This window comes from Pseudomonas sp. EA_65y_Pfl1_P113, from assembly GCF_963970525.1.
In the GTDB taxonomy this organism is placed as follows: domain Bacteria; phylum Pseudomonadota; class Gammaproteobacteria; order Pseudomonadales; family Pseudomonadaceae; genus Aquipseudomonas; species Aquipseudomonas tritici.
Map to the genome: position 1 here is coordinate 171,478 of NZ_CAXAQM010000005.1, position 54,932 is coordinate 226,409.

At 61.6% G+C, this 54,932-nt stretch carries 39 protein-coding genes and 1 pseudogene; 28 read left to right on the plus strand and 12 right to left on the minus strand.

All coding sequences use genetic code 11. The features are described 5' to 3' along the window. The first annotated feature begins 61 nt into the window (after nucleotides 1-61). The 8 genes from puuE to AACY52_RS07440 all read left to right on the plus strand — a co-directional run bounded on the left by puuE (nucleotide 62) and on the right by AACY52_RS07440 (nucleotide 7,224). A complete protein-coding gene (gene puuE / locus AACY52_RS07405) occupies nucleotides 62-988 on the plus strand; it encodes an allantoinase PuuE (protein WP_339416521.1) in 927 nt (308 codons plus the stop codon). Continuing rightward, entirely contained in the window at nucleotides 985-1,500 is a 516-nt protein-coding gene (gene uraD, locus AACY52_RS07410; protein WP_339416523.1) for a 2-oxo-4-hydroxy-4-carboxy-5-ureidoimidazoline decarboxylase, read from the plus strand. Before puuE ends, uraD begins: the two co-directional genes overlap by 4 nt. Nucleotides 1,501-1,541: 41 nt before the next feature. Continuing rightward, complete coding sequence (alc, locus tag AACY52_RS07415; RefSeq protein ID WP_339416525.1) at nucleotides 1,542-2,537, plus strand: allantoicase; 996 nt, start codon at nucleotides 1,542-1,544, stop codon at nucleotides 2,535-2,537. 87 nt (nucleotides 2,538-2,624) lie between these two features. Then, the gene (locus AACY52_RS07420; RefSeq protein WP_065873378.1) at nucleotides 2,625-3,128 is read left to right on the plus strand and encodes an ureidoglycolate lyase; all 504 of its coding nucleotides are present in this window, start codon (nucleotides 2,625-2,627) and stop codon (nucleotides 3,126-3,128) included. Between the two features lie 51 nt (nucleotides 3,129-3,179). Next, a complete protein-coding gene (locus tag AACY52_RS07425) occupies nucleotides 3,180-4,472 on the plus strand; it encodes a urate hydroxylase PuuD (protein WP_339416526.1) in 1,293 nt (430 codons plus the stop codon). A gap of 182 nt (nucleotides 4,473-4,654) precedes the next feature. Further along, nucleotides 4,655-6,001: a nucleobase:cation symporter-2 family protein gene (locus AACY52_RS07430; protein WP_339416527.1), complete on the plus strand. Its 1,347-nt coding sequence runs from the start codon at nucleotides 4,655-4,657 to the stop codon at nucleotides 5,999-6,001. A 45-nt stretch (nucleotides 6,002-6,046) separates the two neighbouring features. Further along, the gene (locus AACY52_RS07435; RefSeq protein ID WP_339416528.1) at nucleotides 6,047-6,415 is read left to right on the plus strand and encodes a hypothetical protein; all 369 of its coding nucleotides are present in this window, start codon (nucleotides 6,047-6,049) and stop codon (nucleotides 6,413-6,415) included. Nucleotides 6,416-6,438: 23 nt separating this feature from the next. Beyond that, nucleotides 6,439-7,224, plus strand: coding sequence for an outer membrane protein OmpK (locus tag AACY52_RS07440; RefSeq protein ID WP_339560386.1), 786 nt, complete (start codon nucleotides 6,439-6,441; stop codon nucleotides 7,222-7,224). Nucleotides 7,225-7,268: 44 nt separating this feature from the next. Here the strand turns inward: AACY52_RS07440 and AACY52_RS07445 are convergent, their stop codons facing one another. After that, nucleotides 7,269-8,417, minus strand: a complete 1,149-nt coding sequence (locus tag AACY52_RS07445; RefSeq protein WP_339560387.1) for a patatin-like phospholipase family protein — start codon at nucleotides 8,415-8,417, stop codon at nucleotides 7,269-7,271. Nucleotides 8,418-8,450: 33 nt separating this feature from the next. Then, complete coding sequence (locus tag AACY52_RS07450; protein ID WP_339416533.1) at nucleotides 8,451-9,383, minus strand: lipid A biosynthesis lauroyl acyltransferase; 933 nt, start codon at nucleotides 9,381-9,383, stop codon at nucleotides 8,451-8,453. Nucleotides 9,384-9,501: 118 nt separating this feature from the next. On the opposite strand from AACY52_RS07450, the gene minC reads away from it, so the two are divergent. The 8 genes from minC (at nucleotide 9,502) to AACY52_RS07490 (ending at nucleotide 17,679) form a co-directional block, all read left to right on the plus strand. Continuing rightward, a complete protein-coding gene (gene minC, locus AACY52_RS07455) occupies nucleotides 9,502-10,239 on the plus strand; it encodes a septum site-determining protein MinC (RefSeq protein ID WP_339436289.1) in 738 nt (245 codons plus the stop codon). Nucleotides 10,240-10,440: 201 nt separating this feature from the next. Next, nucleotides 10,441-11,253: a septum site-determining protein MinD gene (minD, locus tag AACY52_RS07460; RefSeq protein ID WP_339416537.1), complete on the plus strand. Its 813-nt coding sequence runs from the start codon at nucleotides 10,441-10,443 to the stop codon at nucleotides 11,251-11,253. A 3-nt stretch (nucleotides 11,254-11,256) separates the two neighbouring features. After that, nucleotides 11,257-11,511 (plus strand): cell division topological specificity factor MinE, encoded by a 255-nt coding sequence (gene minE, locus AACY52_RS07465; RefSeq protein WP_003175252.1) that lies wholly within the window; start codon nucleotides 11,257-11,259, stop codon nucleotides 11,509-11,511. Nucleotides 11,512-11,606: 95 nt separating this feature from the next. After that, nucleotides 11,607-12,242 carry an RluA family pseudouridine synthase gene (locus tag AACY52_RS07470; RefSeq protein WP_027603908.1) on the plus strand — a complete coding sequence of 212 codons (636 nt, stop codon included), beginning with the start codon at nucleotides 11,607-11,609 and terminating at the stop codon, nucleotides 12,240-12,242. Nucleotides 12,243-12,422: 180 nt separating this feature from the next. Continuing rightward, on the plus strand, nucleotides 12,423-13,712 hold the full coding sequence (locus AACY52_RS07475; protein ID WP_339468199.1) for a M18 family aminopeptidase: 1,290 nt from the start codon (nucleotides 12,423-12,425) through the stop codon (nucleotides 13,710-13,712). A gap of 197 nt (nucleotides 13,713-13,909) precedes the next feature. Further along, a complete protein-coding gene (locus tag AACY52_RS07480) occupies nucleotides 13,910-14,077 on the plus strand; it encodes a hypothetical protein (protein WP_339416775.1) in 168 nt (55 codons plus the stop codon). Nucleotides 14,078-14,149: 72 nt separating this feature from the next. Beyond that, nucleotides 14,150-16,315, plus strand: a complete 2,166-nt coding sequence (locus tag AACY52_RS07485) for a mechanosensitive ion channel family protein (protein WP_339497027.1) — start codon at nucleotides 14,150-14,152, stop codon at nucleotides 16,313-16,315. A gap of 17 nt (nucleotides 16,316-16,332) precedes the next feature. After that, on the plus strand, nucleotides 16,333-17,679 hold the full coding sequence (locus tag AACY52_RS07490) for an amidohydrolase (RefSeq protein WP_339427423.1): 1,347 nt from the start codon (nucleotides 16,333-16,335) through the stop codon (nucleotides 17,677-17,679). 112 nt (nucleotides 17,680-17,791) lie between these two features. Here AACY52_RS07490 and AACY52_RS07495 read toward each other — a convergent pair whose 3' ends face one another. The 5 genes from AACY52_RS07495 to AACY52_RS07515 all read right to left on the minus strand — a co-directional run bounded on the left by AACY52_RS07495 (nucleotide 17,792) and on the right by AACY52_RS07515 (nucleotide 22,568). After that, a complete protein-coding gene (locus AACY52_RS07495; RefSeq protein WP_339416545.1) occupies nucleotides 17,792-18,016 on the minus strand; it encodes an MbtH family protein in 225 nt (74 codons plus the stop codon). Nucleotides 18,017-18,098: 82 nt separating this feature from the next. Beyond that, nucleotides 18,099-19,493, minus strand: a complete 1,395-nt coding sequence (locus AACY52_RS07500) for an aspartate aminotransferase family protein (protein WP_339427422.1) — start codon at nucleotides 19,491-19,493, stop codon at nucleotides 18,099-18,101. 177 nt (nucleotides 19,494-19,670) lie between these two features. Further along, nucleotides 19,671-20,438, minus strand: coding sequence for an N-acetylmuramoyl-L-alanine amidase (locus tag AACY52_RS07505; protein WP_339416549.1), 768 nt, complete (start codon nucleotides 20,436-20,438; stop codon nucleotides 19,671-19,673). Nucleotides 20,439-20,562: 124 nt separating this feature from the next. Continuing rightward, on the minus strand, nucleotides 20,563-21,891 hold the full coding sequence (locus AACY52_RS07510) for an ATP-binding protein (RefSeq protein WP_339427421.1): 1,329 nt from the start codon (nucleotides 21,889-21,891) through the stop codon (nucleotides 20,563-20,565). Continuing rightward, nucleotides 21,888-22,568, minus strand: coding sequence for a response regulator (locus AACY52_RS07515; protein WP_339416552.1), 681 nt, complete (start codon nucleotides 22,566-22,568; stop codon nucleotides 21,888-21,890). Before AACY52_RS07515 ends, AACY52_RS07510 begins: the two co-directional genes overlap by 4 nt. Nucleotides 22,569-22,729: 161 nt before the next feature. On the opposite strand from AACY52_RS07515, the gene dsbD reads away from it, so the two are divergent. The 3 genes and pseudogenes from dsbD to dsbG all read left to right on the plus strand — a co-directional run bounded on the left by dsbD (nucleotide 22,730) and on the right by dsbG (nucleotide 26,044). Beyond that, complete coding sequence (gene dsbD, locus AACY52_RS07520) at nucleotides 22,730-24,457, plus strand: protein-disulfide reductase DsbD (protein ID WP_339560388.1); 1,728 nt, start codon at nucleotides 22,730-22,732, stop codon at nucleotides 24,455-24,457. Further along, entirely contained in the window at nucleotides 24,457-25,308 is an 852-nt protein-coding gene (locus tag AACY52_RS07525; protein ID WP_339416555.1) for a TlpA disulfide reductase family protein, read from the plus strand. The genes dsbD and AACY52_RS07525 overlap by 1 nt, the downstream gene beginning before the upstream one ends. Then, a pseudogene (gene dsbG / locus AACY52_RS07530) lies at nucleotides 25,284-26,044 on the plus strand (thiol:disulfide interchange protein DsbG). Before AACY52_RS07525 ends, dsbG begins: the two are co-directional and overlap by 25 nt. Nucleotides 26,045-26,111: 67 nt before the next feature. On the opposite strand, the gene AACY52_RS07535 reads toward dsbG, so the two are convergent. The 3 genes from AACY52_RS07535 to AACY52_RS07545 form a co-directional block, all read right to left on the minus strand. Next, nucleotides 26,112-28,832, minus strand: a complete 2,721-nt coding sequence (locus AACY52_RS07535; RefSeq protein WP_339560389.1) for a hypothetical protein — start codon at nucleotides 28,830-28,832, stop codon at nucleotides 26,112-26,114. A gap of 127 nt (nucleotides 28,833-28,959) precedes the next feature. Further along, complete coding sequence (locus AACY52_RS07540; RefSeq protein ID WP_339560390.1) at nucleotides 28,960-41,841, minus strand: non-ribosomal peptide synthetase; 12,882 nt, start codon at nucleotides 41,839-41,841, stop codon at nucleotides 28,960-28,962. A 55-nt stretch (nucleotides 41,842-41,896) separates the two neighbouring features. After that, the gene (locus tag AACY52_RS07545; protein ID WP_339455456.1) at nucleotides 41,897-42,649 is read right to left on the minus strand and encodes an alpha/beta fold hydrolase; all 753 of its coding nucleotides are present in this window, start codon (nucleotides 42,647-42,649) and stop codon (nucleotides 41,897-41,899) included. A 302-nt stretch (nucleotides 42,650-42,951) separates the two neighbouring features. Here AACY52_RS07545 and AACY52_RS07550 point away from each other — a divergent pair, with 302 nt between their 5' ends. Continuing rightward, entirely contained in the window at nucleotides 42,952-43,503 is a 552-nt protein-coding gene (locus tag AACY52_RS07550; protein ID WP_339416562.1) for an RNA polymerase factor sigma-70, read from the plus strand. A gap of 68 nt (nucleotides 43,504-43,571) precedes the next feature. On the opposite strand, the gene AACY52_RS07555 is transcribed toward AACY52_RS07550, so the two are convergent. Then, on the minus strand, nucleotides 43,572-44,360 hold the full coding sequence (locus tag AACY52_RS07555; protein WP_339427414.1) for a transporter substrate-binding domain-containing protein: 789 nt from the start codon (nucleotides 44,358-44,360) through the stop codon (nucleotides 43,572-43,574). A gap of 93 nt (nucleotides 44,361-44,453) precedes the next feature. Further along, nucleotides 44,454-45,077: a TetR/AcrR family transcriptional regulator gene (locus tag AACY52_RS07560; protein WP_339416566.1), complete on the minus strand. Its 624-nt coding sequence runs from the start codon at nucleotides 45,075-45,077 to the stop codon at nucleotides 44,454-44,456. Between the two features lie 153 nt (nucleotides 45,078-45,230). On the opposite strand from AACY52_RS07560, the gene AACY52_RS07565 reads away from it, so the two are divergent. From AACY52_RS07565 to AACY52_RS07600, 8 genes are all read left to right on the plus strand, one after another. After that, nucleotides 45,231-47,009, plus strand: coding sequence for an acyclic terpene utilization AtuA family protein (locus AACY52_RS07565; protein ID WP_339497016.1), 1,779 nt, complete (start codon nucleotides 45,231-45,233; stop codon nucleotides 47,007-47,009). A 13-nt stretch (nucleotides 47,010-47,022) separates the two neighbouring features. Continuing rightward, complete coding sequence (locus AACY52_RS07570; protein ID WP_339506343.1) at nucleotides 47,023-47,895, plus strand: SDR family oxidoreductase; 873 nt, start codon at nucleotides 47,023-47,025, stop codon at nucleotides 47,893-47,895. 3 nt (nucleotides 47,896-47,898) lie between these two features. Next, nucleotides 47,899-49,515, plus strand: a complete 1,617-nt coding sequence (gene atuC / locus AACY52_RS07575; protein ID WP_339416571.1) for a geranyl-CoA carboxylase subunit beta — start codon at nucleotides 47,899-47,901, stop codon at nucleotides 49,513-49,515. A 44-nt stretch (nucleotides 49,516-49,559) separates the two neighbouring features. Continuing rightward, nucleotides 49,560-50,717 (plus strand): citronellyl-CoA dehydrogenase, encoded by a 1,158-nt coding sequence (atuD, locus tag AACY52_RS07580; protein ID WP_339416573.1) that lies wholly within the window; start codon nucleotides 49,560-49,562, stop codon nucleotides 50,715-50,717. Then, on the plus strand, nucleotides 50,714-51,475 hold the full coding sequence (locus AACY52_RS07585) for an enoyl-CoA hydratase-related protein (RefSeq protein WP_339560391.1): 762 nt from the start codon (nucleotides 50,714-50,716) through the stop codon (nucleotides 51,473-51,475). The genes atuD and AACY52_RS07585 overlap by 4 nt, the downstream gene beginning before the upstream one ends. Nucleotides 51,476-51,903: 428 nt before the next feature. Continuing rightward, a complete protein-coding gene (locus tag AACY52_RS07590; protein ID WP_339560392.1) occupies nucleotides 51,904-53,787 on the plus strand; it encodes an acetyl/propionyl/methylcrotonyl-CoA carboxylase subunit alpha in 1,884 nt (627 codons plus the stop codon). Nucleotides 53,788-53,860: 73 nt separating this feature from the next. After that, nucleotides 53,861-54,403 carry an exonuclease domain-containing protein gene (locus AACY52_RS07595; protein ID WP_339436298.1) on the plus strand — a complete coding sequence of 181 codons (543 nt, stop codon included), beginning with the start codon at nucleotides 53,861-53,863 and terminating at the stop codon, nucleotides 54,401-54,403. A gap of 63 nt (nucleotides 54,404-54,466) precedes the next feature. Next, nucleotides 54,467-54,751: a pyrimidine/purine nucleoside phosphorylase gene (locus AACY52_RS07600; RefSeq protein ID WP_339436299.1), complete on the plus strand. Its 285-nt coding sequence runs from the start codon at nucleotides 54,467-54,469 to the stop codon at nucleotides 54,749-54,751. Nucleotides 54,752-54,932 lie beyond the last annotated feature (181 nt).

Genomic DNA, 54,932 nt, shown 5'->3' on the forward strand with positions numbered 1-54,932 from the left:
ACCCAGTCTTTTCACTGCCCGGCCGCCACATGAATGATCACGCACAAGAAGGAAGACTGCAGTGAGCGCTGACTACCCACGCGACCTGATCGGTTACGGCAGTAACCCTCCTCACCCCCACTGGCCGGGCAAGGCGCGCATCGCGTTGTCTTTCGTACTCAATTACGAAGAAGGCGGCGAGCGCAATATTTTGCACGGTGATAAAGAGTCTGAAGCCTTCCTGTCGGAAATGGTTTCGGCGCAGCCGCTGCAAGGCGCGCGCAACATGAGCATGGAGTCGCTGTACGAATACGGCAGCCGCGCCGGCGTGTGGCGCATCCTCAAGCTGTTTAAAGCATTCGATATTCCACTGACCGTCTTCGCCGTGGCCATGGCCGCCCAGCGTCACCCGGACGTGATCCGCGCGATGGTCGAGGCCGGTCACGAAATCTGCAGCCACGGCTACCGCTGGATCGACTACCAATACATGGACGAGGCCCAGGAGCGCGAGCACATGCTCGAAGCCATCCGCATCCTCACCGAACTCACCGGCGAGCGCCCATTGGGCTGGTACACCGGGCGCACCGGCCCGAATACCCGCCGGCTGGTGATGGAGGAAGGCGGTTTCCTGTATGACTGCGACACCTACGACGACGACCTGCCCTACTGGGAGCCTAACAACCCTACCGACAAGCCGCACTTGGTGATCCCCTACACCCTGGACACCAATGACATGCGCTTCACCCAGGTGCAGGGTTTCAACAAGGGCGATGACTTTTTCGAATACCTCAAGGACGCCTTCGACGTGCTCTACGCCGAAGGGGACGAGGCGCCGAAGATGCTTTCCATCGGCCTGCATTGCCGCCTGATCGGCCGCCCTGCGCGCCTGGCTTCGTTGAAGCGGTTTCTCGAGTACGCCAAAGGTCACGAACACGTGTGGTTCACCCGTCGCGTGGACATTGCCCGTCACTGGCACGAAACCCACCCGTACACGGGAGCAGCGAAATGACCGCGTTCCAAACCCTTAAGCCGTCGACCCTGAGCCGCGATGAATTCGTCGCCGCCTTCGCCGACATCTACGAACATTCGCCATGGGTAGCCGAGAAGGCCTTCGACCTGGGCCAGGACGCTTCGATCGACGAGATCGAAACCCTGCACCAGCGCATGAGCGATATCCTGTTGAGCGCCGATCATGCCAGTCAACTGGCCCTGATCAACGCTCACCCGGACCTGGCCGGCAAAGCCGCCGTCCAGGGCCAACTGACCCAAGCCAGCACCGATGAACAAGCCGGCGCGGGTATTCACCAATGCACGGCCGAAGAGTTCTCACGCTTCACCGAGCTGAACGACACCTACAAGGCCACGTTCAAGTTTCCCTTCATCATGGCGGTAAAAGGCAGCAACCGGCATCAGATCCTGGCCGCGTTCGAAACACGCATCCACAATTCGGCAGACGCCGAGTTCAACTGCGCACTGGCCGAGATCAACAAGATCGCGTTGTTCCGATTACTGACCCTCTAAACGACCATCCCCAGCCACTCTATCTAAGGCAGACAAGAAGAATGAAAGCTTACGCCGTACCTTTCGAGAAGTTCGTCAACCTGGCCGACGCCCGTCTGGGCACCAAGATCCTTTCGGTGACCGATGACTGGTTCGCTGACGCCAACCGTCTGTTCCAGCCGACGCCGGCCGTGTGGAAGGAGGGCGTTTTCGATGACAACGGCAAGTGGATGGACGGCTGGGAGTCACGCCGCAAGCGCTTCGAAGGCTACGACAGTGCGGTCATTCGCCTGGGCGTACCTGGCTCGATCAAGGGCGTGGACATCGACACCTCATTCTTCACCGGCAACTACCCGCCGTCGGCGTCGCTGGAAGCCTGCTTCCTGGCCTCGGGCGACCCGGACGAAAACACCCAGTGGGTGGAAGTGCTGTCGGCCGTCGAGCTGCAAGGCAACAGCCACCACTACCACGAGATCAACAACGACCAGGCCTACAGCCACCTGCGCTTCAACATCTACCCGGATGGCGGCGTGGCGCGTCTACGTGTGTACGGCATTCCATTCCGCGACTGGTCCTCGGTCGGCGACAACGAACAAGTCGACCTGGCCTCGGCGCTCAACGGAGGTCGCGCGCTGGCGTGCTCCGATGAACACTTCGGCCGCATGAGCAACATCCTCAACCCAGGCCGTGGCATCAACATGGGCGACGGCTGGGAAACCGCACGTCGTCGTACACCGGGCAATGACTGGGTGATCGTCGCCCTGGGCCACCCAGGCGCGATCGAGAAGATCATCGTCGACACCCTGCACTTCAAGGGCAACTACCCGGACACCTGCTCGATCCAGGGCGCGTTCGTGAAGGGCGGCACCGACAGCCAGATCGAAACCCAGTCACTGTTCTGGCGCGAACTGCTGCCGGCGCAGAAGCTGGAAATGCACGCCGAACACACCTTCGCCGAGCAGATCAAGGCACTGGGGCCGATTACCCACATCCGCCTGAATGTGTTCCCGGATGGTGGTGTGAGTCGCTTGCGCGTGCTCGGTAAAGTTTCGAAGTAAACGCTGAAACCTGCAGTGAGCGGGCTTGCCCCGCTCACTACAAAAGCAAGCAGAACCAACAACACAGCATTCGGATAAGAGACAGCCATGCGCACACTGATGATCGAACCCCTGACCAAAGAAGCCTTCGCCCCTTTCGGAGACGTTATCGAAACCGATGGCAGCGATCACTTCATGATCAACAACGGGTCGACCATGCGCTTTCACAAGCTGGCGACGGTCGAAACCGCACAGCCTGAGGACAACGCGATCATCAGCATCTTCCGCGCCGACGCGCAGGACATGCCGCTGACCGTGTGCATGCTGGAACGACACCCGCTGGGCAGCCAGGCGTTCATACCGCTGCTCGGCAACCCTTTTCTGATCGTGGTCGCGCCACTTGGCGATGCACCTGTATCAGGTTTGGTCCGCGCCTTCGTCACCAACGGCAGGCAGGGCATTAATTACCATCGCGGCGTCTGGCACCACCCGGTGCTGACGATCGAAAAGCGGGATGACTTCCTGGTGGTTGATCGCAGTGGCACAGGCAATAACTGCGATGAGCATTTTTTTGAAGAGGATGAGCGGTTGATCCTCGCCCCCCACCAATAAGAGAAGGCCGGATCACCCGACAACAAGGGTGACAGGCGAGAGGTAAAGACTGTGGAAGCACATCTGTTGGAATGGCTGAACCTGAGCGTGCGCTGGGTTCATATGATCACTGGCGTCGCGTGGATCGGCGCTTCTTTCTACTTCGTCTGGCTGGAAAACAACCTCAATCGCGTCAACCCCAAGAACGGCCTGGCCGGTGACTTGTGGGCGATCCATGGTGGCGGTATCTACCACTTGGAAAAATACAAACTGGCCCCACCGACCATGCCGGACAATCTGCACTGGTTCAAATGGGAAGCCTATTTCACCTGGATGTCGGGCGTCGCGCTGCTGTGCGTGGTGTTCTACCTCAACCCGACGCTGTACCTGCTCGCCCCCGGCAGCACGCTCAGCGGCACCGAAGGCGTATTGCTGGGCCTTGGCTCACTGTTCGCCGGCTGGTTCATCTACTCCTTCCTCTGCGACTCGGCCCTGGGCAAACGCCCTGCCCTGCTTGGTTTTATCCTGTTTGTGCTGTTGATTGCGGCAGCCTATGGCTTCAGCAAGGTGTTCAGCGGGCGCGGTGCGTACCTGCACGTTGGCGCGATAATCGGCACCATCATGGTCGGTAACGTGTTCCGCATCATCATGCCGGCGCAACGCGCGCTGGTGGCGGCTATCGCGCAAAACCGCACGCCGGATCCGGCACTGCCCGCCAAAGGGTTGCTGCGTTCGCGTCACAACAACTACTTCACCTTGCCAGTGCTGTTCATCATGATCAGCAACCACTTCCCGAGCACCTACGGCAGCCAATACAACTGGCTGATCCTGGCGGGCATCGCGGTGGCGGCGGTGTTGGTGCGGCACTACTTCAACACCCGGCATAACAGCCAGAAGTACGCGTGGACCTTGCCGGTGGGTGCGTTGGCGATGATTTGCCTGGCGTATGTGACCGGTCCCAAGCCCGTCGCCGAAGTGGTCAAGGCACCGGCGGCCATTGAGTACCAGCCGCTGCCGGAAACGGCATTAGGTGGCGGCTTGAAGCCCGCCGTGCCCGCCGCGCCTGCTGCTCCGGCTGCTGAGCCCGCGCCCGCCCAGGCCACCACGGATTTTGGCCAGGTTCACCATGTGATCGAACAGCGCTGCACCGTGTGCCATTCGGCCAAGCCCACCAGCCCGCTGTTCAGCACTGCTCCGGCCGGGGTGATGTTTGATACACCGGCGCAGATCCAGCAGCAGGCCGCGCGTATTCAAGCGCAAGCCGTGGCGAGCCAGATCATGCCGCTGGGCAACATCACCCAGATGACCCAGCAGGAGCGGGATTTGATTGGTACCTGGATCAACCAGGGGGCGCGTACCAATTAGCTCACTGATTCACACAGCTCCAAATGCGGGAGCGGGCTTGCTCGCGAAGGCGCCGGATCAGTCAGCACATTCAGCGACTGACACACCGTATTCGCGAGCAAGCCCGCTCCCACAGGGGATTAGTGATGATGTAGAGATTGCGTTTCACACAACACAAAAATAAAAAAGATCCGAGGTGTTGCATGACCGAGTTAGTCGAACCGCAGATTCCTGCCGTGCCCGCGATGGTGCGGCTGCCCCTCTTGCAACTGATTCTGGTAGGCCTGCAACACGTCTTGCTGATGTACGGCGGCGCCGTCGCCGTGCCCCTGATCATTGGCCAGGCCGCCGGTTTGAGCCGTGAAGACATCGCTTTCCTGATTAACGCCGACCTGCTGGTAGCCGGCATTGCCACGCTGGTGCAGTCGTTCGGTATCGGCCCGGTGGGCATCCGCATGCCGGTGATGATGGGCGCCAGTTTCGCCGCCGTCGGCAGCATGGTCGCCATGGCCGGCATGCCCGGTATCGGCTTGCAGGGTATCTTCGGCGCGACCATCGCCGCCGGGTTCTTCGGTATGTTGATCGCGCCGTTCATGTCCAAGATCGTGCGCTTTTTCCCGCCCTTGGTGACCGGCACCGTGATCACCGCGATTGGCCTCTCACTCTTTCCGGTCGCCGTGAACTGGGCCGGTGGCGGCAGTGGCGCTGCAACATTTGGTTCGCCGATCTACCTGGCGATTGCTGCGCTGGTACTGGGCACCATCTTGTTGATCAACCGCTTCATGTGCGGTTTCTGGGTGAACATTTCGGTACTGGTCGGCATGGGCCTGGGTTACGCCTTGTGCGGCCTGCTTGGCATGGTCGACCTCAGCGGCCTGGCCCAGGCACCGTGGGTGCAAGTGGTGACACCGCTGCACTTCGGCATGCCTACGTTCGAGTTGGCGCCTATCCTGTCGATGTGCTTGGTGGTGGTGATCATCTTTGTTGAATCCACCGGGATGTTCCTCGCGCTGGGCAAGATCACCGGCCAGGACGTCACGCCGAAGATGCTGCGCCGTGGTTTGTTGTGCGATGCCGGCGCGTCGTTCTTTGCCGGGTTCTTCAACACGTTCACCCACTCTTCGTTCGCACAAAACATCGGCCTGGTGCAGATGACCGGCGTGCGTTGCCGCTCGGTGACGATCATGGCCGGGGCCTTCCTTATTGTGCTCAGCCTGCTGCCCAAAGCCGCTTACCTGGTGGCGTCGATTCCTGCGGCGGTGCTGGGTGGTGCGGCGATTGCCATGTTCGGCATGGTCGCGGCCACCGGGATCAAAATCCTGCAGGACGCCGATATCGCCGACCGTCGCAACCAACTGCTGGTGGCGGTGAGTATCGGCATGGGCCTTATCCCGGTGGTGCGCCCGGAATTCTTCGCGCAACTACCGCTGTGGATGAGCCCGATTACCCACAGTGGCATCGCCATGGCCACCCTCAGCGCGCTGTCGCTGAATATCCTGTTCAACATCCTCGGCGGGTCTGAACGACCTGCCGTCGCCCCTACCCATTGATTCCTTCGTTCTTACAAAAACAATAACGAAACTGGGAACCACGACATGCACGCCATTCACCCGGGGCCGGCCACAAGCCGTGCCCCATTCTCGCCCCACGCGCTCTGTTACAGCGCACTTGAGCCCAGGCATAAGAGCCAGTATTCTCCGCGCCCGCTCGAATCGACTCAAAAAAAAACAGCGACTGTAAAAGCTGACTGCAAGGCCAACTTATCCCGGCCTTATGTCTTCGGCCTGCGTGCGCAAAAGTCCCCTGAATTCGACTGCATCCCCTGCAGCCGACGCGGATTTTTTGGCTTTTTAAACACCTTGGCGCAGCTCTTGCTAAATGCACTAAAGCTGACCGAACAGACGATTTTTGCAGCTGACCAAAAGGCGCCACACCAGAGCGCCTGCGTAGAAGAAAAACCATAAAACTTTAACTCGGGAGCAACCGAATGAAACCTATGTTCAAAGGCCTGATGCTGGCGGGATCCCTGCTGGCCGGTGGCCAAGCCGTGGCCGGTGACCTGTTGCAGTGGCAGAACAACAGCCTGACTTACTTGTGGGGCAAGCGCTTCACCGTCAACCCGCAGGTCCAGCAAACCGTCACGTTCGAACATGCCGATGCCTGGAAGTACGGCGACAACTTCTTCTTCCTCGACCGCATCTTTTATAACGGCAAGGAAGATGGCAACGTCGGCCCGAATACTTATTACGGCGAGTTCAGCCCGCGTTTGTCGTTTGGCAAGATGCTCGACAAGGACCTGTCCTTTGGTCCGATCAAGGATGTATTGCTGGCGATGACTTACGAGTTTGGTGAAGGCGATAATGAATCGTACCTGGTCGGTCCTGGCTTCGATTTGAACATCCCCGGTTTCGACTACTTCCAGCTGAACTTCTACCAGCGCCAGACCGAAGGCAATCGCCCAGGCGATGGCGTTTGGCAGATCACGCCGGTCTGGTCGTACACCATTCCGGTGGGCAACTCCGACGTGTTGATCGACGGCTTCATGGACTGGGTCGTGGACAACGACAAGAATGCCCGTGGCACTTACCACGCCAACCTGCACTTCAACCCACAGGTCAAATATGACTTGGGCAAGGCACTGCACTGGGGCGACAAGCAGTTGTATGTCGGTTTTGAATACGACTACTGGAAGAACAAGTACGGGATTGAAGATTCGGGTGCGTTCAAGACGACGCAGGATACGGCGAGCTTCTTGGTCAAGTATCACTTCTGATCGTTAACCGCATAACCTATGTGGGAGCAAGCCCGCTCCCACATTCAGACCGGGGGCAACCCGAGGAACCGGGTGATTTCCTCACGCTTGGCCAACGCATCCCGCCGCCCCAGTTCAATCAACTCGCTGCAATACCCCGCCTCGAACAGCAAGTAACTCAACACCCCTGCCCCGCTGGTCTTGGTCGCCCCCGGCCCACGTAAAAACAAGCGCAACGCCGCCGGCAATTCCTGGCGATGCCGCGCGGCGATCTCATCAATGGGCTGGCTGGGCGCAATCACCAGCACTTCAACCGGCGCCAGGCCCTGAGCCGCGCTGTCGGCCGGCTGGAAATGGCTGAACTGATTCAAGCGCTCCAGCAATTCGATATCGCTTTCCAGGCTGTCAATGAACGTGCTGTTGAGCATGTGCCCGCCGATCTGCGCCAGGGTCGGCTCCTGGCCGGTGTAGGTGCGTTGCACGGCCGGTTCATTGCCACGCGGGTTGCCGCTGACCCCGACTACCAGCACGCGATTGGCGCCCAAATGCAGGGCCGGGCTGATGGGCGCCGATTGCCGCACTGCACCGTCGCCAAAGAACTCGTGGTCGAGTTTGACCGGCGCAAACAGCAAAGGGATCGCCGAACTGGCCAGCAGGTGTTCAACGGTCAACTGAGTGGGCATGCCGATACGGCGATGGCGCAACCAGGCGTCGATGGTGCCGCCGCCTTGATAAAAGGTCACCGCTTGCCCGGACTCATAACCAAAGGCCGTCACGGCTACCGCGTGCAGATGTTTATGCTGGATGGCCTCGTCGATGCCGTCCAGGTTCAAGCGCTCTTGCAACAGGTCGCGTAACGGTGAGCTGTTGAGCAAGGCCACCGGCACCCGGGCCCCCAGGCCCAGCAGACTGTGGATAAAGAAGCGGCTCGCTTGGCGAATCACCCCCGGCCAATCACTGCGCAACACCAGGTGGCTACGAAAGCCCTGCCAGAAGGCGGTAAGACGTTGGATCGCGGCCCTGAAGTCCATGGCGCCGCTGGCCAGGCTCACCGCATTGATCGCGCCGGCCGAGGTGCCGACGATCACCGGAAAAGGATTCGGCGCCCCCGGCGGCAACAACTCTGCAATCGCCGCCAGCACCCCCACCTGATAAGCCGCTCGCGCCCCGCCGCCGGAAAGAATCAAGCCTGTAACCGGTTCAATTGGGCGCATTGCGTCACTCCATGTGGGGAAAAAACAGTCTTATCAGCGGCGTTTTTCGTACAGCTTGGGTTCACCCGGTGGCCGGCTCTTGAAGCGGCGATGGGTCCACAGGTATTGCTCAGGGCATTCACGCACCGAGGCTTCGACCCACTGGTTGATACGCAGGCAGTCGACTTCATCGCTTTCGCCAGGGAAGTCAGTCAGCGGCGGGTGGATCACCAGGCGGTAACCGCTGCCATCGACGAGGCGCTCTTGAGTGAACGGCACGACCAACGCCTTGCCCAGCTTGGCGAACTTACTGGTGGCGGGCACGGTGGCAGCCTGGATGCCGAACAGCGGCACAAAGATGCTTTGCTTCGCGCCGTAGTCCTGGTCCGGTGCGTACCAGATGGCGCGGCCAGCGCGCAGCAGCTTAAGCATACCGCGCACGTCTTCACGCTCCACGGCCAGGGAATCGAGGTTATGACGTTCACGGCCACGGCGCTGGATGTAGTCGAACAACGGGTTGCCGTGCTCGCGGTACATGCCATCAATGGTGTGCTTCTGGCCAAGCAGCGCCGCGCCGATTTCCAGGGTGGTGAAATGCAGGGCCATGAGGATCACACCCTTGCCATCCAGTTGGGCCTGCTTGAGGTGTTCCAGGCCTTCGACATGGGCCAGGCGCGCTAAGCGCTGGCGCGACCACCACCAACTCATCGCCATCTCAAAGAAGGCGATGCCGGTGGAGGCAAAGTTTTCCTTGAGCAAATGTTTACGCTCTTTAGCGGATTTTTCCGGGAAGCACAGTTCCAGGTTTCGCGCGGCGATACGGCGACGCTCGCCCGCCACGCGGTACATGCCAGCACCCAGCAGGCGACCAATGGTCAGCAGCGCGCGGTATGGCAGTTGGGTAATCAGCCACAGCAGGCCGAGCCCCAGCCATAACAGCCAAAAGCGCGGGTGAAAAAAAACAGCTCGAAAACGCGGGCGATCCATTACAGATTCCGGTAAAGACAAGGGCCGCGCATTCTACAACGGTTCGACTCGGCTTGCGGCGGGTGAGTGTTCTCGTTATAAGTCTCGACACTTTTCGTGACAAGCCGCTTTGCCGACCATGAGCCAAACCGAACCGCTAGACCAAGATCCCGTGTTCCAGCTGAAAGGCAGCATGCTCGCCATCACCGTGCTGGAACTCGCCCGTAACGACCTCGAGGCCCTGGACCGCCAGCTGGCCGCCAAGGTCGCCCTGGCGCCGAATTTTTTCAACAACGCCCCGCTGGTGCTGGCGCTGGACAAACTGCCCGCCGGCCAAGGCAGTATCGATCTGCCCGGCCTGATGCGCGTCTGTCGCTCCCATGGCCTGCGCACGTTGGCGATTCGCGCCAGCCGCATTGAAGACATTGCTGCGGCTATCGCCATTGAACTGCCAGTACTGCCACCGTCCGGCGCGCGCGAGCGACCGCTTGAACCATTGGTCGGTGAAGAGAAGAAAAAACCGGAAAAACCACCGGAGCCGACGATCAAGCCGACAAAGATCATCACCTCGCCCGTACGTGGCGGGCAGCAGATTTACGCCCAGGGAGGTGACCTTGTAGTGATCTCCTCGGTCAGCCCGGGGGCGGAACTTCTTGCCGATGGCAACATCCATGTATACGGCCCGATGCGCGGACGTGCCCTCGCCGGCATCAAGGGCGATACCAAGGCGCGTATTTTTTGCCAGCTGTTGACCGCAGAGCTTGTGTCAATCGCAGGCCAGTACAAGGTTTCAGAAGATTTGCGCCGTGATCCACTGTGGGGAGCTTCGGTGCAGATCAACCTGTCGGGCGATGTGTTGAACATCATCCGTCTTTAACGGATACTGCCGCATTTTCCAAGCATCTCTAGACTCTGATAGCACAGCGAAACCGGCAATACTTGCGTAGGAATAATTGGAAGTTGGCGTTTCCCCAGCGGAAACCACATCTTTTTCCTGCAAAGGCTGTCCGCCTGCGGCGAGTTCCAAGAGATGTTTTTCAGGGACCGAAAAGTCCTTTTTCCTTAGGGGTGAAACACCTTGGCCAAGATTCTCGTGGTTACATCCGGCAAGGGTGGTGTGGGTAAGACCACCACCAGCGCCGCTATCGGTACCGGCCTCGCCTTGCGCGGCCACAAGACAGTTATCGTCGACTTCGACGTCGGTTTGCGTAACCTCGACCTGATCATGGGCTGCGAACGCCGCGTGGTGTATGACTTTGTCAACGTGGTCAACGGCGAAGCCAACCTGCAACAGGCCCTGATCAAGGACAAGCGCCTTGAGAACCTGTACGTATTGGCCGCCAGCCAGACTCGCGACAAAGAAGCGCTGACTAAAGAAGGCGTAGGCAAAGTCCTTGCCGAGCTGAAGGAAACCTTCGAATACGTGGTCTGCGACTCGCCGGCCGGTATCGAAACCGGCGCTCACCTGGCGATGTACTTCGCGGATGAGGCCATCGTGGTGACCAACCCGGAAGTCTCCTCGGTACGTGACTCGGACCGCATGCTCGGCCTGCTGGCCAGCAAGTCCCAGCGCGCCGAAAAAGGCGAAGACCCGATCAAGGAACACTTGCTGCTCACCCGTTACAACCCTGAGCGCGTCAGCAACGGCGAAATGCTCGGTGTTGAAGACGTGAAGGACATCCTCGCAGTGACCCTGCTGGGTGTAATTCCAGAATCCCAGGCAGTCCTGAAGGCTTCCAACCAAGGTGTTCCGGTGATTCTTGACGACCAGAGCGACGCTGGCCAGGCGTACAGTGATGCCGTCGATCGCTTGCTGGGCAAGACCGTGGAACACCGCTTCCTCGATGTGAAGAAGAAGGGATTCTTCGAGCGTATCTTTGGAGGCAACTAAACAATGAAATTTCTCGACTTCTTTCGCGCCAACAAAAAGCCAAGTACCGCGTCGGTAGCGAAAGAGCGTCTACAGATCATCGTGGCGCACGAACGCGGCCAACGCAGCACGCCGGATTATCTGCCAGCCTTGCAGAAGGAACTGGTCGAGGTAATCCGCAAGTACGTCAATATCGGCAACGATGACGTGCATGTCGCCCTGGAAAATGACGGCAGCTGCTCAATTCTGGAACTCAATATCACCCTGCCTGATCGTTAATCGAAAAGGCGGCCGCCACGGCGGCTCGTTCACCCTGATCCCTTTTAAGGGTCGGGTGGGCGAGCCGCCGTTGGCGTTTGTTGCGAGGCTGTTTAATGCCGTTGTCTACTATCCACATCCTCCATCAGGACGACGCTGTCCTGGTGGTGAACAAGCCAACCCTGCTGCTCTCGGTGCCTGGCCGTGCCGATGACAACAAGGACTGCCTGATCACCCGCCTGCAGGAAAACGGCTACCCCGAAGCCCGCATCGTCCATCGACTGGACTGGGAAACCTCGGGGATCATTCTGCTGGCACGGGACGCCGATACCCACCGCGAACTGTCCCGCCAGTTTCACGACCGCGAAACCGAAAAGGCCTACACCGCACTGGCCTGGGGCCAACCGGAACTGGACAGCGGCAGCATCGACCTGCCCCTGCGCTACGACCCGCCGACCAAGCCGCGCCATGTGGTCGACCACGAGTTTGGCAAGCATGCATTGACCTTCTGGAAAGTGCTGGAACGTTGCGGCGATTGGTGCCGCGTCGAGCTGACGCCGATTACCGGGCGTTCGCACCAGTTGCGTGTGCACATGCTGTCGATTGGTCACCCGTTGCTCGGTGATGGTCTTTATGCCCACGAACAAGCCTTGGCTGCCTGGCCGCGCCTGTGCCTGCACGCGAGCATGCTGAGCTTCACGCATCCGCAAAGCGGCGAGCGTCTGCGCTTCGAGTGCCCCGCGCCGTTTTAGACTGCAAACCCAATCACATGTGCGGGCTTGCTCGCGAAAGCGGTAGGCCAGTCAACCTCAATATTTGCTGGGCCGACGTCTTCGCGAGCAAGCCCGCTCTCACATTCAGATCTGCATCAGTTCTCGCCACCGAGTTAAACCAATACGGTAAACTCCGCGCACTGCTGTCTGGAGCTACTTATGCGCGAAGCGTTGAATCAAGGCCTGATCGACTTCCTCAAGGCCTCCCCTACTCCTTTTCATGCCACTGCCGCCCTGGCCCAGCGCCTGGAAGCGGCCGGTTTCCAGCGTCTCGACGAGCGCGAGACCTGGACCACCGAAGCTAACGGGCGCTATTACGTGACCCGCAACGATTCCTCGATCATTGCCTTCAAGCTTGGCCGCCATTCGCCGCTACAGGGCGGTATTCGCCTGGTCGGCGCCCACACCGACAGCCCGTGCCTGCGCGTCAAGCCACAGCCGGAGCTGCAACGCCAGGGTTTCTGGCAGTTGGGTGTGGAAGTCTATGGTGGTGCACTGCTGGCGCCGTGGTTCGACCGTGATCTGTCCCTGGCTGGCCGCGTGACCTTCCGCCGCGACGGCAAGGTCGAAAGCCAGTTGATCGACTTCAAGCTGCCCATCGCCATCATCCCCAACCTGGCCATTCACCTGAACCGTGAAGCCAACCAAGGTTGGGCGATCAATGCCCAGACCGAGCTGCCGCCGATCCTCGCGCAATTTGCCGGTGACGAGCGCGTGGACTTCCGTGCCGTGCTCACTGAGCAACTGGCACGGGAACACGGGCTGAACGCCGACGTAGTGCTGGATTACGAGTTGAGCTTCTACGACACCCAAAGTGCCGCCGTGATTGGCCTGAACGGTGACTTCATCGCCGGCGCGCGCCTCGACAACCTGCTGTCGTGCTACGCCGGCCTGCAAGCCTTGCTCACCAGCGAGACCGATGAAACCTGCGTGCTGGTGTGCAACGACCACGAAGAAGTCGGCTCCTGCTCGGCCTGCGGCGCGGATGGCCCGATGCTGGAACAGACCCTGCGTCGCCTGCTGCCAGAAGGTGATGAATTCGTACGCACCATTCAGAAATCTCTGTTGGTGTCTGCGGACAACGCCCACGGCGTGCACCCAAACTACGCCGAGAAGCACGACGCCAATCACGGCCCCAAGCTCAACGCGGGCCCAGTGATCAAGGTCAACAGCAACCAGCGCTACGCCACCAACAGCGAAACCGCGGGGTTCTTCCGTCACCTGTGCATGGCACAGGAAGTGCCGGTGCAGAGCTTTGTGGTGCGCAGCGACATGGGTTGCGGCTCCACCATCGGCCCGATCACCGCCAGCCACCTGGGCGTGCGCACCGTGGACATCGGCCTGCCGACGTTTGCCATGCATTCAATTCGTGAGCTGTGCGGCAGCCATGACCTGGCGCATTTGGTGAAGGTATTGGGTGCGTTTTACGCGAGTCGTGATTTGCCCTGATACCGAGGCGTGCTCATCGCAGGCAAGCCAGCCCACACTTGAAGGTATTCGCAAATCAAGTGTGGGAACTGGCTTACCTACGATGGCGACTTCAAACACTCCCAACGCTATCTGACACGCATCAACCCAACTTCCCATAATCCGACCTAGACTTGTCAGTATTTCCACTCCGACAAGGCCGTCGCACCATGATCTCCATGTCCTCTTTCCACGCCATGCTTATCCCGATTCTGATCGGCATGATGATGCTGGCCGTGGGCTTCAATTTTCGCGAAAAACCCCTCGGCGTGTTTGGTATGTGGGTCGGCATGCTGCTGATCCTGGGCACCGTGGTGTACAAGATCCTCGCCAAACTGGCCGAATGACAAATGCACTCGCATCTGGCATAGCGGCCTCGTACACTCGGGTTTACTCGTCGTTTTCAAGGTTGACCGCTCGTGCTTTCCCGTCTGTTTGCCCTGCCCTGCTTTTGCCTGATCGCCCTGCTCACGCTGCTGCCGCTCACACCTGCCCACGCCGTGGGCTTGCCCGGCCTGCTGGGCAGCACCAACAAAGCCCAACCCCAGGCCGAAGTCCCCCTGGGCCAGTCGTTGGACGAGGTGATCAAAACACTCGAAAACGACCAGCAGCGCACCCAACTGCTCAGCGACCTGAAGAAGCTGCGCGCCGCTACGCAAAAAGCCCAACCCGCAGCCGAGCAAGGCGTGCTGGGTTTGATCGGCGGCACCCTGACAAACCTGGAAACACAGTTCTACGGCGCCGACAGCCCACTGGGGCGTTGGTCCAACGAAGTCGACCAGGCCAAGGATGAACTCGGTGCGCTGATCATGCCGGCCAATGAATGGCTGCCGATCATTTTCGGGTTCGCCGTGATCCTGGCCGTGTGGAGCCTGCTCGCCGCTGCGCTGATCTGGCTCAGCCACCGCGTACGCGAGCGCTTCGGCCTGCCCGAAGAGCTGCCGCAACACCCGCGTACCTGGGACATGGTGCGATTCGCCCTACGCAAATTGGGGCCATGGCTGATCGCCTTGATCATCACGGTTTACCTGAGCTACGCACTGCCTTCGTCACTGGGTAAATCCTTGGCGATGGTGCTGGCCTATGCGCTGGTGGTAGGCACCTGTTTCTCGGCGATCTGCGTGATTGCCTTCTCTGTACTGGACGGCCCGCACCGTCACCGCGCGCTGTATATCCTGCGCCACCAGGCTTTCCGACCGCTGTGGTTAATCGGCAGTTTCGCCGCCTTTGGCGAAGCCTTGAATGACCCCAGGCTGGTCACAGCGCTCGGCCAGCACCTGGCACACACGGCGGCGACCATCGCCAACGTGATGGCGGCACTGTCCACGGGTGTCTTTATCCTGCGTTTCCGCCGGCCGATCGCGCACTTGATCCGTAACCAACCCCTCTCGCGCCGGCTGACCCGCCGCGCGCTCAGCGACACCATCGAGATCGTCGGCACCTTCTGGTACATCCCGGCCTTGCTGCTGGTGGGGATCTCGCTGTTCGCCACCTTCGTCTCTGCCGGCGATACCAGCACGGCATTGCGCCAGTCGCTGCTGTGCACCGTTTTGTTGGTGTTGTGCATGGTGATCAATGGCCTTGTTCGCCGCCATGCGCTTAAGCCGCAACGCGGGCACAAACGCCATGCGTTGTACTCCGAGCGGCTGAAGAGCTTCGTCTATACCCTGGCCCACCTGGTGGTCTGGCTGGTGTTTATCGAACTGGGCCTGCGGGTCTGGGGCCTGTCGCTGATTCGCTTTACCGAAGGCGACGGGCATGAAATCAGCGTCAAGCTGTTCGGCCTCAGCGGCACGCTGCTGTTTGCCTGGCTGATCTGGATCCTCAGCGACACCGCGATCCACCACGCGCTCACCCGCTCGCGCAAAGGCCTGGCCAATGCCCGCGCGCAGACGATGATGCCGTTGATCCGCAACGTGCTGTTTGTGACCATCTTTATCATCGCTGCCATTGTTGCCCTGGCGAACATGGGCATGAACGTCACGCCGTTGCTGGCCGGTGCCGGTGTGATCGGCCTGGCCATTGGCTTTGGTGCACAATCGCTGGTGGCAGACTTGATCACCGGCCTGTTCATCATCATCGAAGACTCCCTGGCCATCGATGACTATGTAGATGTCGGTGGCCACCTCGGTACGGTGGAAGGCCTGACCATCCGCACCGTGCGCCTGCGCGATATCGACGGCATTGTGCACACCATCCCGTTCAGCGAGATCAAGAGCATCAAGAACTACTCGCGGGAGTTCGGCTACGCGATCTTCCGCGTGGCGATCCCCTACAACATGGAAGTCGACGACGCGATCAAGCTGATGCGCGATGTCGGCCAGAAAATGCGCAACGACCCACTGCAGCGCCGCAACATCTGGTCGCCGCTGGAGATTCAGGGCGTGGAGAGCTTCGAGTCGGGCAGTGCGATTCTACGTGCGCGCTTCAAGACGGCGCCGATCAAGCAGTGGGAAGTGTCGCGGGCGTTCAACCTGTCGCTCAAGCGTCATCTGGATGAAGCCGGGCTGGACCTGGCGACGCCGCGCTTGAGTGTGCAGGTGGTCACCGCCGGCACTGTGAAGGAGAAAGCGCTACAACAATAAACTCAGGAGAGGTCCTTATGCGTTTAACCGGTCTGACACACCCGTGGGTCTTCGGCATGCTTTGCGGGGTCGCCAGCAGTGCGGTGATTGCCGCCAGCAGCGGCCAGGACAGGGCCCGGGAGGAAATCGCCGCGCAGGCAAAAATCCTTGAGCCGGCGCTGCTGGAAACCCGCCGCGACATTCACGCCCACCCTGAATTGGGCAATACCGAAACCCGCACGGCCGAGCGGGTCGCCAAGCAGCTGCGCGACCTCGGCCTCGAGGTGAAAACCGGCGTAGCACGCACCGGCGTTGTTGCCGTGCTCAAAGGTGCCCTGCCCGGCCCGACCGTCGCCCTGCGCGCCGACATGGACGCGCTGCCCGTCAAGGAGGTCGCCGACCTGCCCTTCGCCTCGAAAGCCAAGGGCACCTACCTGGGCAAGGAAGTCGACGTGATGCACGCCTGCGGCCACGACGCCCACGTCGCCATTCTGCTGAGCACTGCGAAGATCCTGACCGGCATGCGCGAGCGCCTTCCCGGCACTGTGGTGTTCTACTTCCAACCGGCCGAGGAAGGCCCGAGTGATTTCATCCCCGACGGCAAAAACACCTGGGGCGCCAAAATGATGGTGCAGGAAGGCGTGATGAAGGCGCCCAAGCCGGACGCGGTGTTTGGCCTGCATGTGTGGGCAGGCGTGCCCGCCGGCCGGATTACGTACCGCCCGGGACCGACCCTGGCAAGCTCCGATGACTTGCGCATCAAAATCCTCGGCAAGCAAACCCACGCGGGTCGCCCTTGGGATGGCATCGACCCGATTACCGTGGGTGCGCAGACCATTGTCGGCCTGCAAACCGTGGTCAGCCGCCGCACCGACATCTCGTCGTTTCCGTCGGTGGTGAGCATTGGCACCATCAATGGCGGCACGCGCTATAACATCATTCCTGAGTCGGTAGACATGACCGGGACCATTCGCTCCTACGACTACGGCATCCGTCAGAAGCTGCACGCGGACGTGCGCCAGACCGTGGAAAAAATCGCCGAAAGCGGCGGTGCCAAGGCCGAGGTCACCATCATCGAGAAGTACGACCCCACCCTCAACAACCCGGCACTGACCGAGAAAATGCTGCCAAGCCTGCGCTGGGCGGCCCAGGATGACGTGGTGCTGGGGCCTTTGGTGGGCGGCGCGGAAGACTTCTCGTTTTATGCCAAGGAGGCGCCGGGGCTGTTTGTGTTCCTGGGGGTGACGCCGCGGGATCAGGACATGAGCAAGGCTGCGCCGAACCACAATCCGGGGTTCTTTGTGGATGAGTCGGCGTTGGTGGTGGGGGTGAGGACGTTGGCGTCGTTGGCGACGGATTACTTGTACGCCAACCAGGCACTCTAGGGCTTTTTTGTGGGGCCGGGCGTGCTCGCGAATGCGCTGGAACAGTCACACTATAGTTGACTGACACTGCGCATTCGCGAGCACGCTCGCTCCCACATTGGGTCACGGTGTATCAGTTGGTCAGCGTGGCACCCTCCATTTTCTGACGCAGGCTCAGCGGGCGCATGTCGGTCCAGACTTCTTCGATGTAGGCCAGGCACTCTTTCTTCATGCCGCTCTTACCTACCGTCCGCCAGCCTTCCGGCACGGCTTTGTAGTCGGGCCAGATGGAGTACTGTTCTTCATGGTTGACCACTACCTGAAACAGGATGTCGTCGCGGTCAAATACTGAGGTCATTGCTGTTCTCCATCGCTAAAAGGCTGGCTGCGCACTGCGCGCAGCACTGATATCTATAGAAACGTATCAAGTTGCAAAAAAATTAGAGGCTGGCGACCGCCGCCGCCAACGCGCGACCGAAGATATCCGCCACCCGATCAACTTCCGCGGCAGTGATCACCAGCGGCGGCAGGAAACGCACGACGCTGCCGTGTCGACCGCCCAGTTCCAGGATCAGCCCGCGCTTGAGGCATTCGCGCTGCACCAGCGGCGCCAGTTGGCGATGCACGGGTGGATGGCCTTGGATATCCAGTGCGCCATTCGGCTCAACCAGTTCCACGCCGAGCATCAGCCCGCGACCGCGAATATCCCCCAGGTGCGGGAAGTCGCGCTGCAGGATGCGCAGGTGTTCGCCCAGGCGCTCGCCCATAGCCGCTGCGTGGCTGGCCACGTCGTGGTCCTTGAGGTAGCGCATCACCGCCGATCCCGCCGCCATCGCCAGCTGATTGCCCCGGAACGTACCGGCATGCGCGCCCGGCAGCCAGGTGTCGAGCCAGTCGCGATAGACCACCACCGCCAGCGGCAGGCTGCCGCCGATGGCCTTGGACATCACCACCACATCCGGGATGATGCCGGCGTGCTCGAAGGCGAACATCTTGCCGGTGCGACCGAAACCGCTCTGGATTTCATCCACGATCAACGCCACACCCGCTTGCTCGGTGATGCGACGCAGGCCGCGCAGCCAGTCCAGATCAGCCGGAATCACCCCGCCCTCGCCTTGCACCACCTCGACAATCACCGCCGCTGGCAGCAACACACCAGCCTCTGGGTCATTCAGCAGGTTTTCCAGGTAATGCAGGTTGACCCGCACGCCTTCCGCGCCACCCAGGCCGAACGGGCAACGGTAGTCGTAGGGGTACGGTAGAAATTGCACGCCGTTGCCCAGCAAGGCGCCCAAAGGTTTCTTCGGCCCCAGGCTGCCCATCAGGCTCAAGGCGCCCTGGCTCATGCCGTGGTAACCGCCCTGGAAGGACAACACAGTGCTGCGACCGGTGGCGGTGCGCACCAGTTTCAACGCGGCTTCCACGGCATCGGTGCCGGTAGGGCCACAGAACTGGATCTTCGCTTCCCGCGCCAGCGCTGGCGGCAACAGGCCGAACAAGTCCTGCACGAACTGGTCTTTGACCGGCGTCGTCAGGTCCAGTGTGTGCAGCGGCAGCTCATCGGCCAGCACTCGCTGGATAGCTTCGATCACCACCGGGTGGTTGTGCCCCAGCGCCAGGGTCCCTGCGCCCGCCAGGCAATCGATGAAACTGCGGCCTTCCACGTCTTCCACGTAAATGCCCTTGGCGCGTTTGAGCGCCAGGGGAATGCGCCGTGGGTAGCTGCGGGCGTTGGACTCCTGCTGACGCTGGCGGGCGAGCAGCGGGGTTTCGTCGAACTGGTAGAGCGTTTCATGTACCTGGGCGTCTTCGATACGGCTGGTAGCGACTGACATTTCTCGATCCCTCAATACGCTGATGGTGGTGACCAAACTGCCGATCCGCTGGCGTCTGGCCCCGAGGGAGCGTGCGAACGGATTTACTGTTCTGGAAACGCACCAGCGCCGACGGGATTTAGGGCCGGCGATCGTTAACTGATGTATGAAAAACCAAATATGGGAGCGCGCTCGGAATCAGAGCCCGCGGTATTTTTCATTCAGCGCATACAAAATCGCGCAGGTCTCGCCATCCAGAAACCCACAACAATCCCGCGCCCTGAAGTGCATCTGAAACGCCCGCGTCCGCTGTTGAAACCCCTGCCGGTTTTTCGCAGGTGCGTACCCGAATCGCTGAAATGCCCGCTCCACCTCGGCTTCCCGTGGCAATCCGGCACAAAAGCGGCGCTGATACATCGCCCGCGTCGCTTCATCAAACCAGGCCCCCAGCCCCGCTTCATGCAGGCGCTGCCACGGCAGCCGGGGCCCTGGGTCACTCTTGCGCGCGTACGCCACGTCCGAATGCCCGAGGATGTCCGTGGGCCCAACCTGTGGGTAACGCCCGAGAATGTCGCGCACTAACGCAATCAACATCTCAATTTGTTCCTCACCGTACTCAGGGAACGTGAACACGCCGCCGTCATCGCGCGCCAGGTTGACGATCTCGATGCCAATCGAGCGGCTATTGAGGTTGTCGCGCCCTGCCCAATGGCTGGCCCCGGCATGCCAGGCGCGCTTGTCTTCCTCCACCAAGCGCAAGACACGCAACTCTTCATAGCCAGCCGCGCGGTAGCTGGGATCGTTTGGGTCGGGCAGCAGATAGTGCGCACTCACCCCATCCTGGGTGAGGGTGCGCAGGGAGGAGCCAAAAGGCGCCGCGGTGTAATGCAGGATGACCTGCCCCACAGGCTCGCCGTTGCGTTCGTTAAAGCCCGTAGCAGGAAAACTGGTATCGATGACCAACATAAGAACCGTCCTTTTCAATAAAGGCTGAGTCGTTCAGCCCGTTCAAGCGCAAAAAAATTACCGCCATCCTGAAGACTTGAGCGTCAGGAGGGCGGTAACTATTTGGCACGTGAAAGAAAAGTGGTCAGCGCCGCAGCGGCATGCCCAGGTCGACGCGCAGGCCATCCGGTTGGCTGTCGAATTTCAAGGAACAGGAACACCGCTGCACAATGGCTTGCACGATCGCCAGCCCCAAGCCGCAGCCTTCGCTGCTGCCATTGCGCCAGAAGCGTTGGGTCAGGTATTGCAGGTCATCGGCGCAAATCTGCGTGCCGTGGTCACGCACGCGGAACACCACGTTGTCGGTGTCGGGGTCGGTGAATACACTGAGTTCCACCCGCGTATCCGCCGGCGTGTGACGCAAGGCGTTGTCCAGCAGATTGCGCAGGGCTGCGACTGCCAGGCCCACGGGCATTTCCACCGGGGTGGCGCAAAGGTTGTCCGGCAGGATCAGGTCAATGCGCGAATTGTCGCCGGCATTCGCATCCTGGATCGCCAGGCGTGCCACTTCTTCGGCGCTGGACTGCAGCCCATCGTCGAATGACAGGCTGCCTTCCACGCGCGCCAGCAACAGCAACTGCTCCAGGGTGCGATGCAAACGGTCGGCGCCCGCCTCGGCATGGGCCAGGGACTGATCGCGGGCCGCGCCGTCGGTCATGCGCGCCACTTGCAGGTGGGTCTTGATCGCCGTCAATGGGCTGCGCAGTTCGTGGGCGGCGTCACCAGTGAGGCGGCGTTCGCGCTCGATGGTCTTGGCGATACGCTGCAACAGTTGATTCTGCGTGTCGAGCAGCGGTTTGAGTTCGCTGGGCAATGGGTGGATCTGCAGCGGCTCGAGAGAGTCGGCGCTGCGCCGCATCAAGGCGTCACGCATGCGGTTGAGCGGCAGCAGGCTCTGGCCGATGCCCAGCCACAACAAGCACAGGCAGCCGAGCATCGCCACACCCACTGGCACCGAAGCGGCCAGCAGGATCGACAGGTTCAGCGCCTCACGTTCCACTTGGCGGTCGGCGGTGGTGATCAACAGGTCGCCACGGGACAGGGTAAAACTGCGCCAGTTGACGCCATCGATCAGTTGGTCACGAAAACCACTCTGGCGCGATTCCAGCCCTTCATCCGGCGTGGCGTGGCTACGCGCCAGTACTTCACCGCGCAAGGAGCTGACCTGGCACGCCATGCCCCCCGGAACATTCAATTGCGCCCCATGGAAATGCGCGTCGCCACCCACACTGGCGAGGCCCGGCATCTGCTCGGTCAGCCCCGCCACCATGCGCGCCGACGCCACCAGGCGTTGGTCGAGGGAGAACATCATCTGGTTGCGCAGATCACTGAGCATCCAGGCCGCCGCCAGGGCCCAGATCAGCACAAAAGCGGCGCCCAGCTTGAACGTCAGTCGCAGGCGCAGGCTTTTCACGACGCGTCCTCGCCCCCGTCAGCCGAGCCCAGGCGATAGCCGAGGCCGCGCACGGTCTCGACAATGCCATTGCCCAATTTTCGCCGCAGGTGGTGGATGTGCACGTTGAGCGCGTTGCTTTCCAGCTCATCGCTGAAGCCGTAGACGCTGTCCTTGAGTTGCTCGCTGGAAAGCACACGGCCTTTGTTATGCAGCAGGGCTTGCAGCAGCGCCTGTTCACGGCGTGACAGGTCCACTGGCTGGCCGCCCAGGAAAGTTTCGCGGCTGCTCGGATCGTAGGCCAGGCGACCGTGCTCAATCAGGTTGACGCTGCGCCCCGCCATCCGCCGCAGCAGAGTCTGCAGGCGCGCGGCAAGTTCGCGCAGGTCGAAGGGCTTGAGCAGGTAGTCGTCGGCGCCGGCTTGGAGGCCGTCGACGCGGTTGGTCACCGAGTCCCGTGCGGTCAGGATCAGTACCGGGATTTCCAGGCCCTGGCTGCGTAGTTGTTGCAGCAGCTTGAGGCCATCTTCGTCCGGCAGGCCGAGGTCGAGCACCATGATGTCGAATGTCGCCGCCTTGAGCATGGCGCGCGCCGCGCCAGCCGAGGCCACGCGCTCGACGGTAAAACCCTGGGCGGTCAGGCCGGCCACGATGCCGCTGGCGATCAGTTCGTCGTCTTCACAGACCAGTACGTGCATGGTGAACCCTTCATGAAAGATGGGGGGATTAGAAGTCCAGCGGATTAAGCGCAGATTATGCCGCTAAATGATCCACACTCCCTCTAGAATAGCCCCGGTTAATCATCGGTTAATCAACGCCACACATTGTGTGCCTACTTGCATCGAACTAAGGCTTGACCATGCGGCATCTGTTTACCTTTCTGCTGGTGTTGTTCGCAGGGTTTGCCCAGGCCGCGCCAGGCAACCCGTTTGAGACCAAACCCGATTTCCTTCCGGTGGGCAAAGCCTTCACCTTTACCTCCGAACGTCTTGAAAGTGGCGAGACCCAGCTGTATTGGCAGATTGCCGACGGTTATTACCTGTACAAGCAGCGCATGAAGTTCGATGGCCTGACTGAAAAGCCCGCGCTGCCGCAAGGCGAGGCCCATAGCGATGAATTCTTCGGTGACCAAGAGGTGTATCGCCAAGGCCTTGAAGTGAAGATCCCGGCCGGCGCAACCGGCCAGATCAAGCTCGGCTGGCAGGGCTGTGCCGATGCGGGCCTGTGCTATCCGCCGCAGTCGATCACCGTGGACCTTGGCGGCAACCCGCCCGTCGCAGCGACTGCTGAAGCTCAGGACCAAAGCCTGGCCAGTGGCCTGCAACAACGCAGCCTGGGTTGGAGCCTGTTGCTGTTCTTCGGCCTAGGCCTGTTGCTGGCATTTGCCCCCTGTTCGCTGCCGATGCTACCGATCCTCGCCGGTCTGGTCGTCGGCAGTGGCGCCAGCCCGCGTCGCGGTTTTGCCTTGGCCAGCAGCTATGTGGTGTGCATGGCGCTGGTGTATGCCGCACTGGGCGTACTGGCCGCGCTGCTCGGCAGCAATCTAGCCGCGCTGCTGCAAACCCCGTGGATCCTCGGCAGCTTCGCCGCCTTGTTCGTCATCCTTGCCCTGCCGATGTTCGGCTTCTTTGAACTGCAACTGCCCGCCTTCCTGCGCGACCGCCTGGACAACGTCAGCCGCCAGCAAAGCGGTGGCAGCCTGGTCGGCGCCGGGGTGCTCGGCGCACTGTCCGGCCTGCTGGTGGGCCCATGCATGACCGCGCCGCTGGCTGGCGCCCTGCTCTACATCGCCCAGAGCGGCAATGCGTTGCACGGCGGCCTGATCCTGTTCGCCATGGGCATCGGCATCGGCATCCCACTGTTGTTGCTGGTCACCGTGGGTAATCGCTTCCTGCCCAAGCCGGGCACCTGGATGAACGTGCTCAAGGGGGTCTTCGGGTTCCTGTTCCTCGGCACCGCCGTGCTGATGCTGCGCCCAGTGGTTGGCGAAAGCCTGTGGATCGGCCTGTGGGGCGCACTCGCGCTGGTGATGGCTTACTGCGGCTGGACGCTGGCCCGCGAATACGGCCTCGCGGCCAAGGTGTTTGGTGCCGGTTCCCTGGTGCTGGGCCTGTGGGGCGCCGTGCTGATCGTCGGTGCAGCCGGCGGCAGCGATGACCTGTGGCAACCGCTGAAAGTCTACGGCGGCTCGCAGACCGTCGCTGCACCGACCGCCCACGACGCGTTCATGACCATCAAAGAACCCGCCGTGCTGCAAAGCCAACTCGACAGCGCCAAGGCACAGGGCCAATGGGTGCTGGTGGACTACTACGCCGACTGGTGCGTGTCGTGCAAAATCATGGAAAAACAGGTCTTCGGCAAACCCGACGTCATGGACGCCCTGAAAGACGTGCGCCTATTGCGCCTCGACGTTACCGCCGACAACGCCGCCAGCCGCGCGCTGCTCGGCCGCTACAAAATACCTGGCCCACCGAGCTTCGTGTGGATCGGTCCGGACGGTGAAGAACGCCGCGCGCAACGCATCACCGGCGAAGTCGATGCCGCCACCTTCCTGCAACGCTGGACGCACACCCGGGACGCCCTTTGATGCTGACCCTGACCATCGGCACCTTCGCCATCGCCCTGAATCACTTGCTGCTGATCAGCGCGCTGATTCTCGCCACCCTGGTGGGCTGGCGCGTGGCCAAGCGTGGCGGTGAAAACCCGGAATCGGTGCTGTTCAGCCTGTTCCTGCTGGCGATGCTGGTAGCTCGCGTCACCTTTGTACTGATGTACTGGAGTGATTACCGCCACGACCCGTTGCAGATGGTCGACCTGCGCGACGGCGGTTTCCTCGCCTGGCCCGGCGTGATCGCTCTGGTACTCGGCGCCCTGGCCTACGGCTGGCGGCGCCCGGCCCTGCGCAAGCCATTGAGTGCTGGCGTGATCACCGGCCTGGTGTTCTGGGGCGTGACCAGTTTATCCCTGAACCTCTACGACAAAGGCTCGCAACTCCCGGACATCACCCTGCGCAATGCCAACGGCGACGTGGTGCAACTGGCCGACTACAAGGGCGGCCCGCTGGTGATCAACTTGTGGGCCACCTGGTGCCCGCCATGCCGTCGCGAAATGCCGGTATTGGAACGCGCCCAACACCACCGTCCCGACGTGACCTTCCTGTTCGTCAACCAGGCCGAAAGCATGCAAAGCGTCAGCACCTACCTCGCGACACAGGGCCTGACCCTCGACAACGTGCTGTTCGACGCCAGCGGCCGCCTCGGCCAAGCCGTGGGCTCGATGGCCTTGCCCACCACCTTGTTCTACCAAGCCGACGGACGCCTGATCAACAGCCACTTGGGTGAACTGTCCCAAGCCAGCCTGGCCCGCGCCATGGAACCCTTCGACTTCGCTCCCGCTGCCACAAGGAAACCAACATGCCACGCCTCCGCCACCTGCTGACCCTGCTGCCGCTGACGCTCGCCGCCGCCCTGGCACAGGCCGAAGACTGGCCGGCGCCGATCAAACAGATCGAGGCCAAGGGCGCCAAGATCCTCGGCAAATTCGACGCCCCCAGCGGCCTCACCGGCTACGCCGCGCAGTACCAGAACCGTGGCATGGCGTTGTACCTGACCGCTGACGGCAAAAGTGTGATCGCCGGCAACCTGTACGACGCCCAAGGCAATGACCTGAGCACCGCGCCCCTGGAAAAACTGGTGTACGCACCGATGGCCAAGGAAGTCTGGGCCAAGATGGAAAAAAGCAGTTGGATCCAGGACGGCGACGTCAACGCGCCACGCACGGTCTACCTGTTCAGCGACCCCAACTGCCCGTACTGCAATATGTTCTGGGAACAGGCACGCCCGTGGGTAAAAGCCGGCAAAGTGCAGTTGCGCCACATCATGGTCGGCATTATCCGCGAAGACAGCCCAGGCAAATCCGCCGCGCTGTTCGCCGCCAAAGACCCGCAAAAAGCCTTGGAAGAACATGAAGGCGCCGGCAAAGGCAGCAAGTTGCAGGCACTGGACAAGATCCCCGCCAATATCGAGGCCAAGCTTGATGCCAATATGAAGTTGATGGAGGAGCTGGAGTTATCGGCGACGCCGGCGATTTTCTATCTGGATGACAAGGGGGGTTGCAGCAGCAGCAAGGGGCGCCTTCGCCAGATAAACTGGCGAAGATCATGGGGCCGAAGTAAGCGCATCCGAACCGGTCAACTTTTAAAAAAACGCCCATGCAACTTGCATGGGCGTTTTCGTATGTCGCTACAACCAGAATGTAAAGAAGTCAAAAAACATGTAGTCCCCACTGCGTATCTCTATACGCCCGATTTTTGAGCTCCCGGGTGCGCTAAAGTCCACCCAGCCCTGGAGCGGAGCCCCCTGATTGGCTCCATTCAGGTTCACCACCCCCAAGTAGACACCCGACGCACTGTAGAAGGTGAGTTGCGTTGGAAGGTGACTCCATGTGTAAGCGAACATCACTCTCCTGCATTCGAAAGCTAAATCCAGGCGTAGGAGTTGCAGAGATGGCGCTTGGTCGGCGCCGTTGCACAATACGATTGCTGGCCCCTCCAACAGCCCCGGGGTAGCGAAGTACGTTGCGATACCCGCTGGACCAGGGCCTGAAATGAAGTTGATCTCCATCGTCGGAGTAGTAATGCTCTGCCCCGCCAAGATAAGTCTGTCGGCCACTCCAGTGAAGTTTTCATAACGAATCTCGGGTGGTGCTATTAACTCCAGTACCCGCGATGGGCATACCACCGCATTGCTCTCAATTGAACTGCCGTCCGGCGTGACTTTGAAGGTGAGGGTCAGGTTGGTTTTGTCCTTCAACTTGTCCAACTCGGATCGCAATACAGGACTCGCCACCCCTGCTGTTTCCTCTGCCACCTTAATCGCTCTGGCCGCGTACACATTGAACGAGTAAGGATTGCCGTTTTTATCCGTCCCGGCTGCCTGCAGCCAGCACTTCTGCCCTGCCCGCAAGAACCACATCGGATCTTCGAGAGCACTGGCATTCCCAATAAATGTTCTCAGGTCCAGAACGGCATTCTGAGTCCTGGGCGGCGTCGCCTCCAGCACGTTTGGCGTTTCCAGTCGCACAGGCAAACTGATGTTTAAGTTCAAAGGCGGTGAGGTCTGCACCTTGCAGGCGGTGGTGACGATGGAAGTGATCTCCACTACTTTACCCATGCTCTCGATCACGGCTTCCGGTGGCAGAGGAAAGATGACCGGCCCCGAAACACTGCCGGATTGGGGTGCCAACGGCCAGCAAGTACCATCAGGCTTTTTCCAGCAGACGCTGATGGTGTGCTTGGGGTTATTGCCGACATAATTTACTTCAACCTGTACGCCATTGCGCCCGTTGTAAGCGGTCAATTGGTCAAGCACCGCTTCCCTCACGGAGGGTTCGATCAGCACCAAGGGCTCCTGCTCGATTTTGAAGGTTTGAACAGGGAATGCGTGCGCGCTTGCCACATCACACTTATCACAAAAACTCGCCGCAAAGTGCAGGTCGAATTCGCTGCAATCCGCCAGATTTTGCAGCTCAGCCCTGAGGATGGGGGCATCAACGCCCTTAGCCTTCCAAGCGTCTGTAACAGGCGCATCCATCAAAATATCAAAACGCAAAGCAGTGCCGTCTTCACGCTCACCCGTAATCCACATCCAACAACATTTCGCACACTCGGCATAGGCCCAGACAGGCGTAAAACCAATCGCGTCCATTGGGAATGTATTGAGATCCACGACGTCGCCCGTTGCCTGTTCGACCTCAGCGTGAGGAAAGTCGGGCAGCGACACATTAATCACTCGCTCAGGTGATTGTTGTGATCCATTGCTGTTGGGGAATTGCACGGTGTAGGTCAGGGTCATCGCCTTGTTAAAAAAACAGGCAATGACACAGGGCGATAGCTCGATGGTTGCCAAGTCCCCGTCGTTTGCAATTGTCACGCATCCAAGTGGCTTACTCGCATAACCCAGCCCGCTCACATAAAAACAGATTTGGTCGTCTGCATAGGTGTCCAAGCCGGGAGTGTCCACGTTCCCTCCCTGCTTGGTGAGTTCCGGGTTAAGGCACCAGTCATCGTTGAAAAATGCGGACTGCCGCAGATGCGCAGGCTGAAGATCAAGGCCTTGATCCCCGATGAAAGCAGCCGTGCGGCGATGTTGGATTTGAAGGGCATTTCTCGGAAGACGCGTCTCTTCATCAGGATTAGTCACGTCAGCTGGAGGCTGGGCCGTTTCGCCACTCGTGATGTAGGCGCATTGCAGGGTCATTGACTCATAGAGCGGTATTTGTCGCGCCAGCCAAGTACGTCTAACAGCGTGAGTGAGTTCGCCCGAAGCTATATCCTCAGCTGTTAACGCATATCCATCAGCCACTGTATAGAAAACGGGCTCTCCACTGAATTGCTGAGTCACAAGGGTGCAGTAAAATCTATCATTTACTTGGGCAAGATAAGGAATCTCCGTCTTGACGATGCCGTCCCCTTTGAAATCGTGCATGTCAATGACAGGTGAGTTTTGATAGATTTTTTCGTGAAGAAAATAAGGTGCGTACTTTTTACTTTCGTTGGCTTGGTAAAACTCGATCAAGACTTCTTTGTTCAAAGAAGCGGCTACCTGCCCTTGCACTTTCCCGGTATACGAAATGACGAGCGTTTTCCCCATTGCCGCCGTCATGTAACGCAGTGGAATTTCAGTTTCGTCGGCGCCAGACTCACCGCCTGAATACACAATATCCTCGAACGCCAGCCCAGGTGTTTCCTTGGTGCGGAAGCTGGCGATAATGGGTTCATCCTTGTCCATTCGTGAATCAAATGTCAGGTATGAACCCACCATGCGAGAGGTCGCAACCGTTCCGTTCTGCTCACTGGAAACTAACGGACTGTCTACTTCAAGAGCTTTGGGTTTTGGCCGCTTGGGTGTTGGCGCTCTGATAACGTTAGAGGGTGCGTTCGACGCCGGGACTTTCTTAGCCATGGTAAGAACTCCTTGTTCCAGGGGCTGTTCCCTTGGCTCGATCTGAAGCCAAGGGTCTCCCTTAAGTGAGCGCTGTTGGCATCCGCTCGCCTACTGTCAGAATTAACAGTTCTGACAAACGGCCCCCTCACAACCCCTCCAACTCCGCCATCAAATCACTCAACCGCTCCACCTTCTGCGCACTGATCTCATTCCCCGCCAGCCCTTCGATATATCCAGCCAACTCCGCCACCGTGCTGCACTCGAACATCGCCCTTAGCGGTACATCCCGCTGCAAGGTTTTCTGCACCCGCGAGGCAATCTGCGTCGCCAGCAACGAATGCCCGCCCAGTTCGAAGAAGTTGTCCTGCACCCCGACCCGTTCGACTTTCAGCACCTCGGCCCAGATCGCGGCCAAGGTGGTTTCCAGTTCGTTGCGTGGCGCCAGGTAGTCCTGGCTGTGCAACTGGCCGATCTCCAGGGCCGGCAGGGCGTTGCGGTCAAGTTTGCCGTTGGCGTTGTGCGGCAGGCGGTCGAGCCACAGCCAGTGCAGCGGCACCATGTATTCCGGCAACTCGGCGCGCAGGCGTTGCTTGATGCGGTCGAGGCGTTCGCTTGGGTTGAGCGCTTCGTCTGCGGCAACGAGGTAGCCAACCAGATGCTTGCCGTTGACGCTCTCCTGCACGCCGACCGCCGCGTCGCGCACTTGCGGTTGCTCGTGCAGGCGCGCTTCGATTTCGCCCAGTTCGATACGGTAGCCGCGAATCTTCACTTGGTGGTCGATACGCCCGACGTATTCCAGCACGCCATCGCTGCGACGCCGCGCCAGGTCGCCGGTGCGGTAGAGGCGTTCGCCCGGTGCGCCGAAGGGGTTGGGCACAAAAACCGTGGCGGTGCGCAGCGGGTCGCCGACGTAACCGCGACCGACGCCCGTACCGGCGACGCACAACTCGCCCACAGCGCCTTGGGCCACCAACTCCAGTGCACCGTCCAACAGGTACAAACGGTTGTTGTCGGTGGGCGTACCAATCGGCAGGTAAGTGCCACGGGTAGACGCCAGGTCGACACGGTAGAACGCCACATCGTCCGAGCATTCCGCTGGGCCGTAGGCGTTCACCAAACCAATCTGCGGGTAACGCAGCAGCCATTGGTGCGCCAGCTCCGGCGGCATGGCTTCCCCGGTGGGTAGCATCCAGCGCAGGCCGTCCAGGCTGATAAGGTCCTGGGCCAGCATGCCCTGGATCAGGGACGGCACGCTTTCCAGCACGGTGATGCCTTGGGCCTGCACATGGGCGAGCAAGCCTTGGGGATCATGGGCAATCGTATTCGGCACGATATCCACCCGTGCGCCAAACAGCGGTGCAGCGAGGAATTGCCACACGGAAATATCGAAGCTCTGCGACGCAGTTTGCGCAATCACATCGGCATCGCTCAAGGCCAGGTACGGCACCTTGCTCAACTGGTTATTGAGCATGCCGCGCTGTTCGACCATCACGCCTTTGGGCAGGCCGGTGGAGCCCGAGGTGTAGATCACGTAGGCGAGGTTGTCCGGGGCGCTGTAGACACCTGGGTTTTCGCCACGCGCAGGGATTTCCTCCCACACCAGCAACTGGCAGTCGAAGCCTTCGAGCAACTCGATGGCCTGCTCGCGACTGGCCTCGGTGCACACCAGCAACGGTGTGCGGCTCAGGTCAAGAATGCGGCTCAGCCGCTGGCGCGGCAGGCCGGGGTCCAGCGGCAGGTAGCCGGCCCCCGCCTTGAAGCTGCCGATGATCATGCCGAGCAAATCAAGGTTACGCTCGGCCAGCAACGCCACCGGTTGATCAGCGCCCACGCCCGCCGCAATCAGCGCGTGGCCCAGGCCGTTACTGCGCCGGTTCAACTCGTCGTAGGTCCATTGCTGACCAAGGCAACTGGCGGCGACGCGCTGCGGATGCGCGGCCACCTGCGTTTCGAACAGCTCGACGTAGCTGCGCTCCAGCGGGTAGTCGTGTTCGCTCTGGTTGCAGCCCTCCACCAGGAACTCGCGCTCCTGCTCGCCAATCAGCGGCAGTTCAGCCATGTCGCCATGGAAGCCCTGCACCAGCGCCAGCAGCAGGCGCTTGAACTCGCCAAGCATGCCTTGCACGGTGGTTTCGTCGAAGTAACGCTGGTCATAGGACAGATGCAAACCGAGGTCGTCGCCCGGATAACACACGGCCGTCAGCGGGAAGTTGGTGTGGGTACGGCCGGAATCCGAGGTGGCATTCAGGCTTTGCGCGCGGTCCAGCACCGAGACGTCCACCGGGGCGTTTTCGAACACGAACAGGCTGTCGAACAGCGGCTGGCCCTTGGGCAATTCGCTGTGTTCCTGGATCGTCACCAGCGGCAGGTATTCGTACTCGCGCAGCTGCATATTGCTGTCGAGCAGGCCGCTCAACCACTGGCGCACGCTGCAACGCTGGTCATCCTCGGGCAGTTTCACCCGCAGCGCGATGCTGTTGATGAACAGGCCAACGGTGCGTTGCATCTCTGGCATTTCCACCGGGCGGCCGGCCACAGTAACGCCAAACAGCACGTCACGATCCCCGCTCAAACGGCGCAGTACCAGGGCCCAGGCAGCCTGGGCGAAGGTATTGACGGTCAGTTGATGCGCCTGCGCCAGTTCGCGCAGTTGCGCACCGTCGCGGGCGTCGAGGCGGGTGTAGCAGTCGCCCACCACCATGGCGCCGCTGTGGCCCGCGTGCTCACGCAGGAACGGCCGGTCGCTCGGGATCGGCGTGGTGCGTTCGAAGCCTTGCAGGTTCTGCTGCCACCACTGGCGTGCCTCATTCAGGTTCTGGCGTTGCAGCCAGGCGATGTAGTCGCGGTAGCGCGGTGGCGTGGCCAGTTGCGCGTCGCGGCCTTCGCCGAGGGCCATGTAGATCTCGAAGAAGTCATTCATCAGCAACGAACGGCACCAGGCATCGATGAGGATGTGGTGGTTGCTCATCATGAACCAGTAACGCGCTTCGCCGACGCGGATCAGGCGCAGGTGGAACGGCGGCTGGTTGAGCAGATCGAAACCAGCTTCGCGCTCATGCTTGAGCAAGGCTTGCAGGCGCGGCTCCTGTTCGCTTTCCGGATCGCCGCTCCAGTCCAGGTACTCGACCGGCGTACTGCCCGGTTTGTGGATCACTTGCAGCATGTCTTCGCCAACGTTCCAGCAGAATGAGGCGCGCAAGGCTTCGTGGCGGGCGATCACCGCTTGCCAGGCCTGGGCAAAACGCTCCGGGTCCAACGCGCTGTTGATGCGGTAGCGGTCTTGCATGTAGTAAAGGCCGGTGCCCGGCTCCAGCAGGGTGTGCAGCAGCAGGCCCTCCTGCATCGGGGTCAGCGGGTAAACGTCTTCGATGGCACTGGCCGGTACCGGCAAGCTGTCGAGTTGTGACTGGGTCAGGTGCGCCAGCGGGAAGTCGGACGGCGTGAGGCCGCCGGCGGTGTCCTCAAGGCAATGCGCGACCAGGCTGTGCAGTTCGGCCAGATACGCATCGGCCAATTCGCGAATGGTGTGCTGATCAAAGCGCTCACGGCTGAAAGTCCAGCGCAGCACCAGTTCGCCGCCGTACACCTGGCTGTCGACGCTCAACTCGTTGGGCAACGGCGCATCCGGATCATGGGCCAGGCCCGCGGACTCATCCAGCGGGTGGAACAGTGCATCAGCGCCAAAGCTCTGGTCGAACTGGCCGAGGTAGTTGAACGTGATCGGCGCGCTCGGCAGTGCGGCCATGGTCTGCTTGCACAGGTCATCCGCCAGGTAACGCAGCACGCCATAACCCAAGCCTTTATGCGGCACGGCACGCAGTTGTTCCTTGATCGCCTTGATGGAATCGCCCTGCCCGGCTTGCGGGGTGAGGCGCAATGGATAGGCACTGGTGAACCAGCCGACACTGCGGGTCAGGTCGACCTCATCGAACAGGGTTTCGCGGCCGTGGCCTTCCAGCTGGATCAGCGCCGAAGCGTGACCACTCCAGCGGCACAACACTCGCGCCAACGCGGTCAGCAGCAAGTCGTTGACCTGGGTGCGGTAGGTGCTCGGGGCCTGTTGCAGCAGTTGTCGGGTGTGTTCGGCATCCAGGCGCACGCTGACGGTGTCGGCGTCGCGGTTGCGCAGCAAACCTTGCGGGCGTGCCACCGGCAGTGCGGCCTGCGGGCCGGCCAGTTGGTGCTGCCAGACGCTCAGCTCTTCGCGCAGGGATTCGCTGCCGGCGTAGGCCTGCAAACGCGCGGCCCAGTCACGTAGCGCACTGGTCTTGGCTGGCAGGCTGACGGATTGGCCGTCGCTCAGTTGGCGGTAAACGCTTTGCAAGTCTTCGAGCAATACACGCCATGACACGCCGTCCACCACCAAGTGATGGATAGCGATCAACAGGCGCTGCTGGCCCTCGGGACCCTCCACGAGCAAGGCGCGCAGCAACGGGCCGTGTGCCAGGTCGAGGCTGCGCTGGGTGTCGCTGAACAGCGCAATGCACGCGTCCATGTCGCGCACTTGCGCCTGCATCAACACACCACCCTGCGGTACGGCGAGGTGTTCGGCGTGCCATTGCGCGTCGCGTCGGGTGAAGCTCAGGCGCAGGGCGTCGTGGTGTTCCAGTACCGCCAGCAGCGCTTGCTCAAGGCGGTGCGGGTCAAGCAGTTGCAGCGGTTTGAGCAGCAGCGCCTGGTTCCAGTGCTGACGCTGCGGGATCTCGGTGTCGAAGAACCAGTGCTGGATCGGCGTCAGGCCCGAGCTGCCCGTCAGCACGCCTTGCTCAACGCTGATGTGCTCAGCGCGCGTGGCGACAGCGGCCAGGGTTTGCACGGTCTGGTGCTGGAACAAGTCGCGCGGGCTGAAGTGAATGCCCGCTTGCCGCGCACGGCTGACCACCTGGATCGACAGGATCGAGTCGCCGCCCAGTTCAAAGAAGTTATCGTCCAGACCGACTTGCTGCACATTCAGCACTGCGCACCAGATCGCCGCCAATGTGCTTTGCAGCTCATTGCGGGGCGCCACGTACTGTTGGCGATTGGCCTCAGGGTCGGGTTGCGGCAAGGCACGGCGGTCGAGTTTGCCGTTGGCGGTCAGCGGCATACTGTCCAGCACGATCAAGTGCGCGGGCACCATGTAGTCCGGCAGCTGCGCCTTGAGGTGGGCCTTGAGCGCGTCGCGCAACGCGCCGTGGTCTGCGTCGCTGACCAGGTACGCCACCAACTGTTTGCCGCTTGGCGAATCCAGCGCGAGCACCACCGCTTCGCGCACGCCGTCGTGCTCCAGCAAACGGGTTTCGATCTCGCCCAGTTCAATACGGAAACCGCGAATCTTCACCTGATGGTCGATACGCCCCAGGTACTCCACCAGGCCATCAGCGCGCTGGCGCACCAGGTCGCCGGTGCGGTATAGCCGCCCACCGTGCGTAGCAAACGGATCCGCAACGAAGCGCTCCGCCGTCATGCCCGGGCGCTGGTGATACCCCTGGGCCAAACCGGCGCCGCCGACGTACAGCTCGCCGGTCGCACCTTGCGGCACCAACGCCAGATCGGCGTCGAGAATATAGGCCACGCGGTCACCGATGATGCTGCCGATTGGCACGCTTGCAGCGCCCTCCTCCAACTGTTCGGGCGCGAGGCTCGCCAGCGGCATCACTACGGTTTCGGTCGGGCCGTAGGCGTTGAAGAACATCTCGGGCTGGAACGCTGCGCGGATGCGCTGCAAATGCTCACCCGTCAGCGCTTCGCCGCCAGTGATGCACATGCGCACCGGCAAGGTCTGCTGCTGGGTCGCCAGCCACTGCGCCAGCTGGCTGCCGTAGCTCGGCGTGAAGCCCAGGACAGTGATGCGATGGGTGCGGATCAGCGCGCAGATTTCTTGCGCGTCCCACTGGCCCTGGGCACGCAATACCACCTGGGCCCCGCTGAGCAGCGGCACCAGCAAACGCTCGGTGGCGGCGTCGAAGTTGATCGAATAGAAGTGCAGTTCACAGTCGTCGGCGCGCATGCCGAAACGCGCGATCACCGCCGTGCAATGCATGGCGATTTCACCGTGGCACACCACCACGCCCTTGGGCTTGCCGGTGGAGCCGGAGGTGTAGATAAGGTACGCCTGGTGTTGCGGCAGGCTGATAAACGGCAACGCGTCGGACGGGTAGTTGGCAAGCAGCGGCGCGTCATCTTCCAGGCACCAGCGCGCCACGGTTGCAGGCAACTCGCCGAGGGCTTCAAACATCGCCGCATCGCTGAGCAGCAGGCCGATGCCGCTGTCTTCGATCATGTAGTGCAAGCGGTCCAGCGGGTATTCCGGGTCCAACGGCACGTAGGCGCCTCCGGCCTTGAGGATCGCCAGCAGGCCGATGACCATTTCCAGGGAACGCGGCAGCGCCAGGCCGACGCGCACCTGCGGGCCGACGCCACGCTCGCGCAGCATCCAGGCCAGGCGGTTAGCGCGGGCATCGAGCTCACGATAGCTGAGGCTAACGCCGGCAAAGGTCAGCGCCGGTGCATCGCCACGGGCTGCCGCTTGCTGGCTGAACAGTTGATGAATGCACTGATCAAGGCGGTGCTCGCCTGCTTCGGCGCCCAGGCTGTCCTGCAACGCGTGCTGTTCGGCGGCCGTCAGTAACGGCAACTCGCTGAGGCGCCGCTGCGGATTGGCGATCAAGGCTTCCAGCAGGTTGCGCCAATGTCCGGCCATACGCGCAATACGCGGTTCGTCGAACAGGTCGGTGCTGTAGGTCAGGCAGCAACCCAGGCGATGGTCGAGGTCGGTGACTTCCAGATTGAGGTCGAACTTGGTCGCGCGGGCATCGTTGGCCAGGTACTCGACAGTCATGCCGGCCAGTTGGCGGCTTTGCTGGAACTCCCAGCGCTGCACGTTGCACATCACCTGGAACAGCGGGTTGTACGCCGCACTGCGCGGTGGTTGCAGGGCTTCCACCAGGTGGTCGAACGGCAGGTCTTGATGGGACTGGCCTTCGATCACCGTATGGCGCACGTGCTCAAACAGTTCAGCGACGTTCATCTGCCCATTGAGCTGGCAACGCAGCACCTGGGTGTTGAGGAACGCGCCGATCAGCCCTTCGCTTTCCGGGCGAATACGGTTGGCGACGGGGGCGCCGATGCGCAGGTCGGTCTGGCCGCTGTAGCGGTAGAGCAACACGGCCAGGGTGGCGGTCATGGTCATGAACAGGGTCAGGCCGCGCTCGGCATTGAAGGCACGCACGCGGGCGGCCAGGTCATCGCTGAGGTCGAAGCGATACAGTTCACCCTGGTGGCTTTGCACCGGTGGGCGTGGGCGGTCGCCGGGCAGTTCCAGCAGCGGATGTTCAGTGCCCAGTTGCGCGGTCCAGTAGTCGAGTTGGCGCTGACGCTCGCCGGACTCCAGCCACTGACGCTGCCACACGCTGTAATCCAGGTATTGAACCGGCAACGGCGCCAGCGGCGATTCGCGCTCGTCGATAAAGGCTTCGTACAACGCGCTGAGTTCACGGGCAAAGATGTCCATGGCCCAGCCTTCGGTGACGATGTGATGCAGGGTCAGCACCAGGTAGTGTTCCTGCTCGCCAGCCTTGACCAGGCAGGCACGCAGCAACGGCCCGGTTTCCAGGTTGAACGGCGTGTGCGCTTCATGATCAGCCAACTGCTGCAGACGCTGCTGGCGCTCGGTTTCGTTCTGGCCTGAGAAATCCTGCCAATCCATGCGCAAGCCGGTCTGCGGCGAGACCTTTTGATAGGCCACGCCGTCGACGCTCGGGAAGGTGGTGCGCAAAGTTTCGTGACGCATGATCAAGGCCTGCAACGCCGCTTCGAAACGCCCCACATCGAGCACGCCACGCAAGCGCGCCATGCCGCCGACGTTGTAGGCCGGGCTGTCTGGCTCCATCTGCCACAGGAACCACATGCGCTGCTGGGAATAGGACAACGGCACCGGTTGGCTGCGGTCGACCTTAGCAATAGCCGTCTGCTGGTTGCGTAGGCCCGACGCCTGGATCAGCCCGACCTGCTCGGCAAACGCGCCCAGCTCACTGGCTTCAAACAAGGTGCGCAACGGCAACTCGACGTCACACGCCTGGCGGGTGCGCGAGATGATTTGCGTGGCCAGCAACGAGTGGCCGCCGAGGGCGAAGAAGTCATCGCCCAGGCCGATTTTCGGCCGTCCGAGGACTTCGCGCCAGATAGCTGCGATCTGCTGCTGCAAGGGGGTTTCGGGTTCAATGTGCTCACGGGTTTGCCACACCGGCTCCGGCAACGCGCGACGGTCCAGCTTGCCGCTGGGGCTCAGGGGCATGGCGTCGAGGCGCATCAACAGCGCGGGCACCATGTACTCCGGCAGCTCGGCGGCCAGGGCGGTTTTCACCTGCTGTTCGTCCAGCGCGACATGGGCGGTGTAGTAGCCGATCAACTGCGTGTCACGCACCAGCACCACGGCTTGGGCGATGCCGTTCAGGGCCAGCATGCGCGCTTCGATTTCTTCCGGCTCCACGCGGAAACCGCGCAGCTTGACCTGCTGGTCGAGACGGCCCAGGTACTCAAGCACACCCTCGGCGCTCCAACGGACGCGGTCGCCGGTGCGATAAAGGCGCGCCCCCGAGTGGTCGGCGACAAAACGCTCAGCCGTCAACCCGGCGCGCCCCAGGTAACCCCGGGCCAGGCCGATACCGCCGATGCACAGTTCACCCGGCACACCCAGCGGCACGGGGTTGAGCTGATCGTCCAGCACGCGGCAAATCACATTGCCCAGCGGGCGGCCAATCGGCGAGCGCTCGCCGTCCTCCGCGCGGCAGTGCCAGTGGGTCACGTTGATCGCGGTTTCGGTGGGGCCATAACGGTTGTGCAATTGCACCGCCGGTAGCTGCGCCAGGACGCGGTTGCGCAGCTCGGCGGGCAAGGCTTCGCCACCGGAGAACAGGCGACGCAGGCTGGTGCATTCGGCGGCCAGCGGTTCGTCGATAAACAGCTGCAGCAGCGGCGGCACAAAGTGCAACGTGGTCACGCCGTGTTCCCGCACCAACTGCGCGATACGGTGCGGGTCGCGATGCTCGCCAGGGCCGGCCAGCACCAGGCGGCAACCGGTGATCAGCGGCCAGAAGCATTCCCACACCGACACGTCAAAACTGATCGGTGCCTTTTGCATCAGCACATCGGTGTCATTCAGTTGATAGGTGGCCTGCATCCACTGCAAGCGTTCGGCCAGGGCCGCATGGGTATTGCCCACGCCTTTGGGCTGGCCGGTGGAGCCAGAGGTGTAGATCACGTAGGCGAGGTTATCGCCGTGCAGGTGCAGGCCAGGCGGCTGGGTCGGCCAGCTGTCGAGGTGCAGGCTGTCCATTGCAATCACGCAGACGCCGCAGGCAACTGGCACGTGGTCCAGCAACGTGGTCTGGGTCAGCAGCAGATGCACGCCGCTGTCCTCCAGCATGTAGGCCAGGCGCTCGGCGGGGTAATCCGGGTCCAGCGGCACATAGGCGCCGCCGGCCTTGATGATCGCCAGCAGGCCGATCAGCAGTTGCGGCGAACGCTCGGCGGCGATCGCCACGCACACGTCCGGGCCGACACCCTTGTCACGCAGGTAGTGAGCCAGGCGATTGGCCTGAGTGTGCAATTGGGCGAAGGTCAGGCTGCTGCCCTGCCAGACCAGCGCGGTGCTGTCCGAGGTGTGTCTGTTGAGCAGCTCCGGCAGCCATTGCTGGGCGGGCGCGCACGGCGTTTCACTCCACGGTTGCTGCTCGTCTTCCGGCATCAGCTTGAGGTCGCCGATGGCTTGCTGCGGCTGGTCACACGCGGCTTGCAACAGGTTGATGAAGTGCTCGGCCAGGCGCTGGATGGTCGCGCTGTCAAACACTTCGTCGGCGTAGTCGAACGACAGGCTCAGGCGCCCGTTACGGTCTTCTTCGCTGTGCAGTTGCAGGTCGAACTTGGCTTCGCGGCTGTGCCATGGCAGCTCGTCGGCGAGCATGCCCGGCAGACGGCGCAAGGCGCTGAGGTCGCGTTGCTGGTGGTTGAACATGACCTGGAACAGACCCTGCCCGCGCGCTTGCGGGAAGGCTTCCAGCAGTTGTTCGAACGGCAGGTCCTGATGGGCCTGGGCGCTCAACGCAGCTTGGCGAGTCGCGGCCAACAGTTCGTTGAACGGCAAACAAGCGTCCAGCTCGGCACGCATGACCTGCGTGTTGATGAAAAAGCCGACCAGGCCTTGGGTTTCCTGGCGCGGACGGTTGGCGTTGGGCACGCCGATGCGGATGTCACGCTGACCGCTGTAGCGGTAGAGCAGGCTCTGGAATGCTGCCAGTAACACCATGAACGGGGTGGATTGGTTGGCCTGGGCGGTCTGGCGAATCGCCTCGCTGAGGTGCACGCTAGTTCGTACTGTATGACGCGAAGCGCTGTTCCGGTGTTGCGCCGAGCGCGGGTGGTCAGTAGCCAGGCTCAAGGTTGGATGTTCTTCACCGAGTTGCGCTTTCCAATACGCCAATTGGCGCTGACCTTCGCCTTCGGCCAGCCACTGGCGCTGCCAGCGGCCGTAGTCGGCGTATTGCAGGGCCAGCGGCGGCAGCTCAAGGGTTTCGCCCTGGGTTGCGGCGGCGTACAGGCGTGAAAATTCGTCGATGAGGATATTCAGCGACCAGCCATCCGCGATGATGTGGTGCAGCGTCACCAGCAACTGGTGATCTGCATCGTCCAGGCGTACCAGGGTCACCCACAGCAGCGGGCCTTTTTCCAGGTCGAACTGGGTGCGCGCTTCGTCTTCGCGAATCCGTTGCGCGCGGGTGTCGCGCTCGGCCACGGGCCGGTCGCTGAGGTCGATGACTTGCAACTCGAAATCCGCTTTGGCATCGATGCGCTGGAAGGCCTGGCCGTCGCGTTCGTAGAAGCGGGTGCGCAGGGCTTCGTGGCGCTGGACCAGTTGCTGGAAGCTCAAGCGCACGGCGTCTTCATCCAGCTCGCCGCGCAGGCGCAGGGCGCCGGGGATGGTGTAGGCGCTGCTGTGCGGGTCCAGTTGCCAAGTGATCCACAGGCGGTTTTGTGCAAGGGATTGGGGCAGGTCTTCCTGGCGTGACAGGGGTTGGATGGCGCCTTGGGCAACGCCGCCATCCTGTTGCAACTGCGCAACGTTGGCGGCAAAGCCTTCCAGGGTTGGCGCTTCGAACAGCATGCGCAGGTTCAGCTCCAGGCCCAGTGTTTCACGCAGGCGCGCGACCACCTGGGTGGCGGTGATGGAGTTGCCGCCGAGCAGGAAGAAATGGTCATCGGCCGCGACCGTCGCGACGTGCAGTTGTTCGCACCAGATCGCGGCGATCTGGTTTTGCAGTTCGGAGTCCAACGCTGCCTCGCTGACCTGCACGTGCAGATCAGGAAACTGCGCATAGCTGTCGAGGCTGCCATCGACATACCGCAGCGCACACGCCGCACGTTGCACCTTGCCGCTGGAGGTCTTCGGCAAGGCACCCGGGTTGAGCAGCACCACCACGCTCGGCGCCTCCTGATACGCCTCGGCGACGGCTTGGCGGATCGCCTTGATCAGCGCGTCGGACGGCAGGATTTTCTGCACGCTGCGGCTGATTTCGGCGGCAATGCCGATGCCTTCCAGGCCTTGGTCATTCACTGCAAATGCCGCGACCCGGCCTTTGCGTACGACTTCCACTTCGCGCTCGATGGTCTGTTCGATGTCCTGCGGGTACAGGTTATGGCCGCGCACGATCAGCAAGTCTTTCAGGCGGCCGGTGATGTACACCTCGCCTTCGCGGATAAAACCCAGGTCGCCGGTACGCAACCAGGTACGGCCGGCGTGTTGCACGAAGGCAGTGGCGGTGGCCACGGGATTGCGCCAGTAGCCGTGGGCGATGCTCGGGCCGGTGGCCCAGAGCTCACCGACGTTATTCTCGGCCAGTTCGGTAAGGGTGTGCGGGTCGGCGATCAGCACCGCGTGTTCGGGTTGGCTGGTGCCGCAACTCATGATCGCACTGCCCTGCCCCGGCTCGGCACGGTTGGCAGCCAATGCCTGCTCGTCGACGCGCAGCGCGGGGATGCCATGGCCGCGAATGCCACCCGCGACAAACAGGGTCGCTTCGGCCAGGCCGTAGGACGCGAAGAAATTATTCGGGGTAAAACCGCAGGCCGCGAACTTCTCGGCGAAACGTTCCAGGGTGTCGAGGCGGATCGGTTCGGAACCGGAATAGGCCACGCGCCACTGGCGCAAGTCCAGGCGTTCCAATGCCGACTCGCTGACCCGCTCGCTGCACAGGCGGTAGGCGAAATCCGGGCCGCCGCTGATAGTGCCGCCGTATTCACTGATCGCTTCCAGCCAGCGCAATGGCCGACCGAGGAAGTACGCCGGCGACATCAACACGCAGGGCACGCCGCTGAAGATCGGTTGCAGGAGGCCGCCGATCAGGCCCATGTCGTGGTACAGCGGCAGCCAGCTGACGATCACGTCATCCGGGTTGAGGTCGATGCCAAAGCCGCGACGGATCAGCACTTCGTTGGCCACCAGGTTGCCATGGCTGACTTGCACGCCCTTGGGCAATGCGGTGGAGCCGGAGGTGTATTGCAGGAACGCGATGTCGTCGGGGTGCAGGTCGGGGGCGATCCAAGTGCCGGCACTCTGCAAGGTATCGACGCTCAATACCATTGGCGCGTTTTCGATCTGTGCCAGGCCATCGGCGAGGCTGGCGATGGTCAGCAGCAGGCGCGGCTCGGCATCGCTGATGATCGAGAGCAGGCGTTCCTGATGGTGGCGACGGGTCGACTCCGGCGGGTAAGCCGGCACCGCAATGACGCCGGCGTACAGGCAACCAAAGAACGCCGCGACGTAATCCGGGCCGCTGGGGAACAACAGCACCGCACGGTCGCCCAGGTCCGCATTGGCTTGCAAGGCTGCGGCGATGGTGCGGGCGCGCAGGTCCAGGTCGCGGTAACTGAGCACAACGCTGTGCTCGGCCGACTCAGCGAGGAAGCGCAGAGCGACCTGGTCCGGCGTCTGCACGGCGCGACGTTGAAGGGACTGGACCAGCGTTAGGGGAAGTTCGAAGGCGTCCATCATGGGGTTCCTGCCTGAAATCGGCTTGCGGGAAATTCGGGAATGGGGGGGGGGGCTTTTAGCCGGTGGCCAGTTGCCGCGCCGCGCCATTGCGCCAGCGGGCCAGGTGTTCGTCGGCGTAGCGCCGCACGCAGCGCAGCACGGCGCTTTCATGTTGGATGAGGAAGAAGTGGTGGCCGTCGAACATGTCCAGGGAAAAGCCACTGGCGGCGTCGAGTTGCCAGTCGAGCAACTGGTCGGCGCGCACGCTGTCCTGTTTGCCGCCAAACACATGAATCGGCATGCCCAGCGGCGCCCGCTCGCCATAGGTAAAACTGCCGCACAAGAGAAAATCGGCGCGCAGGATTGGCAGCATCAACTGCATCAACTCGGGGTTGGCCAGGGCTTCTTCGGCGGTGCCTTGCAACTCGCGCAGGCGGGCGATCAGTTGTTCGTCGGTCTTTTCGATGGCGTATTCGCTGACGTCGCGGCGTGCCGGCCCGGCTGTACCGGAGGCGAACAGCGCCAACGGCGCAGGCACATCGCGTGCATTCAGCGCGTGGGCCAGTTCGAAGGCGAGCAGGCCGCCGAGGCTGTGGCCGAACAAGGCATAAGGGCCATTCAAGTCGCGGCTGATTTCATCCGCAAGCTGTGCGGCCAAGGCTTTGATATCGCGCTGCAAAGGTTCATCCATGCGCATGCCACGCCCGGGTAACTCCAGCGGGCACACGTGCAACCAGTCCGGCAGGGCCCGGCGCCAGCGCGCGTAAACCATGGCGCTGGCGCCCGAATGAGGCAGGCAGAACAGGCGCAGTCGAGCCGGCGTACTCATCAGGCGACGACTCCAAACTGAAACACGCTGTGCACACGATGCAAACCCATCTCGTCCTCCTGCGGGTGTTGATCCCTGGTCGTTTTACTAACGGACCTGTCACCCAGAAGAACGGACGGCGCCGGCAAATAATTAGTCGTCGGGTACAAGCGAGACGCGGTTCACACCTAACAAGAACGCATAAGATTAGTTCGCCTTCTCATTTGACAATCATTATCATTCATCATAATTTGTTGCCCGATGTGTAGGAGGCCTCAGCAAGGACGCCCTCCCCTAACCTCTTTTGCGACAAGGTGATTTCCATGACGGAACAAGTATCCACAGGCAGGTGCAACTCACCGCTTCTCCAGGCGTTCGTCGATAATCGACTGATTCTGGTGAAGATTGCGGCACGTATTACCGGGTGCCGCTCCCGGGCCGAAGACGTAGTGCAGGATGCCTACTTCCGCCTGCAGTCGGCGCCGACGATCACCTCATCGTTCAAGGCCCAGCTCAGCTATCTGTTCCAGATCGTGCGCAACCTGGCGATAGATCACTACCGCAAGCAGGCCCTGGAGCTCAAATACTCAGGCACCGAAGAGGAAGGCTTGAATGTGGTCATTCACGGCGCTTCAACGGAAACCTCGCACATCAATTTCAACACCCTGGAAAACATCGCCGACGCCCTGACGGAGTTGCCGCAGCGCACCCGCTACGCGTTCGAGATGTACCGCCTGCATGGCGTGCCGCAAAAGGATATCGCCAAGGAACTCGGCGTATCGCCGACCTTGGTGAATTTCATGATTCGGGATGCGCTGGTGCATTGCCGCAAGGTGTCGGGCAACCACAGCGATACGTTTGCGCGGCGGGCCTGACAGCGCCGCTGTAAACAATGTGGGAGCTGGCAAGCCAGCTCCCACAGTTTTGATCTGCGTTGCGCCTGTCAGGGTATCGGCATGACATCAATCCGATACGGCTCGAAAATCTTCAACATCTCGCCATTTTCGCGCAAGCGCTTGAGCAACGCGGAAAACGCTTCCCCCGTGATCGGCGCTTTGGGGCGCAGCAACGCGTAGTGGTGATAGACCTGGTCGATACGCTCTGACACCAGGAACTGCCCGGCCATGTCCGCATTGCGCACCATGAAATCACTCAGGTACGAACGGGTCACCAAGGCGATGTCGGCCCGCCCGCGCGCGACCATCAACAGGTTGCTGTCATGGGAGTAGGTCAACGTGGCGTTGAAGTGCTCTGCCATGTACTTGGGATCGGGGTTGAAGTTGGCGAAGGCGTAGTGGTAACCGCTGAAGACCGCCAAATGCTTGCCGTTCAGGTCAGCGAAATAGGCCTGATCGCGACCGGGCTCACGTTGGGCGACGAAAATTTCCGCGTCTTCCAGGCCCATGTCGACTGTTGTGTGGGTGATCTCCTGCCAGCCCCAGTCGGGGTTTTCGAAGATGGCCATATCAATCCGACCCTGCTCGAAATCGCGAAAACGTCGCGGAATTGAGGTGGGCACCAGCACAAATTGATAGTCGGTCTGCGAGGCGTTCAAAGCCTCGACCAGTTGCGGCAGCAAACCGGTGTCAGCGCCCTGCTCCGGACGCACGGTGTACGGCGGGAAATGCGCCGCGCCAATCCTTACCAATTGGGCAGCCGAAGCCGGCATACACCACGCGGTGCCCACTGCCCAAAAAGTTAGTCCTGCAGCCAGCCGCCATGGCGAAAACATCAAGGCACACACCGTTCAACACTCTGATGGCGATAAGCTAGGCGTTTTTGTCTGGCGAGACAACTTTTCACCGGCAAATTAATGCCTTGCACCTTAATCGGCTTTCAAAACCATCAGCATGGCTTCTTCGGCCAATTGCTCGAGCGTCATGCTGCCCTCGGCGCGGAACCAAGTGGTGGTCCAGGACAAAGCGCCGGTCAGAAAGCGCCGGGTGATAAACACATCGCCACGGATATAGCCGGCGTCCTTGGCCTCGCCCAGTACTTGCAGCCACAGCGCCTCGTACACATCGCGCAGGGCCAACACCTCAGCCTGGCCTTCAGCCGACAGCGAGCGCCATTCATATACCAGCACCGCCATCGCCTCGCCGCTGCCGCCCATGATCGACTGCAATTCGCAGCGGATCAGCGCCAACACACGTTCGCGTACGTCGGTAGCTTCCTCAAGAGAAGCGCGCATCATCGCGGTGTTGTAGTGGATGGTTTCTTCCATCACTGCGCGCAGGATCTCGTCCTTGCTCTTGAAGTGATGAAAGATGCTGCCGGACTGGATGCCCACTGCGCTGGCCAGGTCGCGCACGGTGGTGCGCTCGAAACCCTTGTTGCGAAACAGGTGGGCCGCCGTTTGCAGCAGCTTGCCACGAGCGCTTTCGGGGTCGGTCAATTGGCCGCCGTCGATCATGGTGCGCATCACCCGCAGGGCTTTATGCTCATCCATGCCTCTCTCCTCTACTTCCACGGACGTCTTGGCCGGCAATTTAGGCCGTGACGGCCACCCAAGCAAGCGCTTGGCTAAAACTTGTGAACGGAGTTTACAAACCAAGCGCTTGCTTGGTAGGCTCGCTAGCAGCCATTCGAGGAAGGATTTCTCATGAGCAAGACGGTTCGTATCGGCTGCGCCAGCGCCTTCTGGGGCGACACCTGTACCGCTGCCGCGCAGTTGGTGCACGGCGGTGAGCTGGATTACCTGGTCTTCGACTACCTGGCGGAAGTCACGATGTCGATCCTGGCCGGTGCGCGGATGAAAGATCCCCAGGCCGGCTACGCGACGGATTTTGTCGAGGTGCTCACGCCGTTGCTGGGCGATATCCAACGCCAGGGCGTCCGTGTGATCAGCAACGCTGGCGGCATCAACCCCCAGGCCTGCGCCGCCGCTCTGCAAGCAGCCTGTGACAAGGCGGGCGTTGAACTGAACATCGCCGTGCTACTGGGCGATGACCTGCAACCCCAGCTCAAGCAGCTGCACGGCATCACCGATATGTTCAATGGCGCACCGCTACCGCCGATGTGCCTGTCCGCCAATGCCTACCTCGGCGCACCGGGCATTGCACAGGCGCTGGCATTGGGCGCGGACATCGTCATTACCGGCCGCGTGGTGGACAGCGCGGTGGTCAGCGCGGCGTTGGTGCATGAGTTCAACTGGTCCTGGCAGGATTACGACCGCCTCGCCCAGGCCGCACTGGCCGGGCATATCATCGAATGCGGCGCGCAGTGCACCGGCGGCAATTTTACCGATTGGCGCGCGGTACCGGACTACGAGCACATCGGTTTTCCTATCGTAGACGTCAGCGACGACGGCCAGTTTATTGTGAGTAAAGTCGACGGCAGCGGTGGGCTGATCAGCGAACTCAGCGTGGCCGAACAGTTGCTGTATGAAATCGGCGATCCGCATGCCTACCTGCTACCGGATGTAATCTGCGATTTCAGCCAGGTCAAATTGCAGCAGCAAGGTAAGAACCAGGTACGCCTGCATGGCGCCAAGGGCTCGCCCCCAACCGCCCAGTACAAAGTCAGCGCCACCTACCCGGAGGGTTTTCGCTGCACCGCCAGTTGCCTGATCGCCGGGATCGATGCGGTGGCCAAGGCCGAACGGGTCGGCCAGGCGATCATCAACAAAACCTCGGAGCTGTTCAGCCAACGCGGCTGGGCGCCCTATACCGAGGTGAATATCGAACTGCTGGGCAGCGAAGCGACTTATGGCGCCCATGCGATGCGCCAGGACTGCCGCGAAGTGGTGGTGAAATTGGCGGTGCGACACCCCAGTAAACAGGCGCTGGTGCTGTTCGCCCGCGAGATTGCCCAGGCAGCCACCGGCATGGCGCCAGGGCTGACCGGCATCGTCGGCGGGCGGCCAACGGTGTATCCGCTGATTCGGCTGTTTTCGTTCTTGATCGACAAATCCGTTTGCGAACTGGAAATCGACCTCCGGAGCGGACGCCACACCTGCGCACTGCCGATTGCCAACGCCCCCACCCTGCCCGCTGCGCCGGTCGCCCCACCCAAACCCCAAGGCCTTGCCGACGCCAGCGTGCCCTTGGTGAAACTGGCCGTGGCGCGCTCCGGCGACAAGGGTAACCACAGCAATATCGGCGTGATCGCCCGCGATCCCGACTACCTGCCGTGGATCGCCGAAGCGCTGACCCCGCAGGTGATTGTCGATTGGATGGGCCACGTACTGGATCCCGTTCATGGCCGCGTCGAGCGCTGGTATTTGCCCGGCAGCCACAGCCTCAACTTTTTGCTGGAAAACGCACTCGGTGGTGGCGGCATCGCCAGCCTGCGCATTGACCCGCAAGGTAAAGCCTTCGCCCAGCAACTGCTGGAAATCCCGATTGCGGTGCCGCAGCACATAGCCGATCAACTTGTATAACAGGAGCGTTGCCGTGGCCTTCGACTCGATCTTCAAAGCCGACCTGTTCCAGGGGCAGACCGTGATTGTCACCGGCGGTGGCAGCGGGATTGGCCGTTGCACTGCACACGAATTGGCAGCCTTGGGCGCCCAGGTGATTATGGTGGGACGCAAGCCGGAAAAGCTGCAAGCGGTCGCAGCGGAAATCGCTGAAGACGGTGGCATCGCTCATTGGCAGGCCTGCGACATTCGTGATGAAGAAGCCGTGAAGACGCTGGTCAGCCAGATCCTGAACGAACACGGCGAGGTCCACGGCTTGGTAAACAACGCCGGCGGCCAGTACCCGTCACCGTTGGCCTCGATCAACCAGAAAGGCTTTGAAACCGTGCTGCGCACCAACCTGGTCGGCGGTTTCCTGATGGCCCGTGAAGTGTTCAACCAATCCATGAGCAAGCATGGTGGTGCCATCGTCAACATGCTCGCGGACATGTGGGGCGGCATGCCCGGCATGGGCCACTCGGGCGCGGCGCGCGCCGGCATGGACAACTTCACCAAGACCGCCGCCGTTGAGTGGGGTTGTGCCGGCGTGCGAGTCAACGCCGTCGCGCCGGGCTGGATCGCTTCCAGCGGCATGGACACCTACGAAGGCGCCTTCAAGGCAGTGATTCCAACCCTGCGCGAACATGTGCCGCTCAAGCGCATCGGCACCGAGTCGGAAGTCAGCGCGGCCATTGTCTTCCTGCTCAGCCCCGCCGCCGCCTTTATCAGCGGTAGCACCCTGCGCATCGACGGCGCCGCCAGCCTCGGCAGCCGCGCCTGGCCGTTGCACAAGGCGCAACCGCCGAGCGAACCGTTCAACGGCTTCCACCGCGCCGACCTGCCGGATGTGCTCAAGGCGGAGAAATAAGCCATGCCAGTGATTGAATCCCTGATCGATACCCACAGCCCACCGTTCGCGCAGAACCGCGAAGCCATGCTCGCCGCCATCGCTCACGTGCGCGAACTGGAACACACCCTGCTGAGCAAGGCACAGGACGCCAAGCCCAAGTTCGACAAGCGCAGCCAACTGCTGCCCCGCGAGCGCCTCAACCTTTTGCTGGACCCCGGCGCGCCGTTTCTGGAGCTGGCCAGCCTGGCCGGCTACAAGCTGCACGACGACAAGGACGGCAGCGCCGCCGGCGGTGGGTTGATCGCCGGGATCGGCTACGTCAGCGGCGTGCGCATGCTGGTGGTGGCCAATAACAGCGCGATCAAGGGCGGCACCATCTCCCCCACGGGCTTGAAGAAATCCCTGCGCCTGCAACAGATCGCCATGGAGAACAAACTGCCGGTGGTGACCCTCGCCGAGAGCGGCGGTGCCAACCTCAACTATGCCGCCGAGATTTTCGTCGAGGGCGCGCGCAGCTTTGCCAATCAGGCGCGCATGTCGGCCATGGGCTTGCCGCAGATCACCGTGGTGCATGGCTCGGCCACGGCGGGCGGTGCGTATCAGCCGGGGCTGTCGGATTACGTGGTGGTGGTGCGCGGCCGGGCCAAACTGTTCCTCGCCGGCCCGCCGCTGCTTAAAGCCGCGACCGGCGAAGTGGCGACCGATGAAGAACTGGGCGGCGCCGAGATGCACGCACAAACGGCCGGCACCGCCGAATACTTGGCGGAAAATGACGCCGATGGCGTTCGCATCGCACGTGAGATTGTCAGCCTGTTGCCTTGGGACGATCGCCTGCCGCTGGCGCCGAAACGCGCCTTCGCAGACCCGCTGTACCCCATCGAAGAACTGCTGGGCCTGATCCCCGATGACCCGAAAAAACCCTACGACGTGCGCGAAATCCTCGCGCGCCTGGCAGACGGCTCGCAGTTCCTCGAATTCAAAGGCGAGTTCGACGCCCACACCCTCTGCGGCCACCTGCACATCCAGGGCCGCGCCGTCGGTGTGATCGGCAACAACGGCCCCATCACGCCGAAGGGCGCGAGCAAGGCCGCGCAATTCATCCAGCTCTGCGACCAAAGCCGCACACCGCTGCTGTTCCTTCACAACACCACCGGTTTCATGGTGGGCACCGAGTCGGAACAACAAGGTGTGATCAAACACGGCGCAAAGATGATCCAGGCGGTGGCCAATGCCCGCGTGCCTAAACTCACGGTGGTGGTGGGCGGCTCTTATGGCGCCGGCAACTACGCGATGTGCGGCCGCGGCCTGGACCCGCGCTTTATCTTCGCCTGGCCCAACAGCCGCACGGCGGTCATGGGTGGCGCGCAGGCAGGCAAGGTGCTGCGGATTGTCACCGAGGCCAAGCAGTTGAAGGACGGCCTGGTGCCGGACCCCAAGGTGCTGGATATGTTGGAGCAGGTCACCGCGCAGAAGCTCGACAGCCAGTCCACCGCGCTGTACGGCAGCGCCAACCTGTGGGACGACGGGCTGATTGATCCACGGGATACGCGGACCTTGCTGGGCTTTTTGCTGGATACCTGCCACGAGGCCGAGGTGCGTGAGTTGCAAGCCAATACTTTCGGTGTAGCGCGTCTCTAAATTTCGCCGGGACGCTGCGCGTCGCGATCAGGAGAACAAGAAAAATGATCTTCACCCAGGAACACCAGGAACTGCGCCGCACCGTGCGTGCCTTCGTCGACCGCGAGATCAACCCCCATGTGGATGAATGGGAAAAAGCCGGCCGCTTTCCCATCCACGAGATCTTCCGCAAGGCTGGCGACCTCGGCCTGCTGGGCATTTCCAAACCGGAGACATTCGGCGGCATGGGCCTGGACTACAGCTACTCTATCGTCGCCGCCGAAGAGTTCGGCACCATCCGTTGCGGCGGTATCCCCATGTCCATCGGCGTGCAAACCGACATGTGCACCCCCGCCCTCGCCCGCTTCGGCTCCGATGAACTGCGCGACGAATTCCTCCGCCCGGCCATCAGCGGCGAACAGGTCGGCTGCATCGGCGTCTCGGAAACCGGCGCCGGTTCCGACGTGGCCGGGCTCAAGACCCATGCGCGCAAAGACGGCGACGACTACGTGATCAACGGCAGCAAAATGTGGATCACCAACTCGCCCAGCGCCGATTTCATCTGCCTGCTGGCCAACACCTCCGACGACAAACCGCACATCAACAAATCACTGATCATGCTGGCGATGAACACCCCCGGCATCAGCGTCAGCCCGCCCCTGGAAAAACTCGGCATGCACAGCTCCGAGACCGCGCAGGTGTTTTTCGACAACGTGCGCGTACCCCAGCGCAACCGCATCGGCCACGAAGGCGCAGGCTTCATGATGCAGATGCTGCAGTTCCAGGAAGAGCGCCTGTTTGGCGCGGCCAATATGATCAAGGGCCTGGAACATTGCATCGACAGCACCATCGACTACTGCAAAGAACGCCAGACCTTCGGCAAGGCGCTGATCGACAACCAAGTCATCCACTTTCGCCTGGCCGAACTGTCCACCGAAATCGAATGCTTGCGCGCGTTGGTCTACCAGGCCACCGAGCAATACATCAAAGGCCAGGACGTAACGCGCCTGGCCTCCATGGCCAAGCTCAAGGCCGGGCGTCTGGGCCGCGAAGTCAGCGACAGTTGCCTGCAATACTGGGGCGGCATGGGCTTTATGTGGGACAACCCGGTAGCGCGCGCATACCGCGATGTGCGGCTGGTGTCGATTGGCGGCGGCGCCGACGAAATCATGCTGGGCATCATCTGCAAACTGATGGGCACCCTGCCGGGCAAAAAATCATGAATACCTTGCTGCTGGAACCGCACAACGGCGTGCTGCACATCACCCTCAACCGACCGGAAAGCCGCAATGCGATGAGCCTGGAGATGGTCAACGAACTGCGCGCCGTAGTGGCACAACTGGACGGCCAGGTGCGCGCGCTGGTAATCAGCGGCGCGGGCGGACATTTCTGCGCCGGGGCCGATGTGAAGGACCTAGTCACTGCGGACAACCAACTACAGGCGCTGAATCGAGCGTTTGGCACGTTACTGCAAGAAGTGGAAGCGGTGCCGCAAGTAGTGATCGTGGTGCTGCAAGGCGCGGTGCTGGGCGGTGGGTTCGGGCTGGCGTGTGTGAGTGATATTGCGATTGCGGACCACCAGGCGCAATTCGGATTGCCGGAGACCAGCCTGGGATTGTTGCCGGCGCAAATGGCACCGTTTGTGGTCAAGCGCATTGGCCTGACCCAAGCGCGGCGACTGGCGCTGACGGCGGCGCGGTTTGATGGTGTGGAAGCGCAGCGGCTGGGCGTCGTGCACTTCACCGAGCGCGACCCGCAGGCGTTGGCAGAGCGCTTGGATGAGGTATTGGGGCAAGTGCTGCGGTGCGCGCCGGGGGCGAATGGGCGGACCAAATCCCTGATGCTGGCCAGTGTCGATGAGCCGCTTGAGGCTGTGCTGGATCGAGGCGCGCAGTGGTTTGCCGAGGCGGTGAGGAGCGAGGAAGGGATTGAGGGGACGCAGGCGTTTGTGCAGAAGCGCAAGCCGGGGTGGTGCAGATAACGCCTTCGCAGCGGTGCGGCGATCCGACAAGCCAGCTCCCACAGGGGAATGCATTCCAAATGTGGGAGCCTGGTTCAACCCAGCCCCCACAACTGCGCTTTTGATCTACACCACTCAGGCCGGCTGTCAGGCCGCCGTGCTTTTGATTTTGATCTCAGGCGCCCCGTCAAACACGCTGGCCGAACGCAGGCTTTGGAGCGTGGGTAACCCGGCAGGACGCCGGGTTAGCCGCGCTGGGCCAAGGAGGGCCCATCGCGGCGGCCCACGCTCCAAAGCCTTCGTTCGGGCACACCGAGCCTAGGCGAGGTGCCGAGTGTTGGGGCGAAGGCCTTTTGGTTACTTTTGGGCCTTTCCAAAAGTGACCCGCTGTAAGAGCGGAACCAATTGTGGCCGTTACCTAAATAACGGATATGTACCCGGAGCAGAAAATGCCAAAGTTCACCAAAATCCTGATCGCCAACCGCGGCGAAATCGCCTGCCGCATCCAACGCACCGCCCAAGCCCTGGGCTACCGCACGGTCGCGGTCTACAGCGACGCCGACACCCAAGCCCTACACGTCCAAATGGCCGACGAAGCCGTCCACATCGGCCCCTCCCCAGTCCACCAGTCGTACCTGAACATAGAAACCATCATAAACGCCGCCAAACGCACAGGCGCCGACGCCATCCACCCCGGCTACGGCTTCCTCTCCGAAAACCCCCATTTCGCCCGCGCCTGCCAACACGCCAACCTGACCTTCATCGGCCCCAGCGTCGAGGCCATCGAACTGATGGGCAGCAAACGCCAATCCAAACTCGCCATGCTCGAAGCCGGCGTCCCGTGCATCGCCGGCTACCAAGGCAGCGCACAGGACGACACCACCCTGCAACAACAAGCCGAGCGCATCGGCTACCCTCTCATGATCAAAGCCAGCGCCGGCGGCGGCGGTCGCGGCATGCGCCTGGTGCACCACCCAAAAGACCTGTTGAACAACCTGCACAGCGCCCGCTCCGAAGCCAAAAATGCCTTCGGCAGTGACGAACTGATCCTCGAACAAGCCCTGATCGACCCACGGCACGTCGAAATCCAACTGTTCGGCGACAGCCACGGCAACCTGATCTACCTCGGCGAACGCGACTGCTCGATCCAACGCCGCCACCAGAAAGTCATCGAAGAAGCCCCCTGCCCCGTCATGACCCAAGCACTGCGCCAAGCCATGGGCGAAGCCGCCCTGAAGGCCGGGCGTGCGGTGAATTACGTCGGTGCGGGCACCGTGGAATTCCTGCTTGACCGCCACGGCCAGTTCTACTTCTTGGAGATGAACACCCGTCTGCAGGTGGAGCACCCGGTAACCGAGCTGATCACCGGGCTGGACCTGGTGGATTGGCAATTGCAGATCGCCGCCGGCCAAACGCTGCCGCTGACACAAGCCGACGTCACCCTGGGTGGCCACGCCATGGAAGTGCGCCTGTACGCCGAAGACCCGGCGCAGGGCTTCCTGCCGCAAACCGGCGAAGTGCTGCGCTGGGAACCGGCCGTGGGCGTGCGCATCGATCATGGCGTGGTGGAAGGCCAGCGCATCAGCCCGTTCTACGACCCGATGCAGGGCAAGATCATCGCCCATGGCGCCACACGTGAAGAGGCGCGGCGCAAACTGCTGCGGGCGGTTGAAGACACCCTGTTGCTAGGGGTCGCGACCAATCGGCAACTGTTGGCCGATATGCTCAAGCACCCGGACTTTATCGCAGGGAATTTCAGCACCGGATTTATCGCAGAACACTTCAACGAAGTCCTGCCCCAGTCCGCATCAATAGACCAACTCGCCCTGGCCGCCGCGCTGTTTTACACACACAGCGCCGACCAGCATGCTCAAGCCCTGGCGGGATGGCGCAACACCGCCAGCGCCCCCTGCACCTATCGCCTTGAAATCAATGGCGAAATCCACACCGTCAGCGCTGACCCGCTGCCACTCACCACCGACGGACGCTACGCCACCGTGGTACTCAACGGCATCCGCCGCCGCGTTGCCTATCACCTTGACGGCAACCAACTGTGGCTACCCGGCCTCACGGTGACTAACCGCAGCCAGCAAGTCGCCGGCCGCCAGGCCGACGCCAGCAGTGGCACAGTCAAGGCACCGATGGACGGCGCCATCGTCGATGTGCGGGTTTGCGCTGGCGACAACGTGACCAAAGGCCAACTGCTGCTGGTGCTCGAAGCCATGAAAATGGAGCATCCACTGACCGCCGGCATCGACGGCGTGATCAAGGGCGTGCAGGTAATTGCCGGAGATCAAGTGCGCAATCGTCAGGTTTTACTGGAGATCGAATAGCCCCTAGGCGGAACTACACGGCCGGGCTACGCTCTATCCCCAACAGAAAAGGAAGAGTACGGGAACCTGCGCGATGCCTCATTGGCTGATTATTGACCTTGAAGCCACAACGGATGAAGGCGGCTGGCCCGTGACGGAGATGGAAGTCATCGAGATCGGCGCGAGCCTGGTCAACCGCCAGGGGCGCGAGCTGGATCATTTCCAGCGCTTTGTACGCCCGCTGCGCCGGCCATTGCTGACGCCATTCTGTCGCCAGCTGACGCACATTACCCAGGCAAACATCGATGGCGCGGCGCCGATCACCGAGGTGTGGCCGCTGTTCGAACGCTGGCTCGGCCAGCATCAGCCGCGCCTGGAAGGCTGGGCCAGTTGGGGCGATTACGATCGCAAGCAGCTGGAACTGGAGTGGCAGCGCCATGGCTTGGCCAGCGCGCTCGCCAACACGCCCCATGTAAACCTCAAGCAGCGCTTCGCCAAGGCCCGACGCCTGGACAAGCCTCCGGGCCTCAACGGCGCCCTGCAATTGGCGGGCATGCAGTTCCATGGCCAGCAGCATCGGGCGTTGGAGGATGCGCGCAATACGGCGCGCCTGTTACCGCTGATTCTGCCGGCCTAGGCAGCTCCCCTGCCCTTGGGCATACTGGCCGACCTTTCCAGACCCTTTTCCGAGGAATCGCCCATGTTTAAAGTCAACGAGTACTTCGACGGCACCGTCAAGTCGATCGCTTTCGGCACTGCAGAAGGTCCGGCGACCATCGGCGTAATGGCCCCGGGTGAATACGAGTTCGGTACGGCGCAGCGTGAAATCATGCACGTGGTCTCTGGCGCCCTGACCGTCAAACTGCCTGACGCCAACGGCTGGGAAACCTTTGCTGCCGGCAGCCAGTTCAACGTACCGGCCAACAGCAAGTTCCAGCTCAAGGTCGCCGTGGACACCGCTTATCTGTGCGAATACCGCGGGTAAGGGTTTTCCAAGGCTCAAAAAAATGCCCGTCTCCTGCGAGACGGGCATTTTTTAGGTTCTTCACGGAATCACGGGAAAGACAGAAACAAGAACGCCGATTTGATGGATGATGTTCGTGCGAGCAAACACATCTAAAAAACCGGCGTTCTTATGCGTGATATTAATACTTTTCTTCCCTTTT

Bases quoted from the DNA above. Each gene is read 5' to 3' on its own strand.
- uraD (WP_339416523.1), top strand. From the start codon at position 985: ATGACCGCGTTCCAAACCCTTAAGCCGTCGACCCTGAGCCGCGATGAA.
- alc (WP_339416525.1), top strand. From the start codon at position 1,542: ATGAAAGCTTACGCCGTACCTTTCGAGAAGTTCGTCAACCTGGCCGAC.
- AACY52_RS07420 (WP_065873378.1), top strand. From the start codon at position 2,625: ATGCGCACACTGATGATCGAACCCCTGACCAAAGAAGCCTTCGCCCCT.
- AACY52_RS07430 (WP_339416527.1), top strand. From the start codon at position 4,655: ATGACCGAGTTAGTCGAACCGCAGATTCCTGCCGTGCCCGCGATGGTG.
- AACY52_RS07435 (WP_339416528.1), top strand. From the start codon at position 6,047: ATGCACGCCATTCACCCGGGGCCGGCCACAAGCCGTGCCCCATTCTCG.
- AACY52_RS07440 (WP_339560386.1), top strand. From the start codon at position 6,439: ATGAAACCTATGTTCAAAGGCCTGATGCTGGCGGGATCCCTGCTGGCC.
- AACY52_RS07445 (WP_339560387.1), bottom strand. From the start codon at position 8,417: ATGCGCCCAATTGAACCGGTTACAGGCTTGATTCTTTCCGGCGGCGGG.
- AACY52_RS07450 (WP_339416533.1), bottom strand. From the start codon at position 9,383: ATGGATCGCCCGCGTTTTCGAGCTGTTTTTTTTCACCCGCGCTTTTGG.
- minC (WP_339436289.1), top strand. From the start codon at position 9,502: ATGAGCCAAACCGAACCGCTAGACCAAGATCCCGTGTTCCAGCTGAAA.
- minE (WP_003175252.1), top strand. From the start codon at position 11,257: ATGAAATTTCTCGACTTCTTTCGCGCCAACAAAAAGCCAAGTACCGCG.
- AACY52_RS07470 (WP_027603908.1), top strand. From the start codon at position 11,607: ATGCCGTTGTCTACTATCCACATCCTCCATCAGGACGACGCTGTCCTG.
- AACY52_RS07475 (WP_339468199.1), top strand. From the start codon at position 12,423: ATGCGCGAAGCGTTGAATCAAGGCCTGATCGACTTCCTCAAGGCCTCC.
- AACY52_RS07480 (WP_339416775.1), top strand. From the start codon at position 13,910: ATGTCCTCTTTCCACGCCATGCTTATCCCGATTCTGATCGGCATGATG.
- AACY52_RS07490 (WP_339427423.1), top strand. From the start codon at position 16,333: ATGCGTTTAACCGGTCTGACACACCCGTGGGTCTTCGGCATGCTTTGC.
- AACY52_RS07495 (WP_339416545.1), bottom strand. From the start codon at position 18,016: ATGACCTCAGTATTTGACCGCGACGACATCCTGTTTCAGGTAGTGGTC.
- AACY52_RS07500 (WP_339427422.1), bottom strand. From the start codon at position 19,493: ATGTCAGTCGCTACCAGCCGTATCGAAGACGCCCAGGTACATGAAACG.
- AACY52_RS07505 (WP_339416549.1), bottom strand. From the start codon at position 20,438: ATGTTGGTCATCGATACCAGTTTTCCTGCTACGGGCTTTAACGAACGC.
- AACY52_RS07515 (WP_339416552.1), bottom strand. From the start codon at position 22,568: ATGCACGTACTGGTCTGTGAAGACGACGAACTGATCGCCAGCGGCATC.
- dsbD (WP_339560388.1), top strand. From the start codon at position 22,730: ATGCGGCATCTGTTTACCTTTCTGCTGGTGTTGTTCGCAGGGTTTGCC.
- AACY52_RS07525 (WP_339416555.1), top strand. From the start codon at position 24,457: ATGCTGACCCTGACCATCGGCACCTTCGCCATCGCCCTGAATCACTTG.
- AACY52_RS07535 (WP_339560389.1), bottom strand. From the start codon at position 28,832: ATGGCTAAGAAAGTCCCGGCGTCGAACGCACCCTCTAACGTTATCAGA.
- AACY52_RS07540 (WP_339560390.1), bottom strand. From the start codon at position 41,841: ATGATGGACGCCTTCGAACTTCCCCTAACGCTGGTCCAGTCCCTTCAA.
- AACY52_RS07545 (WP_339455456.1), bottom strand. From the start codon at position 42,649: ATGAGTACGCCGGCTCGACTGCGCCTGTTCTGCCTGCCTCATTCGGGC.
- AACY52_RS07550 (WP_339416562.1), top strand. From the start codon at position 42,952: ATGACGGAACAAGTATCCACAGGCAGGTGCAACTCACCGCTTCTCCAG.
- AACY52_RS07555 (WP_339427414.1), bottom strand. From the start codon at position 44,360: ATGTTTTCGCCATGGCGGCTGGCTGCAGGACTAACTTTTTGGGCAGTG.
- AACY52_RS07560 (WP_339416566.1), bottom strand. From the start codon at position 45,077: ATGGATGAGCATAAAGCCCTGCGGGTGATGCGCACCATGATCGACGGC.
- AACY52_RS07565 (WP_339497016.1), top strand. From the start codon at position 45,231: ATGAGCAAGACGGTTCGTATCGGCTGCGCCAGCGCCTTCTGGGGCGAC.
- atuC (WP_339416571.1), top strand. From the start codon at position 47,899: ATGCCAGTGATTGAATCCCTGATCGATACCCACAGCCCACCGTTCGCG.
- atuD (WP_339416573.1), top strand. From the start codon at position 49,560: ATGATCTTCACCCAGGAACACCAGGAACTGCGCCGCACCGTGCGTGCC.
- AACY52_RS07585 (WP_339560391.1), top strand. From the start codon at position 50,714: ATGAATACCTTGCTGCTGGAACCGCACAACGGCGTGCTGCACATCACC.
- AACY52_RS07590 (WP_339560392.1), top strand. From the start codon at position 51,904: ATGCCAAAGTTCACCAAAATCCTGATCGCCAACCGCGGCGAAATCGCC.
- AACY52_RS07595 (WP_339436298.1), top strand. From the start codon at position 53,861: ATGCCTCATTGGCTGATTATTGACCTTGAAGCCACAACGGATGAAGGC.
- AACY52_RS07600 (WP_339436299.1), top strand. From the start codon at position 54,467: ATGTTTAAAGTCAACGAGTACTTCGACGGCACCGTCAAGTCGATCGCT.